The sequence below is a fragment of the Stenotrophomonas sp. GD03930 genome (assembly GCF_029839665.1).
Taxonomy (GTDB): domain Bacteria; phylum Pseudomonadota; class Gammaproteobacteria; order Xanthomonadales; family Xanthomonadaceae; genus Stenotrophomonas; species Stenotrophomonas forensis.
On record NZ_JAOCAV010000001.1, the window covers coordinates 2,092,921 to 2,148,568 of the forward strand.

Annotated in this window: 52 protein-coding genes, 1 pseudogene and 1 riboswitch (2 of these 54 running past the window's edge); of the genes and pseudogenes, 23 read left to right on the forward strand and 30 right to left on the reverse strand. The window is 68.0% G+C overall.

Annotated elements, in window-relative coordinates; genetic code table 11:
• The 7 genes and pseudogenes from lptD to N5C18_RS09495 form a co-directional block, all read left to right on the forward strand.
• Positions 1-1,171 carry the 3' end of an LPS-assembly protein LptD gene (gene lptD, locus N5C18_RS09465; RefSeq protein ID WP_279944365.1) on the forward strand. The gene continues 1,328 nt to the left of window position 1, outside the view, so 1,171 of the gene's 2,499 nt are visible here — the last part of the coding sequence; its start codon lies beyond the left edge, outside the window; it ends in the stop codon at positions 1,169-1,171.
• Positions 1,168-2,496, forward strand: a pseudogene (locus tag N5C18_RS09470) (peptidylprolyl isomerase); the annotation flags it as partial. The gene lptD and the pseudogene N5C18_RS09470, both read left to right, overlap by 4 nt.
• A gap of 18 nt (positions 2,497-2,514) precedes the next feature.
• The gene (gene pdxA, locus N5C18_RS09475) at positions 2,515-3,495 is read left to right on the forward strand and encodes a 4-hydroxythreonine-4-phosphate dehydrogenase PdxA (RefSeq protein ID WP_279944367.1); all 981 of its coding nucleotides are present in this window, start codon (positions 2,515-2,517) and stop codon (positions 3,493-3,495) included.
• Positions 3,492-4,295 carry a 16S rRNA (adenine(1518)-N(6)/adenine(1519)-N(6))-dimethyltransferase RsmA gene (gene rsmA, locus N5C18_RS09480; protein ID WP_053511372.1) on the forward strand — a complete coding sequence of 268 codons (804 nt, stop codon included), beginning with the start codon at positions 3,492-3,494 and terminating at the stop codon, positions 4,293-4,295. The genes pdxA and rsmA overlap by 4 nt, the downstream gene beginning before the upstream one ends.
• A gap of 13 nt (positions 4,296-4,308) precedes the next feature.
• The gene (gene apaG / locus N5C18_RS09485; protein ID WP_008268668.1) at positions 4,309-4,692 is read left to right on the forward strand and encodes a Co2+/Mg2+ efflux protein ApaG; all 384 of its coding nucleotides are present in this window, start codon (positions 4,309-4,311) and stop codon (positions 4,690-4,692) included.
• 15 nt (positions 4,693-4,707) lie between these two features.
• A complete protein-coding gene (locus N5C18_RS09490) occupies positions 4,708-5,733 on the forward strand; it encodes a symmetrical bis(5'-nucleosyl)-tetraphosphatase (RefSeq protein ID WP_279944369.1) in 1,026 nt (341 codons plus the stop codon).
• Positions 5,730-6,389: a DUF1287 domain-containing protein gene (locus tag N5C18_RS09495; RefSeq protein WP_279944370.1), complete on the forward strand. Its 660-nt coding sequence runs from the start codon at positions 5,730-5,732 to the stop codon at positions 6,387-6,389. The genes N5C18_RS09490 and N5C18_RS09495 overlap by 4 nt, the downstream gene beginning before the upstream one ends.
• A gap of 77 nt (positions 6,390-6,466) precedes the next feature.
• On the opposite strand, the gene N5C18_RS09500 is transcribed toward N5C18_RS09495, so the two are convergent.
• The 9 genes from N5C18_RS09500 to N5C18_RS09540 form a co-directional block, all read right to left on the reverse strand.
• On the reverse strand, positions 6,467-6,958 hold the full coding sequence (locus N5C18_RS09500; protein WP_279944518.1) for a dihydrofolate reductase: 492 nt from the start codon (positions 6,956-6,958) through the stop codon (positions 6,467-6,469).
• A 5-nt stretch (positions 6,959-6,963) separates the two neighbouring features.
• A complete protein-coding gene (locus N5C18_RS09505; RefSeq protein ID WP_279944371.1) occupies positions 6,964-7,758 on the reverse strand; it encodes a thymidylate synthase in 795 nt (264 codons plus the stop codon).
• Complete coding sequence (gene lgt, locus N5C18_RS09510; protein ID WP_279944372.1) at positions 7,755-8,642, reverse strand: prolipoprotein diacylglyceryl transferase; 888 nt, start codon at positions 8,640-8,642, stop codon at positions 7,755-7,757. The genes N5C18_RS09505 and lgt overlap by 4 nt, the downstream gene beginning before the upstream one ends.
• Positions 8,643-8,693: 51 nt before the next feature.
• Positions 8,694-9,188, reverse strand: coding sequence for a TPM domain-containing protein (locus N5C18_RS09515; protein WP_053511366.1), 495 nt, complete (start codon positions 9,186-9,188; stop codon positions 8,694-8,696).
• Positions 9,188-10,072, reverse strand: a complete 885-nt coding sequence (locus N5C18_RS09520) for a TPM domain-containing protein (RefSeq protein ID WP_279944373.1) — start codon at positions 10,070-10,072, stop codon at positions 9,188-9,190. The genes N5C18_RS09515 and N5C18_RS09520 overlap by 1 nt, the downstream gene beginning before the upstream one ends.
• Positions 10,073-10,075: 3 nt before the next feature.
• Positions 10,076-10,696 carry a LemA family protein gene (locus tag N5C18_RS09525; protein WP_008266893.1) on the reverse strand — a complete coding sequence of 207 codons (621 nt, stop codon included), beginning with the start codon at positions 10,694-10,696 and terminating at the stop codon, positions 10,076-10,078.
• A gap of 543 nt (positions 10,697-11,239) precedes the next feature.
• A complete protein-coding gene (locus tag N5C18_RS09530; RefSeq protein WP_279944374.1) occupies positions 11,240-12,400 on the reverse strand; it encodes an MFS transporter in 1,161 nt (386 codons plus the stop codon).
• Positions 12,401-12,596: 196 nt separating this feature from the next.
• Positions 12,597-13,346 (reverse strand): TerC family protein, encoded by a 750-nt coding sequence (locus N5C18_RS09535; RefSeq protein ID WP_053512148.1) that lies wholly within the window; start codon positions 13,344-13,346, stop codon positions 12,597-12,599.
• 33 nt (positions 13,347-13,379) lie between these two features.
• A complete protein-coding gene (locus N5C18_RS09540) occupies positions 13,380-13,775 on the reverse strand; it encodes a diacylglycerol kinase (RefSeq protein WP_049456903.1) in 396 nt (131 codons plus the stop codon).
• Between the two features lie 213 nt (positions 13,776-13,988).
• Here N5C18_RS09540 and N5C18_RS09545 point away from each other — a divergent pair, with 213 nt between their 5' ends.
• Positions 13,989-14,690, forward strand: a complete 702-nt coding sequence (locus tag N5C18_RS09545; RefSeq protein ID WP_279944375.1) for an SGNH/GDSL hydrolase family protein — start codon at positions 13,989-13,991, stop codon at positions 14,688-14,690.
• A gap of 265 nt (positions 14,691-14,955) precedes the next feature.
• On the opposite strand, the gene N5C18_RS09550 is transcribed toward N5C18_RS09545, so the two are convergent.
• The 3 genes from N5C18_RS09550 to N5C18_RS09560 form a co-directional block, all read right to left on the reverse strand.
• A complete protein-coding gene (locus N5C18_RS09550; protein ID WP_279944376.1) occupies positions 14,956-16,227 on the reverse strand; it encodes a HAMP domain-containing sensor histidine kinase in 1,272 nt (423 codons plus the stop codon).
• Between the two features lie 156 nt (positions 16,228-16,383).
• A complete protein-coding gene (locus N5C18_RS09555; protein WP_002811889.1) occupies positions 16,384-17,097 on the reverse strand; it encodes a response regulator transcription factor in 714 nt (237 codons plus the stop codon).
• 87 nt (positions 17,098-17,184) lie between these two features.
• Positions 17,185-17,829, reverse strand: a complete 645-nt coding sequence (locus N5C18_RS09560) for an arylesterase (RefSeq protein WP_279944378.1) — start codon at positions 17,827-17,829, stop codon at positions 17,185-17,187.
• A gap of 75 nt (positions 17,830-17,904) precedes the next feature.
• On the opposite strand from N5C18_RS09560, the gene N5C18_RS09565 reads away from it, so the two are divergent.
• Together N5C18_RS09565 and N5C18_RS09570 are read left to right on the forward strand one after the other, a co-directional pair.
• Positions 17,905-18,552 carry an ATP-binding cassette domain-containing protein gene (locus tag N5C18_RS09565; protein ID WP_049456916.1) on the forward strand — a complete coding sequence of 216 codons (648 nt, stop codon included), beginning with the start codon at positions 17,905-17,907 and terminating at the stop codon, positions 18,550-18,552.
• The gene (locus N5C18_RS09570; protein WP_279944380.1) at positions 18,549-21,065 is read left to right on the forward strand and encodes an FtsX-like permease family protein; all 2,517 of its coding nucleotides are present in this window, start codon (positions 18,549-18,551) and stop codon (positions 21,063-21,065) included. Before N5C18_RS09565 ends, N5C18_RS09570 begins: the two co-directional genes overlap by 4 nt.
• A 202-nt stretch (positions 21,066-21,267) precedes the next feature.
• On the opposite strand, the gene N5C18_RS09575 is transcribed toward N5C18_RS09570, so the two are convergent.
• From N5C18_RS09575 to N5C18_RS09595, 5 genes are all read right to left on the reverse strand, one after another.
• Positions 21,268-22,203: a DUF6607 family protein gene (locus tag N5C18_RS09575; RefSeq protein ID WP_008265376.1), complete on the reverse strand. Its 936-nt coding sequence runs from the start codon at positions 22,201-22,203 to the stop codon at positions 21,268-21,270.
• A gap of 68 nt (positions 22,204-22,271) precedes the next feature.
• Positions 22,272-22,871: a hypothetical protein gene (locus N5C18_RS09580; RefSeq protein ID WP_053448828.1), complete on the reverse strand. Its 600-nt coding sequence runs from the start codon at positions 22,869-22,871 to the stop codon at positions 22,272-22,274.
• A gap of 4 nt (positions 22,872-22,875) precedes the next feature.
• On the reverse strand, positions 22,876-25,032 hold the full coding sequence (locus N5C18_RS09585) for a TonB-dependent hemoglobin/transferrin/lactoferrin family receptor (protein WP_279944519.1): 2,157 nt from the start codon (positions 25,030-25,032) through the stop codon (positions 22,876-22,878).
• A 189-nt stretch (positions 25,033-25,221) separates the two neighbouring features.
• Positions 25,222-25,416 (reverse strand): hemin uptake protein HemP, encoded by a 195-nt coding sequence (locus N5C18_RS09590; protein WP_005412278.1) that lies wholly within the window; start codon positions 25,414-25,416, stop codon positions 25,222-25,224.
• Between the two features lie 217 nt (positions 25,417-25,633).
• Positions 25,634-26,605 carry an aldo/keto reductase gene (locus N5C18_RS09595; RefSeq protein WP_279944381.1) on the reverse strand — a complete coding sequence of 324 codons (972 nt, stop codon included), beginning with the start codon at positions 26,603-26,605 and terminating at the stop codon, positions 25,634-25,636.
• A gap of 193 nt (positions 26,606-26,798) precedes the next feature.
• On the opposite strand from N5C18_RS09595, the gene N5C18_RS09600 reads away from it, so the two are divergent.
• The 5 genes from N5C18_RS09600 (at position 26,799) to N5C18_RS09620 (ending at position 31,780) form a co-directional block, all read left to right on the forward strand.
• Positions 26,799-28,097 carry a nucleoside transporter C-terminal domain-containing protein gene (locus N5C18_RS09600; RefSeq protein ID WP_004154263.1) on the forward strand — a complete coding sequence of 433 codons (1,299 nt, stop codon included), beginning with the start codon at positions 26,799-26,801 and terminating at the stop codon, positions 28,095-28,097.
• Between the two features lie 25 nt (positions 28,098-28,122).
• Complete coding sequence (locus N5C18_RS09605; protein ID WP_279944382.1) at positions 28,123-29,088, forward strand: ribokinase; 966 nt, start codon at positions 28,123-28,125, stop codon at positions 29,086-29,088.
• Positions 29,089-29,268: 180 nt separating this feature from the next.
• Entirely contained in the window at positions 29,269-29,700 is a 432-nt protein-coding gene (locus tag N5C18_RS09610; RefSeq protein ID WP_279944383.1) for a hypothetical protein, read from the forward strand.
• A gap of 147 nt (positions 29,701-29,847) precedes the next feature.
• Positions 29,848-30,843: a tRNA dihydrouridine synthase DusB gene (gene dusB, locus N5C18_RS09615; RefSeq protein ID WP_279944384.1), complete on the forward strand. Its 996-nt coding sequence runs from the start codon at positions 29,848-29,850 to the stop codon at positions 30,841-30,843.
• Positions 30,844-30,952: 109 nt separating this feature from the next.
• A complete protein-coding gene (locus tag N5C18_RS09620; protein ID WP_279944385.1) occupies positions 30,953-31,780 on the forward strand; it encodes a class I SAM-dependent methyltransferase in 828 nt (275 codons plus the stop codon).
• A 93-nt stretch (positions 31,781-31,873) separates the two neighbouring features.
• Here the strand turns inward: N5C18_RS09620 and N5C18_RS09625 are convergent, their stop codons facing one another.
• From N5C18_RS09625 to N5C18_RS09635, 3 genes are all read right to left on the reverse strand, one after another.
• On the reverse strand, positions 31,874-32,941 hold the full coding sequence (locus N5C18_RS09625) for a metal-dependent hydrolase (RefSeq protein WP_279944386.1): 1,068 nt from the start codon (positions 32,939-32,941) through the stop codon (positions 31,874-31,876).
• Between the two features lie 129 nt (positions 32,942-33,070).
• The gene (locus N5C18_RS09630; RefSeq protein ID WP_053511963.1) at positions 33,071-33,871 is read right to left on the reverse strand and encodes a UDP-2,3-diacylglucosamine diphosphatase; all 801 of its coding nucleotides are present in this window, start codon (positions 33,869-33,871) and stop codon (positions 33,071-33,073) included.
• Entirely contained in the window at positions 33,868-35,583 is a 1,716-nt protein-coding gene (locus N5C18_RS09635; protein WP_279944388.1) for a lysophospholipid acyltransferase family protein, read from the reverse strand. The genes N5C18_RS09630 and N5C18_RS09635 overlap by 4 nt, the downstream gene beginning before the upstream one ends.
• A gap of 325 nt (positions 35,584-35,908) precedes the next feature.
• Between N5C18_RS09635 and metK the strand changes: the two genes are divergently transcribed.
• Together metK and N5C18_RS09645 are read left to right on the forward strand one after the other, a co-directional pair.
• Complete coding sequence (metK, locus tag N5C18_RS09640) at positions 35,909-37,120, forward strand: methionine adenosyltransferase (protein WP_279944389.1); 1,212 nt, start codon at positions 35,909-35,911, stop codon at positions 37,118-37,120.
• A 140-nt stretch (positions 37,121-37,260) separates the two neighbouring features.
• Entirely contained in the window at positions 37,261-37,767 is a 507-nt protein-coding gene (locus N5C18_RS09645) for an acyl-CoA thioesterase (protein WP_008266980.1), read from the forward strand.
• Positions 37,768-37,837: 70 nt separating this feature from the next.
• On the opposite strand, the gene ppc is transcribed toward N5C18_RS09645, so the two are convergent.
• Both ppc and N5C18_RS09655 read right to left on the reverse strand, forming a co-directional pair.
• Positions 37,838-40,549, reverse strand: coding sequence for a phosphoenolpyruvate carboxylase (ppc, locus tag N5C18_RS09650; RefSeq protein ID WP_279944390.1), 2,712 nt, complete (start codon positions 40,547-40,549; stop codon positions 37,838-37,840).
• Positions 40,550-40,721: 172 nt separating this feature from the next.
• Positions 40,722-43,238 (reverse strand): prolyl oligopeptidase family serine peptidase, encoded by a 2,517-nt coding sequence (locus N5C18_RS09655; RefSeq protein ID WP_279944392.1) that lies wholly within the window; start codon positions 43,236-43,238, stop codon positions 40,722-40,724.
• A gap of 120 nt (positions 43,239-43,358) precedes the next feature.
• A riboswitch (S-adenosyl-L-homocysteine riboswitch) is annotated at positions 43,359-43,442 on the forward strand.
• Positions 43,443-43,478: 36 nt separating this feature from the next.
• Here N5C18_RS09655 and ahcY point away from each other — a divergent pair.
• Positions 43,479-44,924, forward strand: coding sequence for an adenosylhomocysteinase (gene ahcY / locus N5C18_RS09660; protein WP_004154241.1), 1,446 nt, complete (start codon positions 43,479-43,481; stop codon positions 44,922-44,924).
• 90 nt (positions 44,925-45,014) lie between these two features.
• Here the strand turns inward: ahcY and N5C18_RS09665 are convergent, their stop codons facing one another.
• On the reverse strand, positions 45,015-45,701 hold the full coding sequence (locus tag N5C18_RS09665; protein ID WP_279944393.1) for a TonB family protein: 687 nt from the start codon (positions 45,699-45,701) through the stop codon (positions 45,015-45,017).
• A gap of 33 nt (positions 45,702-45,734) precedes the next feature.
• Between N5C18_RS09665 and ybaK the strand changes: the two genes are divergently transcribed.
• On the forward strand, positions 45,735-46,208 hold the full coding sequence (gene ybaK, locus N5C18_RS09670; RefSeq protein ID WP_279944394.1) for a Cys-tRNA(Pro) deacylase: 474 nt from the start codon (positions 45,735-45,737) through the stop codon (positions 46,206-46,208).
• A complete protein-coding gene (locus N5C18_RS09675; protein WP_279944395.1) occupies positions 46,208-46,693 on the forward strand; it encodes a hypothetical protein in 486 nt (161 codons plus the stop codon). Before ybaK ends, N5C18_RS09675 begins: the two co-directional genes overlap by 1 nt.
• Positions 46,694-46,762: 69 nt before the next feature.
• On the opposite strand, the gene N5C18_RS09680 is transcribed toward N5C18_RS09675, so the two are convergent.
• Together N5C18_RS09680 and N5C18_RS09685 are read right to left on the reverse strand one after the other, a co-directional pair.
• Positions 46,763-47,371: an energy transducer TonB gene (locus N5C18_RS09680; protein WP_230078947.1), complete on the reverse strand. Its 609-nt coding sequence runs from the start codon at positions 47,369-47,371 to the stop codon at positions 46,763-46,765.
• A gap of 127 nt (positions 47,372-47,498) precedes the next feature.
• Positions 47,499-48,056, reverse strand: a complete 558-nt coding sequence (locus N5C18_RS09685) for a DUF3228 family protein (protein WP_053510445.1) — start codon at positions 48,054-48,056, stop codon at positions 47,499-47,501.
• 135 nt (positions 48,057-48,191) lie between these two features.
• On the opposite strand from N5C18_RS09685, the gene N5C18_RS09690 reads away from it, so the two are divergent.
• Entirely contained in the window at positions 48,192-49,709 is a 1,518-nt protein-coding gene (locus tag N5C18_RS09690) for an amidohydrolase family protein (RefSeq protein WP_279944396.1), read from the forward strand.
• A gap of 6 nt (positions 49,710-49,715) precedes the next feature.
• On the opposite strand, the gene N5C18_RS09695 is transcribed toward N5C18_RS09690, so the two are convergent.
• Genes N5C18_RS09695 through N5C18_RS09705 form a run of 3 tightly spaced genes read right to left on the reverse strand, consistent with a single transcriptional unit; the run spans position 49,716 to position 52,435 of the window.
• Entirely contained in the window at positions 49,716-50,447 is a 732-nt protein-coding gene (locus tag N5C18_RS09695; protein WP_279944397.1) for a LytTR family DNA-binding domain-containing protein, read from the reverse strand.
• Positions 50,444-51,490: a histidine kinase gene (locus N5C18_RS09700; RefSeq protein ID WP_279944398.1), complete on the reverse strand. Its 1,047-nt coding sequence runs from the start codon at positions 51,488-51,490 to the stop codon at positions 50,444-50,446. Before N5C18_RS09700 ends, N5C18_RS09695 begins: the two co-directional genes overlap by 4 nt.
• A gap of 24 nt (positions 51,491-51,514) precedes the next feature.
• Positions 51,515-52,435 carry an alpha/beta hydrolase gene (locus N5C18_RS09705; protein WP_279944400.1) on the reverse strand — a complete coding sequence of 307 codons (921 nt, stop codon included), beginning with the start codon at positions 52,433-52,435 and terminating at the stop codon, positions 51,515-51,517.
• A gap of 202 nt (positions 52,436-52,637) precedes the next feature.
• Between N5C18_RS09705 and metF the strand changes: the two genes are divergently transcribed.
• Both metF and N5C18_RS09715 read left to right on the forward strand, forming a co-directional pair.
• Positions 52,638-53,465, forward strand: coding sequence for a methylenetetrahydrofolate reductase [NAD(P)H] (gene metF / locus N5C18_RS09710; RefSeq protein WP_004154233.1), 828 nt, complete (start codon positions 52,638-52,640; stop codon positions 53,463-53,465).
• A gap of 40 nt (positions 53,466-53,505) precedes the next feature.
• Positions 53,506-54,090, forward strand: a complete 585-nt coding sequence (locus N5C18_RS09715; protein WP_164241693.1) for a DUF4124 domain-containing protein — start codon at positions 53,506-53,508, stop codon at positions 54,088-54,090.
• Between the two features lie 89 nt (positions 54,091-54,179).
• On the opposite strand, the gene N5C18_RS09720 is transcribed toward N5C18_RS09715, so the two are convergent.
• Together N5C18_RS09720 and secA are read right to left on the reverse strand one after the other, a co-directional pair.
• Positions 54,180-55,136 (reverse strand): Nudix family hydrolase, encoded by a 957-nt coding sequence (locus N5C18_RS09720; protein WP_164241692.1) that lies wholly within the window; start codon positions 55,134-55,136, stop codon positions 54,180-54,182.
• A gap of 102 nt (positions 55,137-55,238) precedes the next feature.
• Positions 55,239-55,648 carry the 3' portion of a preprotein translocase subunit SecA gene (gene secA / locus N5C18_RS09725; protein ID WP_164241691.1) on the reverse strand. It continues 2,323 nt past the right edge of the window, so the window shows 410 of its 2,733 coding nt (coding positions 2,324-2,733); its start codon lies beyond the right edge, outside the window — the gene reads right to left on this strand; it ends in the stop codon at positions 55,239-55,241.

The following is a 55,648-nucleotide window of genomic DNA, read 5'->3' on the forward strand; positions in this document are numbered from 1 at the left end:
TGGCGTCAGTGGCGGCTCGCGCCTGGACGTGAAACCGTACGTGTCGTTCCCGATCAGCGGCGCGGCCTGGTACGTCACCCCCACCCTGGCCTATCGCTACACCGCTTACCAGCTGGACCGCGGCCTGGTGGACGGTGTCAATGGCATCCGTGGACAGATTCTGCGTTCGCAGGGCATCGATCCGACCACCGCCACCCCGGAACAGCTGCGCGGCAACACCTCGCCCAGCCGCAGCCTGCCGATCGCCAGCCTCGATGCCGGCCTGTTCTTCGATCGCGAAACCCGTATTGGCGGCAAATCGTTCCTGCAGACCCTGGAGCCGCGCCTGTTCTACCTGCGCACGCCGTACCGCAACCAGGACGAGCTGCCGATCTTCGATACCCGTGATTTCACCTTCAGCTGGGGCCAGCTGTTCCGAGATTCGCGCTATACCGGCGCCGATCGCCAGAACGACGCCAACCAGCTGACCCTGGCGCTGGGCACCCGGTTCATCGACCAGGCCACCGGCAAGGAACGGTTCTCGGCCGCCATCGGCCAGATCCAGTACTTCGACGAGTCGCGGGTGACGCTTCCGGGTGGTGCGCCCGTGGAAAAGGGCAAGTCGGCCTGGATCGCCGACGGCAACTACATGATCAACGACCGCTGGACCCTGGGCGCCACCTACCAGTGGGACCCGAAGTACAAGCGCGAGGATCTGGCCAGCGTCCGTGCCCGCTACCTGATGCCCAACGATGGCGTGGTCAACCTCAGTTACCGCTATCGCATCAATGCCGGTGCCCCGGCCAGCGCCAACAAGCATGACCGGACCCTGCTGGAGCAGGCCGACCTGTCGTTCCTGTACCCGCTGAATGCGCGCTGGAGCCTGGTGGGCCGCTACTACTACTCCCTGCAGGACAAGGAACCGCTGGAAATCATCGCCGGCGTGCAGTGGGACAGCTGCTGCCTGGCCGTGCGCGCCGTGGCCCGCCGCTACGTGCGCAACCGCGAAGGCGACATGAACAATGCCATCCAGCTTGAGTTCGTGCTCAAGGGCCTGAGCTCCATCGGCCAGGACACGGACCGTACCCTGCGCCGTGCTATCCTCGGCTACAACCGCGACGACCTCTATCTCGTGCCGCCCAGCAACACCGGGGCGACCCGCGACGACTACGATCCGAATCAGATCCCATGACCAAGCGCTTCCCCGTTCTTCTCGCCTCGCTGCTGGCGGTGTCCAGCGTGTCCGCCCCCCTGCAGGTGCTTGCCCAGGAGGCGCAGCCGCTTGACCGCATCGCCGCCGTCGTCGATGAGGACGTGATCCTGCAGAGCGAGCTCCAGCGTGCGATCGCCAACATCAAGGCGCAGTACGCCGGCCGTGAAAACCAGCTGCCGCCGGAAGACGTGCTCAGCCGCCAGGTGCTCGAGCGCCTGGTGCTGGTCAAGCTGCAGGTCGCCCGCGCCCAGAGCAGCGGCATCCGGGTCGGCGACCAGGAGCTGAACCAGGCGATGAATGCCATCGCCCAGCAGAACGGCTCGACGCTGGACGCCCTGCGCCAGCGCCTGGCCCATGACGGTATCGACTTCAACGACTTCCGGGCCTCGGTGCGCGACGAGATCACCGTGCAGCGCCTGCGCCAGAGCTTCGCGCAGAGCCGTATCAGCGTCAGCGAGGGCGAAGTCGATGCCGCGCTGAAGCAGCAGGCCACGGTGGGCAACCAGTACCACCTGGCGCACATCCTGGTGGCCCTGCCCGACGGCGCCAACGCCGACCAGATCGCCACCGGCCAGAAGAAGGCCGACGGTGTGAAGGCCCTGCTGGACAAGGGCGAGCTGGACTTCAATGCCGCCGCCGTCCGCTATTCGGACAGCCCCAACGCGCTGGAAGGCGGCGACCTGGGCTGGCGCAGCCTGGATGAAATTCCGCAGGCGTTCGCGCAGATGATGGAAAAGATGAAGCCCGGCGAAGTGGTCGGCCCGATCCGTGGCCCCAGCGGCTTCCAGCTGCTGAAGCTGGTGGACGTGCGTGATGCCAGTGCCACGGCCGGTGCGAATACGGTCACCGAGTACCACGGCCGCCACATCCTGGTACGCGTGGACGACCACCAGACCGACGCGGCCGCCAAGGCCAAGATCGATACCCTGCGCGCCCGCATTGCCGGTGGCGCGGACTTCGAGACCGTGGCCAAGGAGTCCTCCGAGGACAACAACAGCAAGGGCCAGGGCGGCGATCTGGGCTGGTTCCCGGCCGACGCGTTCGGTCCGGCGTTCGGCCAGCAGGTCTCCGGCCTCCAGGATGGTGGCGTCAGCCAGCCGTTCCGTACCGATGCCGGTTGGCACATCGTGCAGCGCGTGGCCACCCGCCAGACCGACGTGACCAACGACAACCAGCGTGCCCAGGTCCGCGAGACCATCGGCCGCCGCAAGCTGGAAGACGAGTACAACCGCTTCCTGCAGGAACTGCGTGGCGAAGCCTACGTCAGCTTCCGCAGCGGCGACCGCGCGGAAAACACCGCCACGCCGCCGCAGTCCTGACCGATGCGCCCCGAGCTCGCTCTGGTACCGGGCGAGCCCGCCGGGATCGGCCCGGAACTGTGTGTCCGACTGGCCCAGCAGCCGCGTGAAGACAGCCGGCTGCTGGCCTTCGGCGATCCGGACACTCTGCGCGCGGCTGCAGCCGCGCTGAACCTGCCCCTGCAGCTGCTGCCCGAGGATGCCGAAGCCCGCGTCCCCGGCGACCTGCGCCTGCGCGTGGTCGCCAATGCCGTGCCCAGCCGGTTTGGCCACGCCGACCCGGCCAACGCCAGCGCGGTCATCGACGCGCTTCTCGGCGCGGGCCGAGCCTGCCTCAGCGGCGAACTGCAAGGCGTGGTCACCGGCCCGGTGCACAAGGCGGTCATCAACGAAGGCGGCATCGCCTACAGCGGCACCACCGAACTGCTGGCCGACCAGGCCGGGGTGAAGGTGGTGATGATGCTGGCCAACCCCATCGTGCGCGTGGCCCTGGCCACCACCCACCTGCCGCTGCGCGAGGTGGCCGATGCGATCACCGCACCCGGCCTGGAACACACCCTGCGTACCGTGCATGCCGCGCTGCGCCGCGAGTTCGGCCTGCCTGCGCCGCGCATCGCCGTGCTCGGCCTGAACCCGCACGCCGGTGAAGACGGCCACCTGGGCCGCGAGGAACTGGACCTGATCATCCCGCTGCTGCAGCGCCTGCGCGCTGAAGGCATGGACCTGGTCGGGCCGCTGCCGGCCGACACCGCCTTCCTGCCGGCCAAGCTGGCCGGCTTCGACACCGTGCTGGCGATGTACCACGACCAGGGCCTGCCGGTGCTGAAGTACTCGGGCTTCGAACAGGCAGTGAACCTGACCCTGGGCCTGCCCTACCCGCGCGTGGCGGTCGACCATGGCACCGCGCTGGACCTGGCCGGCCGCGGCATCGCCGATCCCTCCAGCCTGCAGGCGGCAACGACGCTGTGTGCGCAGCTGGCGCGGCAACGTACACTGAGCGCATGAATTCCCCGCATTCCCCCTCCGGCCCGGTGTTCACCGCCCCGGCCAAGAAGCAGCTTGGCCAGCATTTCCTGGCCGATCGCCACTACATCGACAAGATCGTGATGGCGGTCAATCCGAAAGACGGCGACCGCCTGATCGAAATCGGTCCTGGCCAGGGCGCGATCACGCTGCCGCTGCTGCGCGTGCATCCGAAGCTGACGGTGATCGAGTTCGACCGCGACCTGATCGCGCCGCTGACCGCCGCCGCCGAGCCGCTGGGCGAGCTGACCATCGTCCATCGCGACGTGCTGCGCGTGGACTTCACCGAGCTGGCCGCCGGCCAGCCGATCCGCCTGGTCGGCAACCTGCCCTACAACATCTCCTCGCCGATCCTGTTCCATGCGCTGGAACATGCCGCAGTGGTCCGCGACATGCACTTCATGCTGCAGAAGGAAGTGGTCGATCGCATGGCCGCCGGCCCCGGCAGCAAGGTGTATGGCCGCCTCAGCGTGATGCTGCAGGCGTACTGCCAGGTGACCTCGCTGTTCGTGGTGCCACCGGGCGCCTTCCGGCCGCCGCCGAAGGTCGATTCGGCCGTGGTACGGCTGGTGCCGCGCGATCCGGCCAGCATCGGCATCAACGATCACAGGCGCTTTGCCGAGGTGGTCAAGGCCGCCTTCGGGCAGCGCCGCAAGACCCTGCGCAATGCGCTCAACAATGTGGTGTCCGCCGAGCAGTTCATCGCCGCGGGCGTGCGTCCCGATGCCCGCGCCGAACAGCTGGACGTGGCCGAATTCGTCGCTCTGGCCAATGCCTCCTGATTACACTGCCGGTATGGAAGACGCTGACGTTTATGCCATCTCCGTCGAAGTCGCGCCGCGCTTCCTCGACGATCAATCCGCACCGGAAGACGGTCGCTTTGCGTTCGCCTATACGATCCGCATCCACAACCAGGGACGGGTGGCCGCACGCCTGGTCGCACGCCATTGGCGCATCACCGATGCCAATGGCCGCGTCGAGCATGTCGATGGCGATGGGGTGATCGGCGAGCAGCCGCGGCTGCGCCCCGGTGAAGACTTCCGTTACACCTCCGGTGTCATGCTGGGGACCGATCACGGCACCATGCAGGGACACTACGACATGGTCGCCGACGATGGCACCGAATTCGCCGCGCCGGTCGCACCGTTCGTGCTGGCCGTCCCGCGTACCCTGCACTGACAAGGAGGCCGAACGATGAGTGTGTGGGCGATCGGCGACCTGCAGGGCTGCTATGACGTCACCCAGCGACTGCTGGAGAAGATCCGCTTCGACCCGGCGCAGGACACCCTGTGGTTCTGCGGCGATCTGGTCAACCGCGGTGGCCAGTCACTGGAAACGCTGCGGCTGGTGCACTCGCTGCGCGAGCACAGCGTGGTGGTGCTGGGCAACCATGATCTTTCGCTGCTGGCCGTCGGTGCGCGCACCGAAGAGGAGCAGCGCAAGGTCAACCCGGACCTGCTGCGCATCGTGCAGGCCGAGGACCGCGATGAACTGCTGGACTGGCTGCGCCTGCAGAAGCTGGTGCACGTGGACCGCGAACTGGGCTGGATGATGGTGCACGCCGGGCTGGCGCCGAAGTGGACCACGCAGATGGCCGAGAAACATGCGGCCGAAGTCGAGGTGCAGTTGCACGGTGCCGGCTACCGCAAGCTGTTCCGCAACATGTACGGCGACAAGCCGAGCTGGGCACCGAACCTGTCCGGCTATGACCGCTCGCGCGCGATCATCAATGTGCTCACCCGCATGCGCTACTGCACCCCGCGTGGGCGCATCGGCATCGAGGACAAGGGCACGCCGGGCACCCAGGAACAGGGGTTGTATCCCTGGTTCGAAGTGCCGGGCCGGGTCGAGCGCGACCTGAAGGTCGTCTGCGGCCACTGGTCCGCGCTGGGCCTGACCATCACCCAGGGCGTGCACGCCATCGACACCGGTGCGGTGTGGGGCGGGAAGTTGACCGCGCTTCAGCTCGATACCGACGAGCTGCGCGTGGTGCAGGTGCCGGGCCGTGATGTGCCGGCCCCCGTTGCCAACGCCCGTCCACCGGCGCGACCGGCACACGAGCGTCCTGCCGCTTCGGCACACGGCAAGGAACAGGGCAGCAGCACACCTGCTGCCAACCCGGGCACCCGCGGCCCGCGCCGTCGTCGCCGTCGTGGCGGTGGCGGTGGCGGTGGTGGCTCTGCAGGCCCCGGCAACAGCGGCGCCCCGCCGCAGGCATGATGCGACCGGGCCGGGCACCAGGGACGGTGCTGCTGCTGACGCTGACGCTGGCGCTGGCCAGCGGCTGCCAGCCCGGTTCGCCTCCTGCTCCCACGGCCGCGCAGGACGCCGCAGCCACGCCGGCACCATCGCAGGCGCCTTCGCCGCCGCTGGTGGCCGCCGCACGCGCACAGATCGGCGTCACCGTCCGCTACGACCCGGCTTATCAGGTACTCGCCTATCCCGGTGGTGACGTCGCGCGCGATCGCGGCGTGTGCACCGACGTGGTGGTGCGCGCCCTGCGCAGCCGGGGCCTGGATCTGCAGGCACGCGTGCATGAGGACATGCGCGGGAATTTCAGTGCCTATCCGACGATCTGGGGCCTGTCACGGCCGGACCGCAACATCGATCATCGTCGCGTCCCCAACCTGATGCGCTGGTTCGAGCGCCAGGGCTGGCAGCAACCGGTCACCGCCCTCGCCACCGACTACGCGGCCGGCGACATCGTCGCCTGGAAGCTCAACGGCAACGGACTGCTGCACGTCGGCATCGTCTCCGACCGGCGGCTGGCCGATGGCACGCCGCTGGTGCTACACAACATCGCGCGCGGCACGCGCGAAGAGAACCTGCTGTTCCAGCACGCGATCATCGGGCATTACCGGATGCCGGCTCCGTAGAGTCGAGCTTGCTCGACTATGCCCTGTGTATCCACCAAGAGCAGTCGAGCAAGCTCGACTCTACAGGTGCGTTGCGATCAGCGGCGCACGTAATGCACGAAGCGGAACGCGTAGGCGTGGCGTTCGTCAGCCGGGTGCTGCTCGCTGCTCACTTGCTGCCAGTCCTGCGCATCCACCTCGGGGAAATGGGTGTCGGCCGGCACTTCGGCATCGACCCAGGTCAGGTACAGGTCGCTGGCCTGGTCGAGCAGCTGCCGGAAGATCTCGCCCCCCCCGATGATGCACAGCTCGCTCGCGCCCTCGCCTTCGGCAATCACCTTGGCCTCGTCCAGCGACGCCACCGCGCGCATGCCTACAAATGGCACCTGGCCGCTGCGGGTCAGCACCAGGTTGGTCCGCCCCGGCAGCACGCGGCCGATCGATTCGGCGGTCTTGCGCCCCATCAGGATCGGCTTGCCGAGGGTCAGCGCCTTGAAGTGCTTGAAGTCATCCGGCAGGTGCCAGGGCATGGCATTGCCCTGGCCGATGCCACGGTTGCGATCCAGCGCGACGATCATCGACAGCTTCATCGCGCTCACACGGCCACCGGTGCCTTGATCGCCGGATGCGGGTCGTAGCCGTCGATGCGGATGTCATCGAACTGGAAGCCGAACAGGTCGGTCACGTCCGGGTTCAACCACAGCCTGGGCAGCGCGCGCGGTTCACGTGACAGCTGCTCGCGGGCCTGTTCGAAATGGTTCGAGTACAGGTGCGCGTCACCCAGCGTATGCACGAAATCGCCCACGCCCAGGCCAGTGGCCTGCGCCACCATGTGGGTCAGCAGCGCGTAGCTGGCGATGTTGAACGGCACGCCGAGGAAGATGTCGCCGCTGCGCTGGTACAGCTGGCAGCTGAGCTTGCCGTCCACCACGTAGAACTGGAACAGGTTGTGGCACGGCATCAGCGCCATCTGCGAAAGCTCGCCCACGTTCCAGGCGCTGACCACCAGCCGGCGCGAATCGGGGTTGCGCTTGATCTCGTCCAGCAGCCACTGCATCTGGTCGATCGCACCGCCATCGGCGGTCGCCCAGCTGCGCCACTGCTTGCCGTAGACCGGGCCGAGATCGCCTTTCTCGTCGGCCCACTCGTCCCAGATGCGCACCTGGTTGTCCTTCAGGTAGCCGATGTTGGTATCGCCCTTCAGGAACCACAGCAGCTCGTGGATGATCGAGCGCAGGTGCAGCTTCTTGGTGGTGACCAGCGGGAAGCCGTCGTTGAGGTTGAAGCGCATCTGCCAGCCGAACACGCTGCGGGTGCCGGTGCCGGTGCGGTCGCTCTTTTCGGCGCCGTGTTCCAGCACATGAGAAAGCAGGTCCAGGTAGGCCTTCATGCCTTGCCCTCGGCGGCCACCATCGGCTGCGGCTGCAGCACCGGCGCGCGGCGCGACATCGCCAGCAGCACCAGGCCGAATGCGATCAGCGGCAGGCTGAGGATCTGGCCACGGGTCAGCCAGTCGAAGGCCACGTAGACGCCGTTGTCAGGCATGCGCACGAACTCGACGGCGAAGCGGAACAGGCCGTACATCAGTGCGAACAGGCCACCGACCAGATAGCGGTGGCGCGGCTTGGCCGACACCGTCCACAGCACTACGAACATCACCAGCCCTTCCAGGAACGCTTCATACAGCTGCGAGGGATGGCGGGCGAACTGGTTCAGCGCGCCGCTGGCGAACTGCGCCTGCAGGGTCGCGTGGTCCAGCTGGTTCAGCGGCGCCGGCAGGCCGGACGGGAACACCACGCCCCAGCTGCCGTCGGTGTACTTGCCCCACAGCTCGGCACCGATGAAGTTGCCGATACGGCCAAAGCCCAGGCCCAGCGGCACCAGCGGCGCCATGAAATCCATGGTGTCGAAGAAGTGCAGCGCGTGCTTGCGCGACCACCACCAGCAGGCGCCGAGCACGCCCAGCAGGCCGCCGTGGAAGCTCATGCCGCCATCCCAGACCTTGAACAGCAGCAGCGGGTTGTGCAGGAAATCGCCCAGCGCGTAGAACAGCATGTAGCCGATGCGCCCGCCCAGCACCACGCCGAGCATGGCGTAGAACAGCAGGTCGGAGAAGCCGTTGGCATCGACGCCCGGCAGGCGCCCGTCGGCAATGCGCTTGCGGCCCAGCAGCCAGGCCGCGGTGAAGCCGAGCAGGTACATGATGCCGTACCAGTGCACCTTGATCGGCCCCAGCGAGAGGGCGATGGGGTCGATGTCGTGGAAATAGATCATGGAAGGTGCCTTGCGGTTGAACGCCTATTCTCGGGCCAGTGCCGCCCCGGCTCAACCAAGGAGCTGCGGGGTGTTGGGCAGGCCGTCATCGTCTGACCGCGTCGCGGCCGGAAAGTGCCCTTCCACCAGGGTCGAAACCTCTTCGATGGCGCCGCGCAGCGCCTCGACCGGGTTCGGGCCGCGCAGGCCCTCGCGCAGGTGGGTGCAGACCCGCTGCCATTGCGCCGGGCTGACCCGGCCGTGCAGGCCACGGTCAGCGACGATCTCGATCGCGTGGTCGGCCAGCAGCAGGTAGATCAGCACGCCGTTGTTGTGGGCGGTATCCCAGGTACGCAGGCGGGCGAAGGCATGTTCGGCGGCCTGGCGCGGGGTGACCTTGCGCCACAGCGCGTCCAGCGGCAGGTCGGCCTCCACGGCGAACATCACCTGCCCGCCGTGGCGCTGCTCACCGGCGGCGATGGCCTCGGTGATCGCCTGCAGCGTAGCCGGCGGGAACGCGCGCCGTACCGACGGCGAGAACAGATGGCGGCACAGACGTTGGATCATCACCAGCCTCCCGATGCGCCGCCGCCGCCGGAACGGCCACCGCCGCCGCCCCAACCGCCGCCGCCGAAGCCACCGCCTCCACCGAAGCCGCCTCCGCCGCCCCAGCTGCCACCGCCCCAGCCACCGCCGCCGGCAAAGCGGCCCGGGTGCCCGGAGAGCATGGCAACAATCAGGCCAACGATGCCGGCCAGGCCGCTGGCCAACAGCGTGGAGGTGAACAGGAACGCCGCCAGTGCAGCTCCCCCGCCGCCGAGCAGCCCACGCAACGGGCGCGGCACGCGCGAAAACACCCCGCGCAGGATGCTGCCGGCAAACACGCCGATGAACAGGGCCAGAAACCAGGTGTCGCCGCCGCCGTCGGGCTCGCCGCCCCGCTGGCCACTGACGGGCGCCGGCAGGTCTTCGCCATCGATCAGCTTGACCAGCACGCCGGTGGCGTCAGTGATGCCGCCAGCATAGTCACCACTGCGGAAGCGCGGCACCAGGTATTCCTGGATGACCCGGTTGGCGATGGCATCGGGAATCGCGCCCTCCAGGCCGTAACCGGGCTCGATGCGTACCCGTCGGTCATCCTTGGCCACCACCAGCAGCACGCCGTCATCCACGCCCTTGCGGCCGATCTGCCACTGGTCGAAGACGCGCGTGGTGTACTGCGCGATGTCTTCCGGCTGGGTGGTGGGCACGACCAGCACCTGCAGCTGGCTGCCCTTGCGCTGCTGCAGGTCAGTCGCCTGCTGCACCAGCGCCTGCTGCTGCGCGGTATCCAGCGTGCCGGTGGTATCGACCACCGGCGAATCCAGCGCCGGAATCGGCGCCAACTGCTGCGCCTGCGACGCCAGTGGCAGCCACAGCAGCAGGGCCAGCAGCGCAGTGGCCAGGCGCATCGGTCAGTGGCCCGGCTGCGGTGCCGGCTGCTGCTGCGGCGCGTTGCCGAAATCGACCGCCGGCGCGCTGGAGATCTGCGCTTCGTTGTCCACGGTGAAGTTCGGCTTGGTCTTGTAGCCGAAGATCTTGGCGGTGATCACCTGCGGGAACGAGCGGATGTAGGTGTTGTAGTCCTGCACCTGCTGGATGTAACGGCCACGTGCGACGGTGACCCGGTTCTCGGTACCTTCCAGCTGCGCCTGCAGGTCGCGGAAGTTCTGGTCGGACTTCAGCTGCGGATAGTTTTCGGTGACCACCAGCAGCCGCGACAGCGCGCTGCCCAGTTCGCCCTGGGCCTGCTGGAACTGCTTGAGCGAGGCTTCGTCGTCGGCGTTGACGTTGATCTGGCCGACCCGCGAGCGGGCGTTGGTGACTTCGGTCAGCACGCGCTCTTCCTGGCTGGCGAAGCCCTTCACGGTCTGCACCAGGTTGGGCACCAGGTCGGCGCGGCGCTTGTACTGGTTGATGACTTCCGACCAGCTGGCCTTGACCGCTTCATCCTTCTGCTGGATGGCGTTGTAGCCGCAGCCGGAGAGCAGGGAGGCCAGCAGCATCAGGGGCAGGATACGAGTGAACAGGCGCATGGCGGAGGTTCCGGGTGGACGTGGCGCCGAGCATGCCATGGTTCGGGTGAAGGTCGGCCATCGGGCGCCGCCCCCTCCGCGGTGGTTGTGCTCATGGATCGCCTGAGTAGTCCGGGCGGGTGGGCATGGCGGGGGACGCCGTGAATCCGTCCCTGGAGGCTTAGCCGCGCCATCCATGGCGCGGATACCCCCGCCACGCCCACCCGCCCGGCCTCATACGGTTTCCTGCGCACCGCGGGAAGATCAAAAGAAAAAATCAAAATCAAAAGCCCATGCTCCAGGCATTCGTGCCGACCAACGGTCGGCACCCACCATCAGCAGCAGGTTCCAACAGATCACAGGAAACTGTCGAAGGCGGGGTGGGTCCGGTTGAGGGGGTGTGAGCGGCATGGATGCCGCGACCAAGCCCCCATGGATGGGTTTACGGCGTCCCCCTCAACCGGACCCACCCCGCCATCCCACGGAATGCCCGCTGTTGCTGTTGCCGTTGCTGTTGATTGCAGCGGGTGCAGGGCTGCAAGCCCTGCCGGAACCCCATACCCCTCAGCAAGCCTCGGCCACCGCAGCGCGCGGACGCCCCAGCCACGCCAGCAGCAACCCCGATGCCGCCAGCAACCCACCGGCCACCGGCACCGCTGCATAGCCCAGCCCCGAGCTGATCACCGCACCGCCCAGCGCGGCACCCACCGCATTGCCCAGATTGAACGCACCGACATTGATCGACGACGCCAGCCCCGGCGCCTCGCTGGCAGCCTCCATCACCCGGATCTGCAGCGGCGGCACGATCGCGAAGGTCGCCGCGCCGAACAGCAGCACACCCAGTGCCGCCGTGGCGTGGCTCATGAAGGCCAGTGGCAGCACGAACATCAGCACGGCAAGGACCGCCAGCAGGATCCGGGTGGCGCCATCCAGCGACCAGTCGGCCATGCGCCCGCCGATGCCGTTGCCGAAGGTGAAGCCAATGCCGATCAGCGCCAGCGACATCGCAATGAAGGCGTTGGAGGCACTGGTCAACTCGGTCAACACCGGCGCCACGTAGGTATAGAGCGTGAACATCGCACCGGCACCGAGCACCGTGGTGCCCATCGCCAGCAGCACCTGCGGCTGCAGGATCGCCTTCAGTTCCCGGCGCACATCCGGACGGGGCCCGGGTGCCGATGCCGGCAGCGCGAAGCCCAGCGCGGTGATCGCGACCAGGCCCAGCACCGCGGTGCCAGCGAAGGACAGGCGCCAGCCCAGCTGCTGGCCGACCCAGGTCGCCAGCGGCACGCCGCCGATGTTGGCGATGGTCAGGCCCATGAACATCGTGGCCACGGCGGCAGCCTGCTTTTCCTTCGGCACCAGGCTGGCGGCAACCACCGCGCCGATGCCGAAGAAGGCGCCGTGGTTGAGGCTGGTGACCAGCCGCGACAGCAGCAGCAGGCCGTAGTTCGGGGCCAGCGCCGACAGCAGGTTGCCGACCACGAAGATCGACATCAGCAGCATCAGCGCGGTGCGCCTGCCGAACCGGCCCATCAGCAGGGTCATCACCGGCGCGCCCAGCATCACGCCCACGGCATAGGCCGTGATCAGCATGCCGGCGGTGGGGATGTTCACGCCGACGCCGTCGGCAATGACCGGGAGCAGGCCCATCGGGGCGAACTCGGTGGTACCGATGGCGAAGGCGCCGACGGCAAGGGCCAGCAGAGCGGCTCGGGAATTCATGGCGGGTTCCTGCGTGGGGCAGGCCTTGGGAAGAGAGCGCGTAGCCTGCGCGCATCGCCCTGCAGGATTAAGCCCCGCAGCGGGGAAACACTGTTGCCTCCACTTCACAGATGGCGCGTGGCGCTCCGCCGGGTATGCCCCGACAAGCCCTGCAACGCAGAACCCCCGGCAGTGCCGGGGGTTCTGGATCACGCGCTTACCAGTTGCCGGCGCCCGGCACGTTGTGTTCGCGTGCGCGGCGGCGCATCAGCAGGTTCAGCCACTCCACCAGCACCGAGAAGCCCATCGCGGCGTAGATGTAGGGCTTGGGCACGTGCACGTCCAGGCCGTCCAGGATCAGTACCGCACCGATCAGCAGGATGAAGGCCAGCGCCAGCATCTTCACCGTCGGGTTGGCATCGATGAAGCGGCCCAGCGGGTTGGCGGCCAGCAGCATCACCATCACCGACAGCAGGATGGCGGCGACCATCACCGGGATGTGGTCGGCGATGCCGACGGCGGTGATCACCGAGTCCAGCGAGAACACGATGTCGATCACCGCGATCTGCGCGATGACGTAGCCGAACACGGCCGAGGCCTTGGTCGTGCTGGGATCTTCATCCTCGCCGCCGCTGATCAGTTCCTTGATCTCCATGAAGCCCTTGATGATCAGGAACAGGCCACCGACGATCAGCACCAGGTCGCGGATGGAGATGCCCATGCCGGCCACGGTGAAAAGGTTGGCGGCCATGTGCGCCAGATAGGCCAGCGACACCAGCAGCGCGATACGCGTGATGCACGCCACGGCGATCCCGAGCTTGCGTGCGAACGGGCGACGTTCTTCCGGCAGCTTGCTGACCGCGATGGAAATGAACACCAGGTTGTCGATGCCGAGCACGATTTCCAGCGCACTCAGGGTGAACAGGGTCACCCAGGCATTGGGGTCGGCGAGGAACTCAAAGGACATGGAAACTCTTCAAGGCAGTGGGGGAATGGGGTTTCAGCCGTAGCTGCCGGCCAGCACGTGCGGAACCACGACCAGCGCCCAGCACAGCAGTACGTTCATCATCAGCACGAACACCGCCGCCGAGCCCATGTCCTTGGCGCGGCCGGCCAGTTCGTGGATTTCGCTGCCGTAGCGTTCGATCACCGCCTCGATGGCCGAGTTGGCCAACTCCATCGCCAGCACCAGCAGCATCGAGCCGATCATCAGCGCGCGTTCGACCGGGGTCTGGCCCAGCCAGATCGCGACCGGGGTCAGCACGATCAGCAGGTAGACCTCCAGCCGGAACGAGGACTCGTGCAGCCAGGCGGCGCGAAGACCCTGCCAGGACCAGCGGGCGGCCTGGAAGATGCGGCGCGGGCCGCGGGGCAGGTGGCCGAACTGATCAGCCACGGGAGGAAGATCCAGCAACAGGAGCGCGGCGCAGCGACCGCTCAGACGCACGGCAGGGAATCATGGGTGCACAGGAATAGGCAGATGGCGGCCATTTTGCCACAAGGCCGCCAGCCATACCCCCGGCGGCCCGGCCGAATGGCCTGCCAACGGCAAGCACCCGGCCATCCCCTGCTCCTATGATGGAGGCTTCCTTCCCCGCTGGAGCGCCTGATGTCCCGTCGCCGTACCTGCCTGCTGATGCTGGGCCTGCTGACCGCCGCACCGCTGGCCCAGGCCCTTAGCCCGGCCAAGCCGCCCCAGGTGCCCGAACAGGTCTCGAACGTGGCCTGGGCGGGTGACATGGCCCGCTTCGCCAGCGCCGACCAGGCCAACCCGCCGCCGCGCGGCGGCATCGAGTTCATCGGCAGCTCCTCGATCCGCTTCTGGGAGAGCCTGGCCACCGACTTCCCCGGCCAGCCGGTGTTCAACCGCGGCTTCGGCGGCTCGGAAGTGCGCGACAGCACCTGGTACGCCGACCGCATAGTGGTGCCGTATGCGCCATGCAAGCTGTTCTTCTACGCCGGCGACAACGACCTCAACAGCGGCCGCACCGCCGTGCAGGTGCGGGACGATGTGGTCGCCTTCGTGCAGCGCGTGCATCGCGACCTGCCGAAAACGAAGGTGGAATACCTGTCGATCAAGCCGAGCCCGTCGCGCGCGCACCTGCTGCCGGCGATCAACGAGGCCAACGCGCTGATCAAGGCTGCCCTGGCAAAGCTGCCCAATACCGGCTTCACCGATATCTACACGCCGATGCTCGGCGCCGATGGCCAGCCGGATGCGAAGCTGTTCCGCAAAGACATGCTGCACATGACCCCGGCCGGCTACGCGATCTGGACCAAGGCGGTGGCGCCGAAGGTGAAGTGCGATTGAGGCAGGCGTGCGTCGGGCATGGCCCGGCGCTACCGCAACTTCATCCACGCATGGCGTGGATCTACTGCCGGTCGCGGGAAACTGTCGAAGGCGGGGCGGTGTAGGTGTGCAGGACCGTTGGCGCCATGGATGGCGCCATCGAGCCCCCATGGAAGGGTTTACGGCGTGTCCTGCACACCCACACCGCCCCGCCCCTCCTCGGAATGCCCGCTTTTGATGTTGATGTTGCCTCGGCGGGTGCCGGGCGCAGCCCGGCCAAAGCCCTCTACCGGAAAATGACCGTCGCCTCGGTGCCCTGCCCCGGCTCGCTGGCCAGGCTGACCTTCCAGCCGAAGCGGTCGCACAGGCGACGCACGATCGACAGGCCCAGGCCGGTGCCCTGCGGGCGGCTGGGCTCGGCGCGGTAGAACGGCTCGAACGCCCGCGACAGCGCCTCGGCGGACATGCCGATGCCGGTGTCGCGCACCACCACCCGGTCGTTGAGCACATGCACGTCGATGCGCCCTTCGTCGGTGTAGCTGCAGGCGTTGCGCACCAGGTTGCTGACCACCACCTGCAGCACCCGTGGCGGCGCGTGCAGCTGCACCGGGCCATCGCTGTGCAGGTGCACCGCCACCGGGCGCGTTACCAACAGCTCGTTGGCGTTGTCCACTTCATAGCGGACGATGTCGTTGACATCGAACAGCTCGATCTGCGGCTCGACATCGGCCTCGCGGGCCAGGATCAGGAACGCATCGATCACCGCTTCCATGTCACGGCCGGCGCGCTGGATGCGCTGCAGGCTGCGACGCAGGCGCGGCTGCAGCGTTTCATCGCCCAGTGCCATGTCACTGGCCACGCGGATCACGGTCAGCGGCGTGCGCAGTTCGTGGCTGGCATCGCGGGTGAAGTTGCGCTCGCGCGCCACATGCGCGCTGACCCGGTTGGCCAGCGAATGCAGGGCGGCCGCCAGCTGCCGGGTCTCACCCTGCATGTCGGCCGGCAGTTTGTTCGGCTCCAGATCGGCCGCCTCGGGGTGGCCAGGGTCCCAGCGCGACACGCGCCGCGCCAGCCAGTTCACCGGCGACACCAGGCGCTTGGAGGCGCGGTAGGTCACCCAGGTGGCGCCATACACCGCCAGCAGGGTCAACAGCACGGGCACGATGCCGAACCAGAACGCCAGCATTTCCGCTCGCGAGCGCAGGAACACCAGGTACAGGCGGCCGGCCGGGCGCACGTCGACCAGCACCAGCTGGTCATCCTTGGGCAGTTCGTGGAAGCCGGGTTCCAGGTTGCGCAGGTTGGCCGGCAGCGACAACGCCGACTGCCCGCTTTCCAGCAGGTAGCCACGGATGTTCTGGGTGTTGGGCGGCGGCTGCACGGGCGAGGCCTCGTGCAGCGTCCAGTAGTAGGCCGCTTCCTCGCGCAGGGCGGCGCCGACCAGGCTGTGCTTGATCACCAGCGAGACCAGCCAGGCACCGAGCAGGATGCCCAGGCTGGCCAGCACTGCCTGCAGGATGAAGGCGATACGGATCTTGCGCGGCAGGCCGTGCGGCATTGCGGGGTCCCGGTCAGAGCGCTGCGATTATAGGCAGCGCGCCGCGCCGTGCGGGTGCACGGGCGATAACCGGCGGCAACGCCAGCCGGTCATCCCCTGCCCTCGTTCATGGCCATGCCCCGGCCGGGCCTGCTGCTGCACCGGCGCGGGCCCCGATCAGGCCATCGGCTGGGCGATATCGGCAATGCGGTAGCCGGCACTCTGCACGGTGTGCAGCAGCGGACGGTCGAACGGCTTGTCGATGATCTTGCGCAGGTTGTACAGGTGGCTGCGCAGGGTGTCCGAATCCGGCAGGCCATTGCCCCAGATCTCGCGTTCGATCTCCTGGCGGGTGACCACGCGCGGCGATTCGCGCATCAGGATGGTCAACAGGCGCAGGCCGATCGGCGAAAGCTGCAGCTCGGTACCGGCACGGGTGGCACGCATGCTGACCGGATCGAGCACCAGGTCGGCGACCTTGAGCACTTCCGAACCGACCTGGCGACGCTCGCGGCGGATCAGCGCGCGCAGGCGGGCCTCCAGTTCCTGGATCGCGAACGGCTTGGTCAGGTAGTCATCGGCGCCGAACCCGAGGCCGGTGAGCTTGTCGTCCAGCGTGTCGCGTGCCGTGAGCATCAGCACCGGGGTGGACTTGCGCGCATCGTTGCGCAGGCGACGGCACACTTCGATGCCATCCAGGCGCGGCAACATCAAGTCGAGCACCACGACGTCATAGCTGTTTTCCGCCGCGAGGCGGTAGCCATCCAGGCCGTCCTGTGCATAGTCGACCTCGAAGCCGCGACCTTCCAGGTATTCCCCGATCATCTCGGAGATGTTGCGGTTGTCTTCGACCACCAGCACCAAGCCGGAGGTCTCCTTCGTCTGACGCATGTGATTCCCTCTAACTTCAGCTTTGTGAAACATGCCGGATCGACGGTGGACGCGATGTGAAGTTCCGTCAAGAGGTCATCAATCGGTTCAGAGCAGCGGCCTGAGCAGTGGCCAGACGTTGTCCAGCACCTTCGGTTGCGCCTGTGCCGTGGGGTGCAGGCCATCGGCCTGCATCATGCCCGGCTGCAGGGCCACGCCCTCCAGCAGGAACGGCAACAGCGGCAGCTTGTATTGCGTGGCCAGCGCCTTGTAGGCGGCCGCCAGGCGCTGGCGATAGGCCGGCCCGTAGTTGGGCGGCACGTCGATGCCCAGCAGCAGCACCCTGGCGCCCGCCTTCTGGCTGGCCTGCACCATTTTCTCCAGGTTGCCCTGTACCTGTGCCGGGGTCAGCCCACGCAGCGCGTCATTGCCGCCCAGCGCAATCACCACCACGGTCGGCTTCTCCTTCGCCAGCAGGCCCGGCAGGCGGGTCAGCGCGCCGGCGGTGGTCTCCCCGCTCATGCTGGCGTTGACGATGCGTGCCGGTGTTTTCGACTGCTGCCTGACCCGCTGCTGCAGCAGGCTGACCCAGCCGGCGTCGGCGGGGATATTGTGGGCGGCACTGAGGCTGTCGCCGAGTACCAGCACGGTGCCCGCCGGACCTTTGGCACAGGCCAGCCCGGGCAGCAGCAGGAACCCTAGCAGCAGCACCATCATCGCGCCGGCTCGCCGGCTCCATCCCGTCTTGCGCATTGGAGTCTCCTCATCGACAGCCTGTCCCCCCGCAGCGCGCCCGTCGCCATCGCCGTCGACCAGGTCGGCAAGTCCGTGCAGGGCCCGGAGGGTGAAGTCCACATACTGGACAACATCACCCTGACCGTCCATGAAGGCACCAGCGTGGCCATCGTCGGCGCCTCCGGTTCCGGCAAGACCACCCTGCTCGGCCTGCTGGCCGGGCTGGACCTGCCCAGCCGCGGCAGCATTGCGCTGGCCGGCCAGGATCTGGGCCGTCTCGACGAGGAAGCCCGCGCCCAGCTGCGCGCACGCGAGGTCGGCTTCGTGTTCCAGAGCTTCCACCTGCTGCCGGCGCTGACCGCCGCCGAGAACGTCGCGCTGCCGCTGGAGCTGGCCGGCCGCGAAGACCGGGTGCGGGTGGACGAAGTGCTGGCGCAGGTCGGCCTGGGCCATCGCGCCCGTCACTACCCGCGCCAGTTGTCGGGCGGCGAGCAGCAGCGCGTGGCCCTGGCACGTGCCTTCGTCACCCGCCCGCGCATCCTGTTCGCCGACGAACCGACCGGCTCGCTGGACCACGCCACCGGCCAGCACATCAGCGACCTGCTGTTCGAACTCAACGCCGGCAGCGGCACCACGCTGGTGCTGGTCACCCACGACCTGCGGCTGGCCCAGCGCTGCCAGTACATCCACCGCATCGATGACGGCCGCCTGCTGCCGGTCGAGCGCGGAGCGGCAGCATGAACCTGCTGCGCCATGCGTGGCGCGCGCTGCGCCGCGAGGCGCTGGCCGGCGACCTGCTGACCGTGTTCGCGGCCTTGGTGCTGGGCGTGGCGGTGATGACCGCGGTCGGCACCCTGGTGAACCGGGTCAACCTGGCCCTGACCGGCAGTGCGGCGGAAATGCTCGGCGGTGACCTCGGCATCGCCGGGCGCGACGACCCGCCGCAGGCCTTCGCCGAAGAAGCGCAGCGGCGCGGACTGGCCTACACCCGCATCGCCAGCTTCGGCAGCGTGCTGTTCCACGGCGAGGCCAGCCAGATGGCCAGCATCAAGGCGGTGCAGGCAGGTTACCCGCTGCGTGGCGCGCTGCGGGTGCGGGCCACGCCCGGCGGTGCGCTGATCGCCGACGCCGGCATGCCAGCCAAGGGCCAGGCCTATGCCGATCCGCGCCTGCTGCAGGGGCTGGGGCTGAAGGCCGGTGATGACCTCGAGTTCGGCGCCGGCACGCTGCGCATTGCCGGCATCATCGAGGCCGAGCCGGATGCCGGCGGTGACCTGCTCACCCTCTCGCCCACCCTGCTGGTCAACCGCGCCGATGTGGAGGGCACTGGCCTGCTCGGCCCGGGCAGCCGCATCAACTACCGGCTGATGTTCGCCGGAGCGGCCGATCAGGTGGCCGGGCTGCGCCAATGGCTGCTGCCGCAGGTCAAGGGCCTGCGCCTGCTGAGCGTGGACGACACCCAGCGTGGCGTGCGCCAGGCGTTCGACCTGGCCGGGCGCTTCCTCGGCCTGAGCGCGCTGCTGGCGGTGCTGCTGGCCGGCGTGGCAACCGCGCTGGCGGCCAACCGCTTCGCCCTGCGCCGCATCGACCAGGTAGCGATCCTGCGCTGCCTGGGCGCACGCCAGCGCGACATCCTGTTCGGCCTGGCACTGCAGCTGCTGATGCTGGCGGTGCCGGCCTGTGCGCTCGGCATCGGCCTAGGCATGGCCGCGCAGGAAGGCCTGGTGCAGGTGCTGGGCAGCCTAGTGCCGCAGCGCCTGCCGCTGCCGGAAGCGATGCCGGCGCTGACCGGTGCCGGCATCGGCCTGTTGCTGCTGTTCGGCTTCGGCCTGCCCCCGCTGCTGCGCCTGCGCGGGGTGCCGCCGATGCGCGTGCTCAACCGCTCCTTCGCCGCGCTGCCACCGGCATCGCTGCTGGCCTATGTCGCGGCGCTGGCGGCCAGCCTGCTGCTGGCGGTGCAGGTCACCGGCGACCTGAAGCTGGCCCTGTGGGTGTTGGGTGGACTGGCCGCACTGGCAGTGGCCGCCGGTGTGGTCGGCTTCGTGCTGCTGCAGCTGCTGCGCGGCCTGCAGCACCGCCTGCATGGCAACTGGCGACTGGGCCTGGCCGCGCTGACCCGGCGCCGCATGCTGGCGGTGATGCAGCTGGTCGGGCTGTCGCTGTCGCTGTGCGCGCTGTTGCTGCTGGCGGTGACCGGTCCTGGCCTGCTGCAGCAGTGGCGCGAGCGGCTGCCTGCGGATACGCCAAACTACTTCCTGATCAACATCCAGCCCGAACAGCGTGACAGCGTGCTGGCCGCGCTGCGCGGATTGGGCGCCAACGATGCCAGCATCGAACCGATGGCCACCGGCCGCCTGATCGCGATCAACGGCAAGCCGCCGCTGCGCGTGGACCGCACGCCGGAACAGAACGGGCAGCCGGCATCCGGCGAAGCCCAGCGCGACGACGATGACGAGAACCGGCCGTTGAACTTCAGCTGGCGCAGCAGCTTCCCGCCGGCCAACACGCTGGTCGACGGCACGTTCTGGACGGCCGACAGCACGGCGCCGGAAGCGTCGGTGGAGATCGGCTGGGCCAAGCGTTACGGGGTGGCCAGCGGCGACCGCATCAGCATTGCCGTCGGTGAACAGGAGCGCGAATTCACCGTCACCAGCGTGCGCAAGGCGGACTGGAACACGTTCCGACCGAACTTCTTCGTGCTGCTGAACCCCAACGCGGTGGGCGACACCCCGCACAACCTGCTGTCGGCGTTCCATCTGCCGGCCGGCAAGGCCGCCGGGCTGGGTGAACTGGTGCGCGCGCAGCCGAACCTGTCACTGCTGGACGTGGATGCGGTGATCTCGCAGGTGCGCGATGTGATGGAGCGGGTGGCGCAGGCGGTGCAGCTGGTGATGGTGTTCAGCCTGCTGGCCGGCGTGCTGGTGCTGCTGGCTGCACTGCAGGCCACGGCCGGCGAGCGCCGCTATGACAGCGCGGTGCTGCGCACGCTGGGCGCGACCCGGCGTCAGCTGCGCGGCGCGGTGCTGGTGGAGTTCGGCGCACTGGGCACATTGGCGGCGCTGCTGGCCGTTGGCGCGGCGGCGGCCATCGGCGTGGCGGTCTCGCAGAAGGTGTTCGAGCTGCCGTTGCTGCCGCCGTGGCCGGGGCTGCTGCTGGGCGGGCTGGTTGGCATCGGGCTGAGCCTGCTGGCCGGCTGGTGGGGCACGCGGCGCATCCTGCATGCGCCGCCGGCCCTTGCCTTGCGCGAAGCCTGAAGCGGCGTCGGACCGGAGAGCGTGCCGAGCAAGCTCGGCACCTACCAATACGAAGGACCGGTAGATCCACGCCGTGCGTGGATGCACGGAGGAGCGTGCCGAGCAAGCTCGGCACCCACCAAAGCGGGGAATTGGTAGATCCACGCCATGCGTGGATGCGGTGCCGGGCGCGCCCGGCACCTCACCGGAACCGCGGCGGCGATCAACCTTCCTTCGGCGCCTTTTCCACGTACTTGGCGAAGACTTCGTCGATCTGCTTGTCCTTCACCTTCTTGCCGGCCTGGATCTCTTCGGCCTGGGTGAACAGCGGGATGATCATCGCCATGCCGTCGATCTTGGTCTTCAGGTGCACGCCCGGGGCCTGGCCGAGGAAGCCGTCCCAGCGCTGGCGCACCTTGGCCCAGTAACCAGCGGTGGCCTTCCAGTAGTTGCGGGCCGGGGTGAAGTCGATCTCGGTGGTCTTCACGTAATCGTTGAAGCCGAATTCGCGCGCGATCTCCACCTGGCTGCCATCGGCATTGCGCTGCACCTTGGTGTTGAACTGCTCGTGGGTCCAGCCGTTCGGGGTCAGCGTGTGGCGGTTGATCACGGCCAGCGCGTTGTAGTCGCTGCGCTTGGTGTACTCACGACGGGGCAGCGGACGCCAGCTCAGGTCGCTGGTCCAGCTCGGCACGTTGTTGCTGTAGGTCCACTTGCCGGTGCCGCAGTAGCGCGGCGCATCGCTTACTTCATACACGCACTGGGTCCACGCCCCCTGGTTGGTCGCCGCCGGGATGGTGCGCACCTGCCAGGTCTGGTCGGCACTGAACTCGAAGCGGTTCGGCGCTTCGTACACCCAGTCCTGGCGCCAGTGCTTGGTGATGTGGCCGCTCTTTTCGTCCAGCAGCAGGTGCTGCAGCACGATGCGCTTCGGCGTGTCTTCCACCACGATGACCACTTCGTTGCCGCCGCTGCGCATCGCCGGCGCGCGTTCGTAACCGGGCTTCAGCAGCACGGTCTCGTCGAAGGCGAAATCCACGGTGTACTCGCCCTGCATGGCGAGGATGCTGTCATGGTCGCGGGCGATGTCGGAGGGCTGCGCGCTGGCCACGCCGCTGGCGGCGAGCAACAGCAGGGCGCTGGCTGTCTGGAACTTCATCGGGGTCTTCCTTCAGGGTTGCAGGTTTGTTGAGAGGCCATCCGTGGCCGACAGGCGTTCCATCAGGTTCAAAGACGGATCAGCGGCAGGTCGCCGGGTATCCGCGGTGCCGGTCGCCGTGCGGCGTCGGCGCAGCAGCAGTCGTCGATTGCCAGCTCGCCTTCGGCGCCTTCCAGGCGAGCGATGCGGCGCGCGGTGGCGGCACCCAGCGAGGACAGGGTCGACAGGCTGGCGGCCAGGGTGCGGCCATCGTCGGCCGCATGCAGGCGCAACGCGCACAACCGCCAGCGCTGGCCACCGAGGTGGCCGGCCAGGCGTCGCCACAGGCGCTCGCCGACGCTGCCATCGCTGTCGTGCTGCGGGCCCGGCGGCAGCGCGGCCACCAGCCGGTCCCAGGCCAGGAAATCGCTGTCCGGCAGCAGGTACAACCGCCACACGCAGCGGCCGCGGCCATCGAGGAAGCACAGGCTTTCGCGCAGGCCCTCGCTGTCCACGCCCTGGCAGGCATGCACCCGCACCGCCTGGCGCCAGCCGCCCAGTTCGTTGCCGTCGGCGTGATACAGGCACAACACGGTGCCGAGCGTGGCCAGCTGTGCCGGGGTCGGCCAGGCCGCACCGTTCGGTGCGGCGATGGAGTCGTTCCTGCGTGCGGACAATGCTCGGCTCATGAGGTCACCAGGAAACGGCAAGGCTGGCGGAGAAGGTGCGGCCCGGGCTGGTATAGCGGTCCAGCACACGGCTGGTCGGCAGCAGCGTCGAACCGACGTTGGACCAATCGATGTAGCGCTTGTCGGCCAGGTTGAACACGCCGACGTTGAAGGTCGCGCCCGGCGCGAAGTTCCAGTGCGCCATCAGGTCGGTCACGCCGTAGCCCGCCGGGCGATAGGCCGTGGTGCTGGCCAGCCGGTCCTTGCGCTTGACGAACGTGCCAGCCAGCTCGACACCCCAGGTCTCGGTGTCGTACATCAGGCCGACGGTGCCGCGCAGCGGGTCGACCGAATCCAGCGGCGTGTCTTCGGTCTTGTTGTCGCCACGCGACCAGGCCACCGCACTGCGCAGCGCCCAGCCCTGCAGGGTCGGGCTGATCTGCCCGAAGTCGACACCGGCCTTCAGTTCGGCGCCGTAGATGCGCGCGTCGGCGATGTTGCGCGACTGGAACACCATCAGGCCCTGTGCGTTGGTGCCGACCAGCGACTGCGACTCGATGAAGTCCTTGTATTCGTTGTAGTAGCCACTGACGCTGACGTAGGCGGCCGGCGACAGGAAGCGCAGGCCCAGCTCCATGCCATCACTGGTTTCCGGCTTCAGGTCCGGATTGGGAATGGCGGTGTAGCCGAAGGCGAAGTTGGTGAAGCCAAGATTGACGTCGTTGTACGGCGGCGAGCGGAAGCCATGCGAGTAGCCGGCGAACAGCGACCATTCGTCGGTGAAGCGATAGACCATGCCCAGCTTCGGCGAGACGCTGGTCTTGGTCAGCTTGGCCACCGGCACGCCGGGATTGTCTTCGGCAAAGATGTTGTCCACCTCCGGCTTCAGCTCGTAGCGGTCAACGCGCACGCCCGGCACCAGCGACAGCTTGCCGCCGGCCATGCGCATCTCATCCTGCGCGTAGAGGCCCAGCTCGGTGGTCTTGCTGATCGGGAAATCGCGCACCGGGAATGCATCGGGCAGGATGGTGGTGCTGGTCTGGCCGTTGGCCAGCACCTGGAAACCATCGCGCTTCTGGCGGATCTCGGTGCGTGCGCCCTCGAAGCCGTAGGTCAGCGCGTGTTCGACGCTGCCGGTGCTGAAGGCCTTGTTGAACTGCGCCTGCAGGCCGTACACGCGCTGGTCGAAGGTGAACTCGCGGTGGCGACGGCTGCGGTTGGCGCGGTCCTCGTCGGTGACCTGGGTGGTCTCGCTGTTCTGGCTGTACACCTGCCAGTGCAGGCTGTCGGCGAAGCCCTTGTCCAGCGCATCCATTTCATGGGCGAACGACACGCGGGTGCGGTTCTGCTTGTCGCGCGCCTTCATGCCGGTGGTGGTGGTGCGGTCGATCGACGACAGCACGTTGGTCTCGGTCTTGTCTTCGTTGCCTTCCACGGTCAGGCGGAAACGCTGGTCCTCGCTCGGCGCGTAGACCAGCTTGGCCAGGCCGCTGCGGCCATCGCGGTCCTGCGGGTTGGGCGCGGTACGGGTGTTGTCGAGGCTGCGCACGTCACCCTTGTTGTCGGTTTCCTGGCCCTGGCGATGGTTGATGTTGACCATGCCGCTCCAGTGCTCGCCACCGAAGGCGGTGGTGACGCCGCCAAGCAGCCCCTTCCACTCGCCGTCATAGCCGAACTTCAGGCCGACGTAGCTGTCCTTGCCGTCCTTCAGGTAGTCCGCCGGGTCCTTGGTGACGAACGCGACCACGCCGCCGAGCGCGTCCGAGCCATACAACGAGCTGGCCGGACCGCGCACGATCTCCACGCGCTTGAGCGTGTCCAGGTCGGTGAAGTTGCGGTTGGCATTGGAGAACGAACCAATGTTGAAGCTGGTCGGCATCGCGATGCCATCGGTCTGCACGCGCACGCGGTTGCCGTCCAGGCCACGGATGCGGATGCTGCCGAGGCCGAAGCGGGCCGCGCTGCGGTTGACCGACAGGCCCGGCTCGTAACGCAGCAGGTCCTTGATGTCCTGCACCAGGTGCCGGTCCATCTGCTCGCGGTCGATCACATCGACCGTGGCGGCCACATCACTCACCGCACGCTCGGTGCGGGTGGCGGTGACCTGCACGCGATCAAATTCGCGCGCGTCGGGCGCGGCGGTGGCAGCGGCGGCAGCGTGGGCGGACAGCGGCAGGGCCATCCAGACAGCAAGGCAAAGGGCGGTATGGCGGGTCATCGGTTTCGTTCGGTCAGGCAAGGGAACCCCCGGTTACCGGCACACCCGGAGGGTGCGCGCGATAGACCGAGGGGGAGAGAGCGGGCGCGGACGGGTCGCCCACCCTGTCGGCGCTGCCGGCAGGAGGGAGGGAGGCGGGCGACCAGGCCGCGGTTACTTGGTCAGGATCAGCTTGTCGTTGCTGGTGTGCCGCAGGCGATAGAAGCGGTCGCCGTGCTGGATCAGGATTTCACGACGGCCCTTGAGCAGGGCTTCGCTGTCGATGACCTCTTCCGGCGGAACGACGCGGACCGGACGATCGCGGAGGGTCAGCGTTTCGGGGCGCAGCAGTACAGGTTGAGCATTCATGAGCATCTGGACTCGTGCGAGGGACGAGTTAAATGATAATGATTCTCAGTTGACAATCAACAACCATTCTCAATTTGATTGATGAGATTAATGATCGAATCCGGAAATTCGATAGCTGCCATCAATCAAAATGGTGTAGCGTCGTTGGAGAGTCGAGCTCTGCTCGACTGCTCTCCCAGGGCCGGAGTCGAGCTTGGCTCGACTCTACAAAGGGCAATCAGGCGAAGACGGCTTCGACCTGGGCCCAGCCAGCGGCATCGACCTGCTCCAGCACCTCCAGCGCCTGCAGGTTCTGCAGCAGCTGGCTGACCCGGCTGGCGCCGAGGATCACGCTGGAGACGTTCGGGTTGCGCAGGCACCAGGCAATGGCCAGGGTGGCCGGGGACTGGCCCAGCGCACGCGCCACCTCGCTGAAGCGGCGCACCTGGCCCAGCCGGGCCTCGGCGTCCCCGCCCAGCACCATGTCCTGCAACCACTCCATGCCCGGGCGGCCCAGCCGCGCATCGGCCGGGATGCCCTGGTCGTACTTGCCGGTCAACAGGCCCGAGGCCAGCGGCGAGAAGATGGTGGTGCCCAGGCCGGCACGCGCATACAGCGGTGCGTATTCCACCTCTACCCGCTCGCGGTGCAGCAGGTTGTACTGCGGCTGCTCCATCGACGGTCCCTGCAGGTTGTGCGCCTCGGCGATGTCCAGCGCCTGCTGGATCTGCGCGGCCGACCACTCCGAGGTGCCCCAGTAGAGGATCTTGCCCTGCCGCACCAGGGTGTCCATGGCGTGCACGGTCTCGGCGATCGGGGCGTCCGGATCCGGGCGGTGGCAGTAATAAAGGTCCAGGTACTCCACTCGCAGGCGCTTGAGCGCGGCATGGCAGGCATCGGTCACATGCTTGCGCGACAGGCCGCGCTGGGTCGGCCGCGGGTCCTTGGCACTGCCGAAGAACACCTTGCTGGACACGCAGAAACCGTCGCGCGGCAGGCGCAGGTCGCTGATCACGTCACCCATCACCTGTTCGGCGCGGCCGTTGGCGTAGCCCTCGGCGTTGTCGAAGAAGTTGACACCCTGGTCCCAGGCGGCCGCCACCAGGTTGCGCGCCTCGTCGCGCGGAATCTGGTCACCGAAGGTCACCCAGGCACCGAAGGACAGGGCGGAAATCGGCAGGCCGGTGGAGCCCAGGCGACGGTATTGCATGCAAATCTCCTGCTGCGGGCCCGCATCCGGGCCGGGATCGAGCCTCATTCTACCTGCCGCTGCCGGCCGCAACCCCTTGCCGTTGCTGGCCTGATCGGTACCGATGGACGCCTGCACGTTGCTTTTCCTTGCCCCGGCCCCGGCCCTGCACTAGGCTTCCCGTTTTTCGCGACGCCCCAGGGGAGTCACTCACATGGTCGAAGGTTTGGGCAGGATCGGCTTCGGCCTGTTCGGGTTGGCGGTGCTGATCGGCATCACCTGGTTGTTTTCCAACAACAAGCGCGCGGTTGACTGGAAGCTGGTTGCCACCGGTATCACCCTGCAGATCGCCTTCGCGGCGCTGGTGATCCTGGTGCCGGGCGGGCGCGACGTGTTCGATGCGCTGGGCCATGGCTTCGTCAAGGTGCTGAGCTTCGTCAACGAAGGCTCGGGTTTCATCTTCGGCTCGTTGATGGACACCAAGAACTACGGCTTCATCTTCGCCTTCCAGGTGCTGCCGACCATCATCTTCTTCTCGGCGCTGATGGGCGTGATGTACCACCTGAACATCATGCAGGCGATCGTGCGCGTGATGGCGTGGGCGATCACCAAGGTGATGCGCGTGTCCGGCGCGGAAACCACCAGCGTCTGCGCCAGCGTCTTCATCGGCCAGACCGAGGCGCCGCTGACCGTGCGCCCGTACATCGCCAAGATGACCCAGTCCGAACTGCTGACCATGATGATCGGCGGCATGGCCCACATCGCCGGCGGCGTGCTGGCGGCCTACGTGGGCATGCTCGGCGGCGGCGACCCGGTGCAGCAGGCGTTCTACGCCAAGCACCTGCTGGCAGCCAGCATCATGGCCGCACCGGCCACCCTGGTCGTGGCCAAGCTGCTGATTCCGGAAACCGGCACCCCGCTGACCCGCGGCACGGTGAAGATGGAAGTGGAGAAGACCTCCAGCAACATCATCGATGCGGCCGCGGCCGGCGCCGGTGACGGCCTGAAGCTGGCGCTGAACATCGGCGCGATGCTGCTGGCCTTCATCGCCCTGATCGCGCTGCTGAACGCCCCGCTGACCTGGCTCGGCGACGTGACCGGCCTGGCCGCCGCGATCGGCAAGCCGACCAACCTGTCGACCATCTTCGGTTACGTGCTGGCCCCGATCGCCTGGGTGATCGGCACGCCGTGGGCCGATGCCACCACCGTCGGTTCGCTGATCGGCCAGAAGGTCGTGATCAACGAATTCGTCGCCTATACCGAGCTGTCGCAGATCGTGAACGGCCAGGTGGCCGGCGTGAGCCTGTCCGACGAGGGCCGCCTGATCGCCACCTACGCGCTGTGCGGCTTCGCCAACTTCAGCTCGATCGCGATCCAGATCGGCGGCATCGGTGGCCTGGCCCCGGAACGTCGCCACGACCTGGCCAAGTTCGGCCTGCGCGCGGTGCTGGGCGGTACCATTGCCACCTTCATGACGGCGACCATCGCCGGCGTGCTGACGCACTTCAGTTGAACCCTTGGTTGAGAAAAGATTCCCTATGAGCAGCAGTGTCGTTGTCGTCGGTTCCTTCAATGTCGATCACGTGTGGCGGTGCGAGTCGCTGCCGGCACCGGGTGCGACCATTGCCGGCCGCTACAGCACCGGCCCCGGTGGCAAGGGCTTCAACCAGGCCGTGGCGGCCTGCCGCGCCGGCGCCGACACGCACTTCGTGTGCGCGCTGGGCGATGACGCCGGTGGCGCCACGGCACGCGAACTGGCCGCGCACGATGGTTTCGGGCTGATCGCCGAAGCCAGCAGCGAGCCGACCGGCACCGCGGGCATCTACGTCGACGCCCGCGGCCGCAACACCATCGTGATCGGCCCGGGCGCCAATGCCGCGCTCAGCACCGACTTCCTGCACCACCAGCAGGCGCTGCTGACCGGCGCCAAGGTGGTGCTGGTGCAGCTGGAGTCGCCGGTGCCGACCATCGAAGCTGCGCTGGCCACCGCGCGCGAGGCCGGTGTCACCACCGTGCTCAACACCGCGCCGGCCGATGCCCCCTCGACCATCGGCCTGCTCAAGCTGGCCGATGTGATCACCCCGAACGAGACCGAGTTCGCCGCCCTGCTCGGCCGCCACGTCGGTGAGCGCGTGGACGCCAACGATGTTGCCGCGCTGGACGGTGCCAGCCTGCACGCGCTGTGCCGCAAGCTGGTCGGCAACGGTACGGTGGTGGTGACCCTGGGCTCGGTGGGCGTGTTCGTCTCGCATGCCGAAGAGAACCTGCGCGGCGATACCCAGCCGTACTACCGCGTGGGTGCCGAACAGGTGCAGGCGATCGACACCACCGGTGCCGGCGATGCCTTCAACGGTGCACTGGCTGCGTCGCTGGCGCAGGTGGCCGATGCCCCGTTCGCGCGCCACGTGCGCTTTGCCAACCAGTTCGCTGGCCGTTCGACCGAGAAGGAAGGCGCCGCTGCGGCGATGCCACGCTTCACCCCGGCCGACGCAGAAGTGAAGTAGATCCACGCCCTGCGTGGATGAACGAGCCCGGGCATGCAGATGCCCGGGCTTTTTTGTTGGCCACCCATCGCGGCGCGGCGTGGTCGCCGGCCGATCCGCGGCCCCCTGCGGCCACCTGTCGCATTGCCCATGCAGCGCCCCTCGCCCACCATCCGCGCAGCTTCCTTGCTCGGGCAGGACATGGACGGATTCCCCTGGTTGCTGGCTGCCGCCGCCGGTAGTGCCATTGCGGCCCTGTTGCATATCGGCTGCATCGCCTTCGGCGCTCCCTGGTACAGATGCTTCGGTGCTGGCCCGCGCATGGTCCGGCTGGCGCAGGCCGGGCACTGGTGGCCGCCGCTGATGACCGCCGGCATCACCGCCGTGCTGGTGGCCTGGACCCTGTATGCCCTGGCCGCCGCCGGCTGGCATTCACCGTTGCCGGCCAGCCGCTGGGTGCTGCCCGCCATCGCTGCAGTGTTGCTGCTGCGCGCGGCGATGGGCTTCGGCCTGGCGCTGTTCCGCCCCGGCTACAACGGCGCGCGCTTCTGGGCGATCAGCTCGCTGGTCTGCCTGGGTCTGGGGCTGGCCTTCGCCGTGGGTACCCGGCAGGCCTGGCAGAGCCTGGGTTAGCCGGCCACGATCACCCGCCCCTGGGGGCGGCGGAAGCAACCGTCAAGCATCTGCTGATGCCGGTACGGCATGAGGTCGGTGCCGATCGGCCTGAACCGGACCGCGCCCGACACGGCCGTACCGCCGCCCGCGCCCTACAATGGGCGCATGCAGATCGGCCCGTACACCATTGCCCCCAACGTCGTGCTGGCGCCCATGGCCGGCGTCACCGACAAGCCCTTCCGCCTGCTGTGCAAACGGCTGGGCGCGGGCCTGGCCGCCTCGGAAATGACCATCAGCGACCCGCGCTTCTGGAACACGCGCAAGTCGATCCACCGCATGGACCATGACGGCGAACCGGCACCGATCAGCGTGCAGATCGCCGGCACCGAGCCGCAGCAGCTGGCCGAGGCGGCGCGCTACAACGTCGATCACGGTGCGCAGATCATCGACATCAACATGGGCTGCCCGGCCAAGAAGGTGTGCAACGCCTGGGCGGGCTCGGCGCTGATGCGCGACGAGCAGCTGGTGGCGCGCATCCTCGAAGCGGTGGTCAACGCGGTGGACGTGCCGGTCACGCTGAAGATCCGCACCGGCTGGGACTGCGACCACCGCAATGGCCCGCTGATCGCGCGCATTGCCGAGGACAGCGGCATCGCCGCGCTGGCCGTGCATGGCCGCACCCGCGACCAGCATTACACCGGCCACGCCGAGTACGCCACGATCGGCGAGATCAAGGCCGCGCTGCGCATTCCGGTGATCGCCAACGGCGATATCGATTCGCCGCAGAAGGCCGCCTTGGTGCTGAAGCAGACCGGCGTGGATGCGGTGATGATCGGCCGCTCCGCGCAGGGCCGGCCGTGGATCTTCCGCGAGGTGGCGCATTACCTGGCCACCGGCGAAGAACTGCCACCGCCGTCGCTGGCCGAGGTGCGCGACATCCTGCTCGGCCACCTGCATGCGCTGCATGCGTTCTATGGCGAACCGCAGGGCGTGCGCATCGCGCGCAAGCACTTGGGCTGGTATGCCAAGGACCGGCCGGAGAATGCCGCCTTCCGCGCGGTGGTCAACCGCGCCGAAGACCCGCAGAGCCAGATCGCGCTGACCACCGAGTACTTCGATCGCCTGATCGCGGGGGAACCGGCGTTGTCGTCTGCTGCCTGACTGCGCCAGCTGCCTCGCAACCTGCCCGACTGCCTTGATCCGTAGAGTCGAGCTTGCTCGACTGGCTTTCCCGAACAGTCGAGCAAGCTCGACTCTACAAGAGCACACCATGACCCCGCCGATCTCCTCCCCGACCTACCTGCACGGATTCTCCGGCACCGAACAGCAGCGCCTGATGACCCAGGCGCGCCTGCTGGAATCGAGCATCTTCGGCCAGATCGACTACGGCGGTGCGCGTCGCCTGCTGGAAGTGGGCAGCGGCGTCGGTGCGCAGACCGAGATCCTGCTGCGCCGCTTCCCCGAGCTGCACGTGACCGGCGTGGACCTGAGCGAAACGCAGCTGGCCACCGCGCGCGAGAATCTGGCGCGCACGCCATGGTGCAGTGACCGCTACACCCTGCAGCAGGCCGATGCCGGCGAACTGCCGTTCGAGGCACGCAGCTTCGACGCGGCGTTCCTGTGCTGGGTGCTTGAGCACGTGCCTTCACCGGCGCGCGTGCTGAGCGAGGTGCGCCGCGTGCTGGCGCCGGGGTCCCCGGTGTACATCACCGAGGTGATGAATGCCTCGTTCCTGCTCGATCCGTATTCGCCCCACATCTGGCGCTACTGGATGGCCTTCAACGACTTCCAGTACGACCACGGCGGCGACCCGTTCGTCGGTGCCAAGCTGGGCAACCTGCTGCTGGCCGGCGGTTTCCGCGACGTGCATACCGAGATCAAGACCATCCACCTGGACAACCGTGAGCCGGCCCGACGCAAGACGATGATCGCGTTCTGGGAGCAGCTGCTGCTGTCGGCCGCCGACCAGCTGCTGCAGGCCGGCCTGGTGGACGAGGAGACCGTGGAAGGCATGCGCCGCGAGTTCCGGCTGGTGCAGAACGACCCGAACGCGGTGTTCTTCTATTCGTTCGTGCAGGGCCGCGCCACAGTGTATTGAGCCGACGTTCCACTGCCGATTGAGGCAGTAGAGCCACGCCATGCGTGGCTGCCGCCGATGTCCCGCCATCCACGCATGGCGTGGATCTACGGATCAATGCACGGCGGTGTGATCGACCGCACCCGGCGATGTCGCCGGCTCCTGCCAGATCCGCTGCCACATCGCAGCCAACCGGCGACCGGCGTCGGCGCGCGCGGCAGGACTGCTGTAATCCACCCGCACCTGCTCGGGCGTGATCGCCTGCCACTGCCCGTCGGCCTGCTCGGCCACCGCGAAGTTGAAGGTGTAATCCGGCTCCAGGCCCATGCGCAGATCGCTCAGCACCAACCGGCCCTCCACCACCTGCGCGCGCATGAAACCGCGGTTGAACCACTGCAGCCGCTGCACGGCGGGAATCGCAGATGCTTCGCGCAAGGCCTGCACGTTGGACGGATGGCCCTCGAACCGCATCGGGCCCTGGTCGGCCACCAGCGAGCGGTCCCCGACCACGTAGCCATTCGGCGTCATTGCCACCACCCGCCACAGCAGGGTGTTGAACGGCATCGGCACCGAGAAGCGCGGCGCATCGCCCAGGCCCATCGCAGCCAGGCTCTGTTGGGCGGCACGATCAACCTGCGCCTTGGCCATCAGGCCCCAGCCCAGGTAGCCGCTGCTGACCAGCAGGGCCACGCCCAGCGCCTTGCCCGCCCACGGCCGCGCGCAGCCGAACCAGGCCAGCACACAGCCCAGCAGCAGCCACACGGTATAGGCCGGGTCGATGATGAAGACGCTGGAGCCCATCGTCGGGTGCGGCCGCAACGGCCACCACAGCTGGGTGCCGTAGACGGTGAACGCATCCAGCAGCGGATGGGTGACCAGGGCCAGCTGGATCGCCCAGAACCAGCGTACCGGTGACTGCGCGACGCGGCCGTTGCCGAAGCGCCTGAACAGCCACCAGATCAGCGCGGCCACCCACGGCAGCACCAGCAGCGAATGGCTGAAGCTACGGTGGTCGACCATGTTGACGACCGGGTCGGCCGCAGTGAAGCCCAGCCACAGGGCGTCGAGGTCGGGCAGGGTGCCGAGCGCGGCACCGGCCAGCAGGGCCGCGCGGCGATGGCCGGGCGGTGCGATGGCAGCGGCGACGGCGCCACCGAGCACGATCTGGGTCAATGAATCCATGGACCGATGCTAACGCGATGGCCGCGCGTTTGTAGAGTCGAGCTTGCTCGACTGTTCCGCCCCTGTAGAGTCGAGCTTGCTCGACTGCGGATAGAGCAGTCGAGCAAGCTCGACTCTACAAGAGCAGGTTCAGGCCGCCTGCGACAGGCGCGCGCCCGGCAGTTCCACCAGGGTCTGGCCGTTGTGGTCGAGCAGGCGCAAGGCGCCGTCATGGTCTTCGGCCAGCGCGGTCAGGCTTTCGACCCAGTCGCCATCGTTGGCGTAGACCAGGCCATCGCGTTCAATCAGCGCGGCACGATGGATATGCCCGCAGACGATGCCATCCAGGCCACGCCGCCGCACGTCATCCAGCCCGGCCTGCACGAAGCGCTCGATGTAGCGCTCGGCCGCACCACTGCGCTTCTTCAGGAACTCCGACAGCGACCAGTAGCGCATGCCCAGCCGGCGGCGCACGGCGTTCAGCGCCTGGTTGCCGGTCAGGATGCGGTAGTACAGCCAGTCACCGAACTTTTCCTGCAGCCCGCCGAAGTGGGTCACGCCGTCGTAGTCGTCGCCATGCGCCACCAGCAGCCGGCGGCCGTCGGCGGTCACGTGGATGGCGCGTCGGCGCACCTGCATCGCCGGCAGCATCAGCCCGCACACCTGGCGCAGCGATGCATCGTGGTTACCCGGGATGTAGATGATCTCGGTGCCGGCGCGGCGCAGCGCATGCAGGGCCTGGATGACTTCGCTGTGCGACTGCCGCCAGTTGGCGCGGCGATGGGCCATCCACCACAGATCGATGATGTCGCCGACCAGGTACAGGCGTTCGCAGCGCAGCTGCGAGAGGAACCGCGCCAGCTCGCTGGCGTGGCAGTGACGTGAACCCAGGTGCACGTCGGAGACGAACACTGCGCGCCGGTGCGGCGACAGGTTCGCCGGCGCGCTCATGCCGCCGCCCCCGCGTCGCGCAGGTAGCGTTTGCGCTTGTTGGGCCGGATCGCGCACAGGTCCACTTCGATCAGGCCGTCGATCGAGTCACTGAAATCCGGGTCGACACCGAAGGCAAGGAAGCGCGCACCGCCGGGTTCGCACAGATCGGTGTACTGCCGGTACAGCGTCGGCACGCCGGTGCCGAGTGCGGCCAGGTTGGCCTTCAGCACATCGAATGCAGCGCCTGCATCCAGTTCACCGAAGCTCGGCGGCGCGGCGAAGTACTGGAACGGCCGGTTGGACTCGGCCAGGCCGGCGGTACCGCTGTAATAGCGCTGGTAGTACGCCACCAGCTGCTCGCGCGCATCACGCGGCAGCGCGGCGCTGATCGACACGGCGCCGAACAGGTAGCGGATGCCCGGCCGGCACTGCAGGTAGGCACCGATGCCCTGCCACAGGTAGTCCAGGCTGCGGCTGCCCCAGTAGTCGGGCACCACGAAGCTGCGCCCCAGTTCCAGGCCCTCGGCGATGTGGGTGATGGCGTCGTCGGAGTAGCGGAACAGCGACGCGCTGTAGAGCCCGGACAGGCCGTGCCGGGCCAGTGCCTGCGCACCGCGCATGATCCGGTAGGCGCCGGCAATGCGCTGCGCGGCGGCGTCCCAGATCACGATGTGCTCGTACTGCGGATCGTAGTCGTCCAGGTCGCGGCTGCGCCCGGTGCCCTCGCCCACCTGGCGGAAGGTCAGTTCACGCAGGCGGCCCAGCTCCAGCAGCAACGGCGAATCGGCGGTGCAGGTCGCCAGCAGGATCTGCTTGCCATCGGCGGTCTGGCCCAGCTGGGTCGCCGCGGCGATGCCGGCGGCCACCTGCGAGGGCGGCACCGGCGCGGCCAGCGGCTCGGGGCCGGCGCAGGCAACCGCCCCGCCGGTCGCGCCATTGCGGCCCAGCGCGTACAGCGCGCGGCGCACCGCCAACAGCTGCGCCCCGGGATCGCCCGCCTTGGCCAGCTGCATCGGCTCGCCGATGCTCAGTCGCAGCGGGCGGCCACGACGGGTGAACATCTCGCGTGCCAGCAGCGCGGTGCCGGCCGGCTTGAACAGGGTCGAAGCGCCGTAGAACAGCGCCGAGTTGCGCGCCTCCACCCGCACCGGCAGTACCGGCGCGCCCGCAGCGCGGGCGAAACGGACGAAACCGCGCTGCCAGCGGCCATCGCGGATGCCGCGCAGCGACAGCCGCGAGACCTCGCCGGCCGGGAACACGATCACGCACTGCTCGGCGGCCAGCGCCTCTTCAACCGCATGCAGGCTGCCACGCTGCGCCTTGCCACCGAGGATGCGCACCGGCAGCAGCAGATCCTGCAGCGGCGCGATCGCGCCCAGCAGGTCGTTGGCCACGATCCGCACGTCGCGGCGGATGCGGCCGACCGCGTCCAGCAGGGCCAGCGCGTCCAGGGCACCGGAGGGATGGTTGGCGACGATCAGCAGGCGGCCGGTGGCCGGGATCTTCGCCAGTGCGGCCGGGTCCACCTGGTACTGGCCGTCGATGAATTCCAGGCCGGCGGCGACGAAGCCGAATCCGCGCAGGCCTGCGCTGCGCTGCAGGAAGGCTTCGATCTGGTCCAGCCGCGACCAGCGGCCGACGCTGCGCAGCAACGGCCGCGCCAGCTGGCCACGGCGGCCATGGAACCAATCGGGGAAGCGTTGCTGAAGGCGCTGTTCGAGTTCCTGCATGGCGGTTCCATTCATGCCCGGCGGCCGGTTTGGCCGACAGCCTGCGCCCGGCAGGCGGCAGCCATGTGGCGGTTTCGGGGCAGAACGATGACCGCAGACCGGGTGTCGCAGGCGGCGCGGTCGGGGCCGTCAGGCCCCCGGCCCGTTGTCACGCTGGTGGAACACTGGGCACCGAGGCTGGGGCCCAATCCTGCGGGGACGGCCCCTGGCGGGCCTACACGGCCTTAACCACCGCCAACCGGTACAGGTTCACAATGCACAGGCGGCGCACCCCGTGTATCATGCGCGCCCATCTTTCCATCCGAATCAAGGGATATACCGCCTGATGTCCAGCTATCTCTTCACCTCCGAGTCGGTCTCTGAAGGCCATCCGGACAAGGTTGCCGACCAGATCTCCGATGCGGTGCTGGACGCGATCCTGACCCAGGACCAGCGCGCCCGCGTGGCCTGCGAGACCATGGTCAAGACCGGTGTTGCCATTGTCGCCGGTGAGATCACCACCAGCGCCTGGATCGACCTGGAAGCGCTGACCCGCAAGGTCATCACGGACATCGGCTATGACAGCTCCGAGGTCGGCTTCGACGGCGCCACCTGCGGCGTGCTGAACCTGATCGGCAAGCAGTCGCCGCACATCGCCCAGGGCGTGGACCGCAAGAAGCCGGAAGAAATGGGCGCTGGCGACCAGGGCCTGATGTTCGGCTATGCCACCAACGAGACCGACAGCTTCATGCCGGCCGCGATCCACCTGTCGCACCGCCTGGTCGAACAGCAGGCCAAGATCCGCAAGAAGCGCAACTCGCCGCTGTCCTGGCTGCGCCCGGACGCCAAGAGCCAGGTCACCCTGCGCTATGAAAACGGCGTGGTTTCGGCCATCGACGCCGTGGTGCTGTCGACCCAGCACGCCCCGGGCATCAAGCAGAAGGACCTCATCGAGGCCGTCCGCGAAGAGATCATCAAGCCGGTGCTGCCGGCCAAGTGGCTGCACAAGGGCACCAAGTTCCACATCAACCCGACCGGCAAGTTCGAGATCGGCGGCCCGGTGGGCGACTGCGGCCTGACCGGCCGCAAGATCATCGTCGACACCTACGGCGGCTGGGCCCGTCACGGTGGTGGCGCGTTCTCCGGCAAGGACCCGTCCAAGGTCGACCGTTCGGCAGCCTACGCGGCCCGCTACGTCGCCAAGAACGTGGTTGCCGCCGGCCTGGCCGACCGTTGCGAAGTGCAGGTTTCCTACGCCATCGGCGTGGCTGAGCCGACCTCGATCTCGGTCACCACCTTCGGCACCGGCAAGATCAGCGACGACAAGATCGAGAAGCTGATCCGCAAGCACTTCGACCTGCGCCCGTACGGCATCATCAAGATGCTGGACCTGGTGCACCCGATGTACCAGCAGACCGCCGCCTACGGCCACTTCGGCCGCAAGCCGAAGGAGTTCAGCTACCTCAACGGCGAAGGCGAGACCGTCAACGCCACGGCCTTCTCCTGGGAGAAGACCGACCGCGCCGCCGCCCTGCGCGCCGATGCGAAGCTGAAGTAAGAAACACGAAGGGCCGCTCACGCGGCCCTTCTGCTTTCGGTAGAGCCGGCCGCTGGCCGGCTTTTTCATGGCGTCCGGAAACCATCGCGCGGTTGCCGGCCAGCGGCCGGCACGACCCGGTAACCGATACAATCCGGCGCATGTCGACCGAACTGAAAACCCACCAGCTGTCCATGACCGTGCTGATGTCGCCGGAGATGGCCAATTTCTCCGGCAAGGTCCACGGTGGCGCCATCCTGCGCCTGCTCGACCAGGTGGCGTATGCCTGCGCCAGCCGCTATGCCGGCAGTTACGTGGTCACCCTGTCGGTGGACCAGGTGATGTTCCGCCAGCCGATCGCGGTGGGTGAGCTGGTCACCTTCCTGGCCTCGGTGAATTACACCGGCACCTCATCGATGGAGATCGGCATCAAGGTGGTGGCCGAGGACATCCTCAAGCGCAGCGTGCGCCACGCCAACAGCTGCTTCTTCACCATGGTGGCGGTGGATGAAGAGGGCCGGCCGACGCCGGTGCCGACCTTGCAGCCATCCACCTCCGACGAGAAGCGCCGCCAGGCCGCCGCGCAGATCCGCCGCCAGCTGCGACAGGAAATGGAACAGCGCCATCTGGAACTGCTGGCGTCGAACCCGCCTTCGCCGGAGGAGTGAGGTAGTGCCGGCCGCTGGCCGGCAACCTCCTCATTGCCGGCCAGCGGCCGGCACTACCCTGCCAGGTGGATCACCCCGTGTTCTGCACGCCCTGCGAAACACCGTTCACGCAGGCCACCAGTGCGCGCAGCAGATCGTCATCCTCGCGCCCGCTGGCCCGCCAGCGCTGCAGCAGGTCCACCTGCAGCACGCTGATCGGATCGACGTAGGGGTTGCGCAGGCGGATCGACAGCGCCAGCCGCGCGTCGTGGTCGAGCAGCGTCCGCTGGTCCATCAGCGCCAGCAGCCAATGCCGGGTCAGTTCCAGTTCGCGCTGCACCTGCGGGAAGAAGCGCCCGTGCAGCTCACCGGACAGCTTCGAGAACTGCTCGGCAATGGTGATATCGCCCTTGGACAGCACCATCGCGATGTCATCCAGGAAGGTGCGGAAGAACGGCCAGTCACGTGCCATCTCGCGCAGGGTCTGCTCGTGGCCGGCATCGACCGCGGCCTGCAGGCCGCTACCCACGCCGTACCAGCCGGGAATGACCGCACGCGCCTGGCTCCAGGCAAATACCCACGGAATCGCACGCAGGTTGCCCAGCGCGGCGTCCTGGCCGAGCCGGCGCGATGGCCGCGAGCCCAGCGTCATGCGCTCGATCACATCGATCGGCGTGGCAGTGCGGAAATAGTCCATGAAGCCGGACTGGCCAACGAAGCCGCGATACACCTCGCTGCTGGCCGAGGCCACCGCGTCCATCACCGGCCGCCAGTCGTCCTCGCGCGACTCAGGTGCGCGTGGCCGCAGGCTGGCACGCAATACCGCCCCGGTGGCCTGCTCCAGCGAACGCAGGGCCAGCGCACGGATGCCGTACTTGCGGTGGATCACCTCGCCCTGCTCGGTCACCCGCAGGCGACCATCGATGCTGCCACGCGGCGAGGCATCCACCGCGTGCGTGGTCTTGCCGCCACCGCGGCTGATCGAGCCACCACGGCCATGGAAGAAGGTCAGGCGGATGCCGGCCTCGGCCGCCACCTCCAGCAGTTCCACCTGCGCGCGCTGCAGGCCCCAGCGCGAGGCGGCGATGCCACCATCCTTGCTGCTGTCCGAATAGCCCAGCATCACCATCTGCACGTCATCGCGTGCATGCAGGTGTGCGCGATAGATCGGGTCGGCCAGCAGATCACGCAGGGTCGCGGTGCCGCGCTTGAGGTCATCCACGGTCTCGAACAGGGGGGCGATATCCAGCGGCACCGTGCCGCCCTCTTCCACCAGACCGCCGCGACGTGCCAGCGCCAGCACCGCCAGCACGTCACTGCGGTCATGCGCCATCGAGATGATGTAGCTGCCCAGCGCATCGCCGCCATGGCGCGCGCGTGCATCTGCCAGTGCGGCGAACACCGCATCCAGGCGCTGGTTGCCCTCGTCGTCACTCTTCGGCAGCGCGGCTTCACCACTGGCATGCGGCGCCAGCAGGTGCGCGCGCGCCACGGAATCCAGACCGTCCCACGCCGCGTCACCGCCCAGCACGGTGGCCAGCGCGCGCGCATGCACGCTCGACTCCTGGCGCACATCCAGCCGTGCCAGATGGAAGCCGAAGGTCTTGACCCGCCACAGCAGGCGCTGCACGGCAAAGCCACCGGCATGCTCGCCGCGGTGGGCGCGCAGGCTGTCGAGGATCAGCTGCAGGTCGTCGATCAGTTCATCCGGGCCGGCATAAGCCCCTTCGCCATCGTCCAGCGTAGCCTGCAGGCGCGCGCGCATGCGGTCGTTGAGCAGGCGGTACGGCATGTCGGCGTGGCGCGGGCGCGACTGCACCTGTGGCAGCAGCTGCTGGTAGTGCGCCACGCGCGCCTGCAGTGCGTCGCTCACGCCCACCCGTTCGGTGGACTGGCTGAGCAGGCTGGCCAGCTGCAGCAGTTCCTTCTGGTAGCGCCCCAGCACGGCCTGCCGCTGTGCATCCAGCGTATTGCGGATGGTGCTGGCATCCACGTTCGGGTTGCCGTCCATGTCGCCGCCCACCCAGGTACCGAAGCGCAGCAGTCGCGGCAGCGGCAGCTCTTCGCCGTAGGTATCGCGCAGCGCCTGTTGCAGCGATTCGTAAAGCACCGGTATCACCCGGTACAGCACCTGCACCAGGTAGAAGCCGACGTGCTCGCGCTCGTCATCGACAGTGGGCCGCACCGGCGAGGAATCGGTGGTCTGCCACGACGCGGTCAGCGCCATGCGGAAGCGCGCGGCATCGGCCGCCGCTTCGCCCGGCGTGCGCTGGCCGTCGAGGTTGTCGACCAGGCTGGCCACCATCAACTGCTCTTTCTCCAGCAGCGCGCGGCGCACGGCTTCGGTGGGATGCGCGGTGAACACCGGCTCGATGTCGATGCGCGGCAGCCACTGCGCCAGCTCGTCCAGGCTCACGCCCTGCGCCTTCAGGTGCTGCAGTGCATCCTGCAGGCCATCGGGCTGCGCACCTGCAGTACCGGCGCGCTGGTAGTCACGGCGACGGCGGATGCGATGCACGCGCTCGGCGATGTTGACCACCTGGAAGTAGGTGCTGAAGGCCCGCACCATGGTCTCGGCCTGCTGCGGCGAGCGCCCGGCCAGGCCATCGGCCAGCTCCGACAGTGGCGCCTGGTTCTCGCGGCGGGCGATGGCGCGGGTGCGCACGTCTTCCACATCGTCGAGGAAGGCGGCGGAGACCTGTTCCACCAGCAGGTCGCCGACCAGCGCGCCGAGCCGGCGCACGTCATCGCGAAGGGGAAGATCGGGAGAAGCGAACTCGATGCTGCTGCGGTACTCGTTCATCGGCGACGCACAGGCCTCGGTCAACGGATCCAGACCCCAAGCCTATCCCAGATCGGGCGTCGTGCTGCGATGCAAAAATGGTTTCATCTGGTAGTGCCGGCCGCTGGCCGGCAACCTCAGGTTGCGTGGGTCCATGAGGTTGCCGGCCAGCGGCCGGCACTACCGGGTCCGGTCAGCGCTTCTTCTTCGCCTTGCCCTGCTCGGCCGGGCCGATGGTCTGCTCCAGCCAGCGCTCGCTCTCGGCCAGCATGGTCATGATCGATTCGCGCGCGCGGTAGGCATGCGATTCGTTCGGCAGCATCACCAGCCGCGCGGTGCCACCCAGGCCCTTCACCGCGGCGAACATGCGCTCGCTCTGGATCGGGAACGTGCCGGAGTTGTTGTCGTCGACGCCGTGGATGAAGAGGATCGGATCCTTGATCCTGTCGGCGTAGTTGAACGGCGCCATCTTCTGGTACACGTCCTGCGCCTGCCAGTAGTTGCGCTCCTCGGCCTGGAAGCCGAACGGCGTCAGCGTGCGGTTGTAGGCACCGCTGCGCGCGATGCCGGCCTTGAACAGGCGGGTGTGCGCCAGCAGGTTGGCGGTCATGAACGCACCGTAGGAATGGCCACCAATGGCGATGTGATCGCGGTCGGTCACGCCACGCCGCACCACTTCATCCACCGCAGCCTGCGCATTGGCCACCAGCTGTTCGATGTAGGTGTCGTTGGGTTCCTTGTCGCCCTCGCCGATGATCGGCATCGACGGGCTGGCCAGCACCACGTAGCCCTTGGCCAGGAACGCCTGCGGGCCCCAGTAGCTGATCGCGTTGAAACGGTACGGCGAATCGGTCACCTGGCTGGCCGCGGCCGCGCTCTTGAACTCGCCCGGGTAGGCCCACATCAGCAGCGGGCGCGGGCCGTCGCGCTTCGGGTCGTAGCCCGGCGGCAGCAGCAGGGTCGCGGTCAGATCGACGCCGTCCTTGCGCTTGTAGCGGATCTGCTCCTTCTGCACGCCCTTCAGCTGCGGCAGCGGGTGGGCAAAGTGGGTCAGCGCGCGCGGCGCGGCGCCGGCGTCGGCCAGCGACTGCACGTAGAAGTTGGCCGGCTCGTCCGGGCTTTCACGGCTCAGCAGCAGCGAACTGCCCTGTTCGTCCAGCAGCGCAACCGGCAACGAATAGCTCGGTGCCTGCGAGTGGAACAGGCGCGTCGCCTTGCCCGTGGCGATGTCGAAGCGATCAACGAACGGGCGGTCGCCTTCCGGCGAGGCACCGGCACCGGCCAGGTACAGGCTGCTGCCATCGGTGCTGGTCTGCAGCAGCGAGCGGCCGCGGTCGTCGCTGGACATCAGCGGCCGGCCCGGATCGGCGTAGCGGTCCTGCGCGTCGCGATCCCACAGCAGGCGCGGCTCGGCACCGGCGTTGTCCGGGGCGATCAGCCAGGTCTTGGTCTTGCGGGTCTTCCACCACGATTCGGTCAGCAGGGCCAGGTCGCCACGGCCCCAGCTGATGCCGGCCAGGCGGCTGCCGAGCTGGGCCAGGGTCACCGGCGGTTTGTCGAACGGTGCGGCCTGCATCAGCACCGCATCGCGCACCTTGGCCTCCCTGTTCGGGTCGCCGCCGTCCTGCGCCTCGGCCCACACCAGGGTGGCATCGGCATCACCGCGCCAGCGGATGTCACGCACGCCGGTCACTTCGGCATCGTTGCCGGTCGGCAGGCCTTCCACCAGCGGGCGTACCGCCACGGTGTGCACCAGCTTGCCGCTGGCACGGTCGATCACTTCGATGCGGCGCGGGAAGCTGTCCACCGGCACCACGTACGAGTACGGCCGCTGCACCGGCTGGCGCAGCACGTAGCGGCCATCCGGCGAAACCGAGAAGCCCATGAAGATGCCGGCCGCGCCGATCGGGCGGGTGTTGCCGTCGAGGCTGACTTCCACCGGCTGGGTGGTGGCGTAGTAGTCGAACTGGCGCGCGTCGGCTTCGTTCTTCAGCAGGTCCTGGTAGGTACGGATCGAGACGACGCCGCCGCCCTGGCTGGTCTGCTGCACGGCCGGGCCGGTCGGGATGCCGTCGGCGGCGGGGGCGGCGCCCAGGTTGGCCGGGCGGGTGAACACCACCAGCCCACGGCTGTCCGGCAGCCACTGGTAGCCACTGCCCATCACCGTGTTCAGGCCGGCGACCAGGCGGCGGGCGCTGCCGCCGGCCACATCCACCAGCCACAGTTCATTGGCGCCGCTGGCGGCGTCCACCTGGTTGAAAGCCAGCCACTTCTGGTCCGGCGACCACATCAGGCTGGCGATCGACAGCGTGCCCGGCAGGCCGCTGATCGGCCGTTCCTTGCCGTCGGCCACGTTCATCAGCCACAGCTTCTGGCCAAAGCTGAAGCGGCTGTCGGAGAACGTGCGCGGGTTGATGCGCTGGCCGGCCAGCTTCAGTTCCGGCTGCGCCACCACCTGGATCGAGGGCAGCGAAGGCATCTGCATCAGTGCGGCCACGTCGCGGCGCGGCGACAGGAACAGCGACGGCGCGCGCGGCGCGTCGACCACCGCCTGCAGCGCGGCCGAGGGCAGTTCGTACGCCGTGACGCCCTGCGCCTGCGTCGCCGCCGGCTGCGGGGTGGCCGAGAAGGCCAGCGGGGCCACTGCCAGCAGCCCCATCGACAGGACCAGGCCGGTCCAGCGCCGTGCGCGGCGCGTGTGCATGCTCATCGTTCCACCTGTGTGATGCGTGAAAACACCGACCTTAACAGGCCGTGCATGCCTGCCCATCTGCCGATGGTTGGGTCATCCCTGTGTCATGACGGGGCCGCGATATAATGGGGGTCCTCCCCTGCCGAGGGGCGCTGCGACCGGATCCCACGAGGCCCGGCCAGGCTCGGTAAGGTGGCTATGCAACAACGGCGCCCGGCCAGATGCGAGCACCCGCTCGCCCACAACCGGAGCACACGAATGAACGCTGTTGCCAAGACCTTCTCCACCGAAGGTGATTACAAGATCCGCGACATCACGCTGGCCGACTGGGGCCGCAAGGAACTGGACATCGCCGAGCACGAGATGCCGGGCCTGATGTCGATCCGCCGCAAGTACCAGGCCGAGCTGCCGCTGAAGGGCGTGCGCGTGACCGGCTCGCTGCACATGACCATCCAGACCGCGGTGCTGATCGAGACCCTGAAGGACATCGGCGCCGACGTGCGCTGGGCCTCGTGCAACATCTTCTCGACCCAGGACCACGCCGCTGCCGCCATCGCCGCCACCGGCACCCCGGTGTTCGCCTGGAAGGGCGAAACCCTGGAAGAGTACTGGGACTGCACCCTGGACGCGCTGACCTTCACCCTGGCCGACGGCACCCTGACCGGCCCGGAGCTGGTGGTCGACGACGGCGGTGACGTGACCCTGCTGATCCACAAGGGCTACGAGCTGGAAAACGGCAGCGACTGGGTCAACACCGCGTCCTCCTCGCACGAAGAACAGGTCATCAAGAACCTGCTCAAGCGCGTCGCCAAGGAGCGCCCGGGTTACTGGGGCCGCGTGGTGAAGGACTGGAAGGGCGTCTCCGAAGAGACCACCACCGGCGTGCACCGCCTGTACCAGCTGGCCCAGGCCGGCACCCTGCTGATCCCGGCGATCAACGTCAACGACTCGGTCACCAAGAGCAAGTTCGACAACCTGTACGGCTGCCGCGAGTCGCTGGCCGATGGCCTGAAGCGCGCGATGGACGTGATGCTGGCCGGCAAGGTCGCCGTGGTCTGCGGCTACGGCGACGTCGGCAAGGGCTGCGCCGCGTCGCTGCGTGCCTATGGCGCGCGCGTGATCGTCACCGAGATCGACCCGATCTGCGCCCTGCAGGCGGCGATGGAAGGCTATGAAGTCAACACCATCGAATCGACCCTGGGCCGTGCCGACCTGTACGTCACCACCACCGGCAACAAGGACATCATCCGCATCGAGCACCTGAGCGCGATGAAGGACCAGGCCATCGTCTGCAACATCGGCCACTTCGACAACGAGATCCAGGTCGATGCGCTGGTCTCGTTCGCCGGCATCAAGCACGTCAACATCAAGCCGCAGGTGGACAAGTACATCTTCCCGAACGGCAACGCGATCTTCCTGCTGGCCGAAGGCCGCCTGGTGAACCTGGGCTGCGCCACCGGCCACCCGAGCTTCGTGATGTCCAACAGCTTCGCCAACCAGACCCTGGCACAGATCGACCTGTGGGCGAACAAGGACAGCTACGAGAAGAAGGTCTACCTGCTGCCGAAGAAGCTGGACGAGGAAGTGGCCCGCCTGCACCTGGAAAAGATCGGCGTGAAGCTGACCACCCTGAGCCAGGAACAGGCCGACTACATCGGCGTGCCGGTGGAAGGCCCGTTCAAGCCGGACCACTACCGCTACTGATGCCTGTGGCGTGCCGGCCCACGGCCGGCGCACCCCGTGCATGCAACACACGCAACGGGCGCCTTCGGGCGCCCGTTCTGCGTCTGCCCCTCAGAAGTCGAAGTTGACCGGAATCCTGGCCAGGCTGATGTCGGGCGGGTCGTCTCGCTTGCTGGTAAACGTCCAGGCCGATGCCGCGTCGACGGCTGCCGCATCCAGCGTGGGATGGCCACTGGACTCGGCGATGATCCTGCCGGTGACCCGGCCTTCGCGGTTGATCACCACCAGCACCACGGTCGTGCCTTTCAGACCCTGCTTGTACGCCTCCTGCGGATACCTTGGGGCAGGCGATGACAGCGGCCACCATCCCACCGGCGGCGCATCCGGCGGGTCGGTATCGACCAGGCAGCGCTCGGGTATGCGGATGCCCATGCGGGTGTCCTGCTTCGGATCCACTTCCATGGCAATGCCGCGACAGTTGCCCGCCAGCGCGGCGAGGAACAGCGCCTGCCGCCACGTTGCGCGGATATCCGACCCGACCCCGGTGAAACGGCATTGGTCGCCCTTTCGATGCGATGCCATCGACACCATGCCCGCATCGATCAAGTCCCGCACGGCCTGCCCGCGTGTACAGCGGTCCTCACTGGCCAGGGCCGGACCAGCGACCACCATCATTCCGGCAAGCAGACCCGCCGCAATCATCCGCTGATAGGCCACTCCACTCCCCTGTGCTGCGTTCTGTTGACCCGAGTCTGCCACGCCATGCATGGATGCTCCACCCGCAATAGCCTCGGTCAAGGCAACGCCTCCGCCCCGCGCTACGATGCCTCCATGACCCCGGCCATCAACCTGCTCAAGCGCGAGAAGATCGCCCACACCGTGCGCAGCTATGTGCACGACGCCCACGCCGAATCGTATGGCGGCGAAGCCGTCGACAAGCTCGGCCTCGACCCGGCCCAGGTGTTCAAGACCCTGCTGGCCAGCACTGAAACCCACGAACTGCTGGTAGCAATCGTGCCCGTGGCCGGCCAGCTGGACTTGAAGGCGCTGGCCGAAGCGGCCGGCTGCAAGAAGTGCGAGATGGCCGCCGCCGATTCCGCACAGCGCGCGACCGGCTACCTGGTCGGCGGCATCAGCCCGCTCGGCCAGAAGAAGCGCCTGCGCACCTTCCTGGATGCCAGCGCCGAAGTGCTGCCCACGCTGCATGTCAGCGCCGGCCGCCGCGGCCTGGAAGTGGAACTGGCGCCCGGCGAACTGCTGCGCCTGACCGCCGGCCACTACGCGGCAATCGGCAAGGCACGCTGATGCGCTGGCCGTGGTTCGCCGCACCGTCACCCCGGCTTGAAGATCCACAGGCCGATGTACTGCTGCAGGACCTGCTGTCACGCGACGGTGCACGCATCACCGACGCGGCACGCACGGTCGCACGGCTGTTCAGCGCGTCGTCGCTCGAGGCGCTGGCGGTGCACACGGACCTGATTGAAAAATGCTGCCAGGGCATCGCACTGGGCGGCATGCTGATCAGCAACCAGGCGCACCTGAAGGCGGCCCTGCAGCGGCTGCGCTACTGGCAGGCACGCCAGGGCTGCCTGTGCGCGCTCAATCCCGGCTACCCGTTCTTCGATCCGCGTCGCCTGCTTGAACAGGGGCAGATGCAGCTGCTCTCGGTGCAGGACGCCGAGGATGGATGGGGCGACTGCCACACCGTTGCCTGCACGCAGTGCGGCCAGCACTGGCAGGCGATCGACCGCGAATACCATTACCCCTGGTGGGAGTGGAAAGCCATCTGACAGGGACGCAGCCACGCATGGCGTGGCTCTACCGCGGTCCAGTAGATCCACGCCATGCGTGGATGGCGGTCACTCCACCAGCTCATACCGCATCGGCACCCGCACAATGGTCAACTCCGGCACGGTGCTCTCCGCTTCGGCACGGACGAAAGGCCAGCCACGCAGGTCATCCACCGCTGCTTCATCCAGCAGCGCATGGCCACTGGATGTCTCCACGATCACGGCGACAACCGCCCCGTGCGCATCAATCAAGGCCTTCAGCAGGCTGCGCCCGGACAGCCCCTGCTGCATGGCCTCCGGCGGATAACGCGGCGACACACCACGCGCCGGCTTCCACGCAATCCCCTCGCCCGCGAACAGGTCCCGGCTGCTGCGCGCCGCGCAATGCTTGGGCAGACGCAACTGCAGGGATAGACGTGCGTCATCCACGCTCACTTCCGCAGGCGTCGCGCAGGCATGCCGCGCGAGCATCTCCAGCATCTGCTGTTGCCGACGCAGCGCCTTGCCGTTGGCGGCAGTCACCTCCACCACGCAACGCGCATCCTTGGGCTGCATCGACAACGCGGTCACCCCCGCATCGCGCAGCGCGGGAACGGCCGCCAACGGCGAGCACGCCGTCTCCGCCGCCGGTCCTTCCGCCAGAGCTGCTGTGGCGGGCAGCAGGCCCGCCAGCACCATTGGAATCATCCCTGCCCAGCTCCGCATGCCCCGCCCTCCGTGGGTTTATCTGGCCCGATCATACCTGGCGCATGGCAGCGGGTGATCGGGTCAGAGCCCCGCGGTGCGAGGATCTGACCCGCGACGGCTACGGGCGCCAGTTGGCATTGTTCTCCCAGAACGCCACCGAGCGCTGGTAGGCCTCACGGTCCAGCGCCACGCCGGAGCCCCCCTCCTCCACGCCCAGCGCATTGCGCATCATGGTGATCGGCGCCATCGGCACTTCTTCCGGTTCGGCGGTGTAGATGCAGCCGACGATGCCCCAGTCGGCCTCGATCGGCGAACCTTCCTTGGCCAGCTGCTCGGCGCTGTACAGGATCACCACCAGGTAGTTCGCGCGCGGCGATTCCACGCCTTCGAACCAGCGCACCAGCACCGGCAGCTCATCGCGGTTGCGCGCTTCATAACCGCTACGCAGCTGGTGGCGGTTGGCCTCGGTCACCGGAACCGTCAGGCAGCGTGTGCTGGTCCAGTTCTCGTAGACAAACAGCTTGCAGAACGGCGCATAGCCGTCGAGCACCTTCAGCGGTGCGTGCGCATTGAGGTGCGCCTCGAACTGCTCGGCGGTGCAATCCTGGATGGTGTTGCCGCGCGGCACGCGCGGGAACAGGCGGGGACGGGCGAAATCGGTGAGGACGATGGACATGGCGCGATGTGATCAGGAGTTCTGCCGTACAGGGTAACCGCCCCGCAGGCGGCAGGGGCGGATGCCGATGCTCACTGGCATCCGATCCAGGATTGCCGCACCCTGCGCAGGACCCACCGCAAGGATCGCCGGCTCATGGAAGCAGCGCGCGTATTGCCCCGTCCCGCCCACCTTCGTCGCTGGCTGAAGGTGCTGGCCGTACTCCCGCTGGCGCCGCCGTTGCTGTTCGCCGCCGCCCTGTTCTGGCCGCTACCGGCACCGCCGCTGCCCGAGCCCGGCAACAGCCGCCTGATCGTCAACGCCCGGGTGGTAGACGTCGTGCGCGGCCAGGTCAGCGAACCGACCACGGTGACGCTGCGCAACGGCACGATCACCGCCATCGGCGGAAGCGTTGCCGATGCAGCGTTGCCGGTCTTCGACGCCGGTGGCCGCTGGCTGCTGCCCGGCTTCTGGGACATGCACACCCATGCACTACAGTTGTCGCCGCAACTACAGTTCCCGCTGATGCTGGCCAACGGCATCACCGGTACCCGCGACATGATGGACTGCCCGCAGGCCACCGATCCGCTGATCGCCTGCGTGGCCGACAAGCGCCGCTGGACCGCACAGGCCATTGCCGGGCAGCAGGTTGCGCCACGCTTCGTGCAGGTCGCCAGCTTCTACTTCGAAGATCCTGCGCTCGCGCCGGAAGCCGCCGCTGAGCGTGCACACACGTACAGCGCGCGTGGCGTTGACGCATTGAAGGTCTACAACCGGCTGCGTGCCGATACCTACCAGCGGCTGGCCACCGAGGCACAGCAGCTGCGTCGCCCGCTGGTCGGCCACCTGCCCAGGGCCGTGCCACTGGAAACCGCGTTGCAGGCCGGCCAGCGCAGCTTCGAGCACGCCCATCTGTTCGTACGCCACTGCTTCGACAACGCGGCGGCGTGGCGCGGTGGCACGCTCGATGGCGAAGACCCGACCGCGCTGGCCGAACGGATGGTCAGCGGCTACCAGCCAGCCCTCTGCAGCGAAGCGTTCGGATTGATGCAGGCCAGCGCTGCAGCGTTCGTGCCGACCCACGTCACCCGCGAGGAAGACGCGCGCGCACGCGATCCGGCCTTCATCAACGATCCGCGCCTGGCCTATCTGGATCCACTCTCCCGCTGGGCGTGGCGCGACGATCTGCAGGCCACGGTGGAGCACTACCCAGGCCTGCGCGGCGAAGACGTGCTGAAAGCCTACTTCGCGCATGGACTGGCGCTGACCGGTGCCGCGCATCGTGCGGGCGTCACCGTGCTGGTCGGCACCGATACCGGGCTGGGCGGTTTCCGCTACCACGATGAACTGCAGTGGCTGCGACGGGCGGGACTGAGCCAGGCCGACGTACTGCGTGCCGCCACGCTGCAGGCCGCGCGTCATCTGGAGCTGCAGGCATCGCACGGCAGCATCGAGGTCGGCAAGGCCGCCGACCTGGTCCTGCTCGATGGCAACCCGCTGCACGACACCGCCAACACCCGCCGCGTGCACGCCGTGCTGCTGGCCGGGCACCTCTACGACCGCCCGCGACTGGATGCCCTGCAGGCCTACGCCCTTGCGCAGGCACGATCGCCCGCGGTGATGGCACGCCTGCTGTGGGGCTTCGCCACCAGCCCGGTCAGTGCCGAACTGTAGCGGCAGCTACAACGCCATCCGCTCGCGCAGCTCGCGTGCCTGCCGCCGCGATACTTCCACTTCGCTGCCGTCATCCAGCGCCAAGTCGTAGCCATCGCCGATGCTCGGCGTCACCGCGCGGATACGGCGCAGATTGACCAGCGTGTTGCGGTTGGCCCGGAAGAACAGCTCCTGCGGCAGGCGTGCTTCCAATGCGCTCAGGCTGCGGGTCAGCAGCGCGTTCTGGTCGCGGAACCACAGCCGCGTGTAGTTGCCGTCCACCACCAGCCGCCGGATCTCGGAGACCGCCACGAACCAGCAGCGCTCGCCCTCGCGCACGAACACCTGGTCCTGCGCGCCCAACGTGCCACGCAGCGCGGGCGCTTCAGTCGTCTCCACCTCGCGCTGGCGCGCCCGCTGCAGCGCTTCCAGCAGCCGCGGCGCCTCCACCGGCTTGACCAGATAGTCCAGCGCGTTGGCCTGGAAGGCGCGTACCGCATAGCCGTCGAAGGCCGTGACGAACACCACCGCCGGCACGGATTCCAGCCCCTCCAGCACGTCGAAGCCACTGCCGGAGGGCATCTGCACATCCAACAGCACCAGGTCTGGTGCCAGCGTTGCAATCGCCTCGCGCGCAGCCGGCACGTCGTCGGCCTCGCCCACGCACTGCACCCACGGCAACGCCGACAACAGCGTGCGCAGCTCCTGCCGCGCCAGCCGTGCATCATCAACGATCAACACACGCAGCACGCCACTCATTGCGGAATCTCCAGCAGGGCCTGCATGCGCTCGCCGACCGGCTGCAGGGTGAAACGACCTTGCGTACCGAGCTGCGCACGCAGATAGGCCAGGCCGACACCATGCCCGTGAGTGGGTTCGATCGCGCTGCCCAATGGATTGTCCACCTGCAGGCGCAGCACATCGTTGTCCAACGTGGCACGGATCTGCACTTCGCCACCGCCGGGGCGGCTGGCGATGCCGTGCTTGATCGCGTTTTCCACCAGCAGCTGCAGCGCCATCGCCGGCAACTGTGCCTGCGTGGCATCGGCATCAATCTGCTGCCGCACCTGCAGGCGCTGTTCGAAGTGGATCGCCTCGATCGCCAGATAGTCATCCACCACCGCCAGTTCCTCGGCCAGCGTGACCTGCTCGTTGCGGTTGTGCGCCAGCGCCTGGCGCAGGGTGCGCGACAGGCGGGTGACCATGTCGCGTGCGCGCTCGGGATCTTCCAGGATCAACGCACGCAGGTTGTTCAGCGCATTGAACATGAAATGCGGATTGAGCCGCGCGCGCAGTGCATCGCGCTCCAGCGCGCTGCGTTCGGCTTCCGCGCGCAGGCGGGCCAGCTCCGCGCCACGTATCCGGCGCAGGCTGTGCAGGCCCGCCCAGAGCGCGGTCCACAGCGCCAGCATCACCGCCGTGGTGTACCAGTAGAGCAGCAGCGCCTTGGGGCTGAAGTCGGCCACCTGGCGACCGGCATCCACCCATCCCAGTGCCAGCGCCGTGTGCAGGGCGATGATCACCAGCGCCTGCGCCAGCGCCGCGCCGAGCGCCACCGACACGGCCAGCCGCAACAACAGCCCGGCGGTACCGCGCGACCACCAGCCGGCGCGCAGGGCCAGCGCACGAATGCCACCGCTGCAGCCGAACAGGCTGACCGCCAGGCCGACCGTGATCAGCACGCCCGCGCTTCCGGCGTCGGCCAGATAGGCATGCCGCAGCCCGAGGCCGGCGACCGCGTAGAGTGCCCACACCAGCGCATTGAGCAGCCAGAAGCGTACCGACGAAGAGGAGTCCGGCATGTCCATTCCGAGGCGTGTTGAAACTCAGGGGTGACGGTCGAGGAAGGCCTGCACCTGCCCGCGCAGCCAGCTCGGATAATCCCACATCAGGAAGTGGAAACCCTGCGCGCTCATCGCGATCTGCACATCGTGCAGCTTCACGTACTGGGCCTGGAACACCGCCCGGGTGCTCGCCTCGGTGCCGCCCATCGGCTGGTAGCCGGCCCAGCTGCCCAGCACCAGTGTCGGCGCGTTGATCGAGGCGATGCTGTCACGCACGTCGGTGGTCATCACCGCGTGCATCGCATCAGCCGTGGTCTGGCGGTCACTGCTTTCGCCCCAGCGGCCCAGTTCGGCCTGCCGCTGCGGGTCACGGGTCATGCCCGGCAGACCGGCCTTCAGCTGCGCCTGCCATTGCGCGGCGTCGGCGGCGAGCATGCCCTTGCGCAGCTGCTCGGCCATCGGCCGCACGCTGTCCGCGGTGGCATTCGGGTCGCGTGCCGCCGGCAGGAACGGCAGCGCGTCCACCACCACCAGCGCGCTGACCGCCTTCGGCTCTGCCTGCGCCATCTGCAACCCCAGCAGGCCACCCAGGCTGTGGCCAACCACCACTACCGGCCCCAGATGCTGGTCATGCAGGTAGGCCAGCAGCTGCGCGCGCATCGCCGGCAGGAACCCGGCCGGGCGCGGATCGGCCGGCGCGGTGCCTGCAAAACCCGGCAGCTGCACCAAGTGGCACTGCACGTCCTTCAGGGCCAGGCAGGTCTCACGCCAGACCTCGGCGCTGCTGTTGAGGCCGGGGATCATCAACAGCGGGCGGCCCTTGCCGACCACCTCGACCTGCACCTTGCCGGGGGCCGGGGCCGCATGCGCCGATCCGGAACCCAGCACGGCCATCGCCATGCCGATCATCGCCAGCCGTGCCAGCGCCTTCATTGCATACCAGAGTGCCAGGAAGATCTTCATCGTCTGCTCCTTCATCGAGTGGGTGTTGCCGGGTTGGGCTCAGCGTGCCGCCAGCCACGGCGCCCCTGTTGCGAATCCGGAGCAACGGCCGGACACCCGGGCGAACGGTCGCCGGCGGGGGACGGTGCCCGCCACATCGCGAGTACACATCCATCTTGATGAAGCGATATACTTACCCGCACCTGCCGCCGCCGCCCGCGCCATGACCGCCATCAGCTTCGAGTTCTATCCTCCCAAGACCGACGAACAGCGCAGCCAGCTCGACCGCGCCGCGGACAAGCTGAAGGACTACGGGCCCGAGTACGTGTCATGCACCTTCGGCGCCGGTGGATCGACCCTGAGCTACACCTCCGAAACCGTGCGCCACCTCAACCAGCACCATGGCTTCGAAGCGGCCCCCCACCTGTCCTGCGTTGGCGGCACCCGCCAGGAAATCCGTGAACTGCTCAAGCTGTACCGCGCCATCGGCTGCGACCGCCTGGTCGCGTTGCGCGGCGACCTGCCCTCCGGCATGGGTTTCCCCGGCGACATGCGCTATGCCGCCGAACTGATCGCCTTCATCCGCGCCGAGCACGGCGACGCCTTCCGCATCGAGGTCGGTGCCTACCCGGAAACCCATCCGCAGGCGTCCGATGCGTTGGCCGACCTGAAGCACTTCAAGGCCAAGATCGATGCCGGTGCCGATGCGGCGATCACCCAGTATTTCTACAACCCGGATGCGTATTTCCATTTCGTCGACGCGGTGCAGCGGCTCGGCGTGCAGGTACCGATCACGCCCGGCATCATGCCGATCGCCAACTTCAGCCAGCTGCGCCGCTTTTCCGAGCAGTGCGGCGCGGAGATCCCGCGCTGGATCAGCCGCAGGATGCAGGCCTATGGCGATGACGTGGATTCGGTGCGTGCATTCGGCACCGAGGTTGTGGCCAGGCTGTGCCAGCGCCTGATCGAGGGCGGCGCACCCGGCCTGCACTTCTACACGTTGAACCTGGCCAAGCCGACCACGTCAGTGCTGAAACTGCTGCAGCTGTGAAAGCACGCCGCGCGAAGCGGAACGGCGTTACCCTGCGCGGATGATCCGGCTCTCCTTCCTGCTGTTGCTGCTGCCGCTGTGGTCTGCCACCAGCGTCGCCCACGCGCAATCCACGCGCCTGAACCGCTGCACCGATGCACAGGGCCGGAGCGTCTATACCGACCGCCCCTGCGACAGCCTGGGTGCACAGTCACGGCTGCCGCCGCCTGCGCCCACCGGCAGCACCCTGCAGCGCGACACCCTGGGTGCACGCTGCCCACGGCGGCTGAGCGAGCTGGTGGAAGCGCTGCGTACCGGCATCCTCAGCAACGACGTGAACCGGCTGTCCTCGCTGTACCTGTGGGGCGCGGTCTCCGACGCCGGCGCGCAGCGCATCCTCGGCCAGCTGGAATCATTGGCGCGGCGGCCGCTGGTGGACGTTGTGCCGGTGTATCCGCGGCAGGAACAGGACACCTCGCAGGCGCTGGAGCAGGGTGATCCGGTGCCAGGCTCCGAGCCCGAACCGGCTGCCGCGCGGCATCCGGTCGGCCTGCGCCTGGAGCAGACGTTGCCGGGCAGCGTTGCACGTGCCTCCACCGTGCTGGGATTGCGGCGGCAGTACGGGTGTTTCTGGATCACGTTGTGATCGCAGGGGCTCATCCACGCATGGCGCGGATCTACTGCATCCGGTGAGGGGTCAGCGCCGCACGTTGCGGGAAACCGACCCTGTTGGCATCACGCCGGCCACAGCCCGCGGATGGCGGCGATGCCCTGCCCGCCATGGCGGCGCGCTTCGGTGATGTGGCCGCTGCCCATGCCCCCCAGCGCATAGATCGGCAGTGACACCTGCGCACGCAGCTCGGCGAAAGCATCCCAACCCAGCGGTGCGGCGTCGGGGTGGCTGGCAGTGGCCTGCACCGGGCCCAGCACCGCGAAGTCGCAGCCCAGCTGTTGTGCCGCCTGCAACTGCTGCAGGTCGTGGCAGGACGCCGCCACCAGCTGCCCCTCGGGCAACGGGCGCTGCGACAGCTGCTGCAGCTGTTCGCTGCCCAGGTGCACGCCCACGCTCAACGCGCGTGCCAGCTCGATATCGCGGTTGAGCAGCCACTGCACACCGCTGCGACGATGTGCACGCACCACTTGCTCGACCATTGCCTGCCGCTGCGGGTGCGCCGGTGGCAGGCGCAGCTGGATGCGCTGCTGGCCCGCCGCCACCGCGCGCTGCAGCTGGTCATGCCACTGCTGCACGCTGCCGGCATCGTCGGCCGGCGCCGGGGTGATCAGGTAGCTGTCGGGCTGGCGCAGGGCCGCCACCACCGGCAGGTCGGCCGGCGGCATCGAATAGCGGCCCAGCTTGTCCGGCGCCACCCAGGTGATCGCCTGGCCTTCGCGCCCGCGCGGCGTGCCCTTCCAGCTGCGCACATGGCGCACTTCCAGGGTCAGGTGCTTGTCCGGATAGCGCTGCGGAACATCCATCAGCCACTCACCGACATCGGCCTCGATGCCCAGTTCCTCGCGCAGCTCGCGTACCAGCGCCTGTTCGGAGGTCTCGCCGGATTCGCGCTTGCCGCCGGGGAATTCCCACAGGCCGGCCATGTCGCGGTTCTCGGTACGGCGGTTGAGCAGCACGCGGCCACGGGCGTCGGTGATGACGGCGGCCACGACGTGGATCGATCGGGTGGGAGGAGCCATGCGCAGAGCATGCCCAGAACAGGGGGACCGGCGCAATCGCGGATCCACCCTGGATCACCCGCCGGAAATGAAAAGCCCCGCTTTCGCGGGGCTCTCCGGAGGTCAGCTCAGCTGGCCGTGGCAGTGCTTGTACTTCTTGCCACTGCCGCAGGGGCACGGGTCGTTGCGGCCGATCTTCGGCTCATCGCGCTGCAGCTGCGCTACGGCCTGGCGTTCGGCCTCCACCTGCGCCGCTTCCTCGTCGGCGCTGTAGCCGCCCGCGTCCTGGTGCTGGAACTGCGACTGGCTCAGGCGTGCCTGGGCCTGCTGGCGCTCTGCCGCTTCCAGCGCCTGCACCTCTTCGTCGCTGCGGATGCGCACGCGCGACAGCAGGGTCACCACTTCGCGCTTCACGTTCTCCAGCATGTCGGAGAACAGTTCGAAGGCTTCCTTCTTGTACTCCTGCTTCGGCTGCTTCTGCGCGTAACCACGCAGGTAGATGCCCTGGCGCAGGTAATCCATGCGTGCCAGGT

Excerpts from the sequence above, each read along its gene's own strand:
- pdxA (WP_279944367.1), top strand. The coding sequence starts at position 2,515 with ATGCGCCCCGAGCTCGCTCTGGTACCGGGCGAGCCCGCCGGGATCGGC.
- rsmA (WP_053511372.1), top strand. The coding sequence starts at position 3,492 with ATGAATTCCCCGCATTCCCCCTCCGGCCCGGTGTTCACCGCCCCGGCC.
- apaG (WP_008268668.1), top strand. The coding sequence starts at position 4,309 with ATGGAAGACGCTGACGTTTATGCCATCTCCGTCGAAGTCGCGCCGCGC.
- N5C18_RS09490 (WP_279944369.1), top strand. The coding sequence starts at position 4,708 with ATGAGTGTGTGGGCGATCGGCGACCTGCAGGGCTGCTATGACGTCACC.
- N5C18_RS09495 (WP_279944370.1), top strand. The coding sequence starts at position 5,730 with ATGATGCGACCGGGCCGGGCACCAGGGACGGTGCTGCTGCTGACGCTG.
- N5C18_RS09500 (WP_279944518.1), bottom strand. The coding sequence starts at position 6,958 with ATGAAGCTGTCGATGATCGTCGCGCTGGATCGCAACCGTGGCATCGGC.
- N5C18_RS09505 (WP_279944371.1), bottom strand. The coding sequence starts at position 7,758 with ATGAAGGCCTACCTGGACCTGCTTTCTCATGTGCTGGAACACGGCGCC.
- lgt (WP_279944372.1), bottom strand. The coding sequence starts at position 8,642 with ATGATCTATTTCCACGACATCGACCCCATCGCCCTCTCGCTGGGGCCG.
- N5C18_RS09515 (WP_053511366.1), bottom strand. The coding sequence starts at position 9,188 with ATGATCCAACGTCTGTGCCGCCATCTGTTCTCGCCGTCGGTACGGCGC.
- N5C18_RS09520 (WP_279944373.1), bottom strand. The coding sequence starts at position 10,072 with ATGCGCCTGGCCACTGCGCTGCTGGCCCTGCTGCTGTGGCTGCCACTG.
- N5C18_RS09525 (WP_008266893.1), bottom strand. The coding sequence starts at position 10,696 with ATGCGCCTGTTCACTCGTATCCTGCCCCTGATGCTGCTGGCCTCCCTG.
- N5C18_RS09530 (WP_279944374.1), bottom strand. The coding sequence starts at position 12,400 with ATGAATTCCCGAGCCGCTCTGCTGGCCCTTGCCGTCGGCGCCTTCGCC.
- N5C18_RS09535 (WP_053512148.1), bottom strand. The coding sequence starts at position 13,346 with ATGTCCTTTGAGTTCCTCGCCGACCCCAATGCCTGGGTGACCCTGTTC.
- N5C18_RS09545 (WP_279944375.1), top strand. The coding sequence starts at position 13,989 with ATGTCCCGTCGCCGTACCTGCCTGCTGATGCTGGGCCTGCTGACCGCC.
- N5C18_RS09550 (WP_279944376.1), bottom strand. The coding sequence starts at position 16,227 with ATGCCGCACGGCCTGCCGCGCAAGATCCGTATCGCCTTCATCCTGCAG.
- N5C18_RS09555 (WP_002811889.1), bottom strand. The coding sequence starts at position 17,097 with ATGCGTCAGACGAAGGAGACCTCCGGCTTGGTGCTGGTGGTCGAAGAC.
- N5C18_RS09560 (WP_279944378.1), bottom strand. The coding sequence starts at position 17,829 with ATGCGCAAGACGGGATGGAGCCGGCGAGCCGGCGCGATGATGGTGCTG.
- N5C18_RS09570 (WP_279944380.1), top strand. The coding sequence starts at position 18,549 with ATGAACCTGCTGCGCCATGCGTGGCGCGCGCTGCGCCGCGAGGCGCTG.
- N5C18_RS09575 (WP_008265376.1), bottom strand. The coding sequence starts at position 22,203 with ATGAAGTTCCAGACAGCCAGCGCCCTGCTGTTGCTCGCCGCCAGCGGC.
- N5C18_RS09580 (WP_053448828.1), bottom strand. The coding sequence starts at position 22,871 with ATGAGCCGAGCATTGTCCGCACGCAGGAACGACTCCATCGCCGCACCG.
- N5C18_RS09585 (WP_279944519.1), bottom strand. The coding sequence starts at position 25,032 with ATGGCCCTGCCGCTGTCCGCCCACGCTGCCGCCGCTGCCACCGCCGCG.
- N5C18_RS09590 (WP_005412278.1), bottom strand. The coding sequence starts at position 25,416 with ATGAATGCTCAACCTGTACTGCTGCGCCCCGAAACGCTGACCCTCCGC.
- N5C18_RS09595 (WP_279944381.1), bottom strand. The coding sequence starts at position 26,605 with ATGCAATACCGTCGCCTGGGCTCCACCGGCCTGCCGATTTCCGCCCTG.
- N5C18_RS09600 (WP_004154263.1), top strand. The coding sequence starts at position 26,799 with ATGGTCGAAGGTTTGGGCAGGATCGGCTTCGGCCTGTTCGGGTTGGCG.
- N5C18_RS09605 (WP_279944382.1), top strand. The coding sequence starts at position 28,123 with ATGAGCAGCAGTGTCGTTGTCGTCGGTTCCTTCAATGTCGATCACGTG.
- N5C18_RS09610 (WP_279944383.1), top strand. The coding sequence starts at position 29,269 with ATGGACGGATTCCCCTGGTTGCTGGCTGCCGCCGCCGGTAGTGCCATT.
- dusB (WP_279944384.1), top strand. The coding sequence starts at position 29,848 with ATGCAGATCGGCCCGTACACCATTGCCCCCAACGTCGTGCTGGCGCCC.
- N5C18_RS09620 (WP_279944385.1), top strand. The coding sequence starts at position 30,953 with ATGACCCCGCCGATCTCCTCCCCGACCTACCTGCACGGATTCTCCGGC.
- N5C18_RS09625 (WP_279944386.1), bottom strand. The coding sequence starts at position 32,941 with ATGGATTCATTGACCCAGATCGTGCTCGGTGGCGCCGTCGCCGCTGCC.
- N5C18_RS09630 (WP_053511963.1), bottom strand. The coding sequence starts at position 33,871 with ATGAGCGCGCCGGCGAACCTGTCGCCGCACCGGCGCGCAGTGTTCGTC.
- N5C18_RS09635 (WP_279944388.1), bottom strand. The coding sequence starts at position 35,583 with ATGCAGGAACTCGAACAGCGCCTTCAGCAACGCTTCCCCGATTGGTTC.
- metK (WP_279944389.1), top strand. The coding sequence starts at position 35,909 with ATGTCCAGCTATCTCTTCACCTCCGAGTCGGTCTCTGAAGGCCATCCG.
- N5C18_RS09645 (WP_008266980.1), top strand. The coding sequence starts at position 37,261 with ATGTCGACCGAACTGAAAACCCACCAGCTGTCCATGACCGTGCTGATG.
- ppc (WP_279944390.1), bottom strand. The coding sequence starts at position 40,549 with ATGAACGAGTACCGCAGCAGCATCGAGTTCGCTTCTCCCGATCTTCCC.
- N5C18_RS09655 (WP_279944392.1), bottom strand. The coding sequence starts at position 43,238 with ATGAGCATGCACACGCGCCGCGCACGGCGCTGGACCGGCCTGGTCCTG.
- ahcY (WP_004154241.1), top strand. The coding sequence starts at position 43,479 with ATGAACGCTGTTGCCAAGACCTTCTCCACCGAAGGTGATTACAAGATC.
- ybaK (WP_279944394.1), top strand. The coding sequence starts at position 45,735 with ATGACCCCGGCCATCAACCTGCTCAAGCGCGAGAAGATCGCCCACACC.
- N5C18_RS09675 (WP_279944395.1), top strand. The coding sequence starts at position 46,208 with ATGCGCTGGCCGTGGTTCGCCGCACCGTCACCCCGGCTTGAAGATCCA.
- N5C18_RS09680 (WP_230078947.1), bottom strand. The coding sequence starts at position 47,371 with ATGGTGCTGGCGGGCCTGCTGCCCGCCACAGCAGCTCTGGCGGAAGGA.
- N5C18_RS09685 (WP_053510445.1), bottom strand. The coding sequence starts at position 48,056 with ATGTCCATCGTCCTCACCGATTTCGCCCGTCCCCGCCTGTTCCCGCGC.
- N5C18_RS09690 (WP_279944396.1), top strand. The coding sequence starts at position 48,192 with ATGGAAGCAGCGCGCGTATTGCCCCGTCCCGCCCACCTTCGTCGCTGG.
- N5C18_RS09695 (WP_279944397.1), bottom strand. The coding sequence starts at position 50,447 with ATGAGTGGCGTGCTGCGTGTGTTGATCGTTGATGATGCACGGCTGGCG.
- N5C18_RS09700 (WP_279944398.1), bottom strand. The coding sequence starts at position 51,490 with ATGCCGGACTCCTCTTCGTCGGTACGCTTCTGGCTGCTCAATGCGCTG.
- N5C18_RS09705 (WP_279944400.1), bottom strand. The coding sequence starts at position 52,435 with ATGAAGATCTTCCTGGCACTCTGGTATGCAATGAAGGCGCTGGCACGG.
- metF (WP_004154233.1), top strand. The coding sequence starts at position 52,638 with ATGACCGCCATCAGCTTCGAGTTCTATCCTCCCAAGACCGACGAACAG.
- N5C18_RS09715 (WP_164241693.1), top strand. The coding sequence starts at position 53,506 with ATGATCCGGCTCTCCTTCCTGCTGTTGCTGCTGCCGCTGTGGTCTGCC.
- N5C18_RS09720 (WP_164241692.1), bottom strand. The coding sequence starts at position 55,136 with ATGGCTCCTCCCACCCGATCGATCCACGTCGTGGCCGCCGTCATCACC.